The following is a 43600-nucleotide window of genomic DNA, read 5'->3' as shown; positions in this document are numbered from 1 at the left end:
CCCTCGTGCAGCCGCGACACTGGCACTCGCTGGGCGCAGCATAGCACAAGTTCGGCGGTCGGGTGCGAGGCTTGTCGCCCTCACCCGTGCGCGGCGATGAATTCCTCGACCACGGGGGCGATCTTCTCGCGCCATTTGCTGCCGTTGAAGATACCGTAATGACCGGCACCTTCGGCAATGTAATAGCGCTTTTTCGACGGCTTGAGGTTCGGCGTCAGCTCCAGCGCGGCGCGCGTCTGGCCAAGGCCTGAGATATCGTCGCGCTCGCCTTCGATGGCCAGCAAAGCGGTCCCGGAAATATCGCCAAGGTCCACGCGCTTGCCGCGATGCATGAAGGTGCCATTGGGGATCGAATGGTCCTGGAAAACCTCCTGCACCGTCTGCAGGTAGAATTCGGCGGTCATGTCGCAGACGCTGCGATATTCGTCGTAGAAATCCTTGGTCGCCTGCGCGCTGGCTTCGTCGCCCACGGTGAGGTGTTTGAACATCTCGTAATGGCTCATCATGTGATTGCCGAGGTTCATGCTCATGAAGCCAGCAAGCTGCATGAAGCCGGGATAGACCTGCCGCCCCGCTCCGCGATACTGCATCGGCACGGTGGCGATCACGTTCTGGCGGAACCACTCGATCGGACGTTCCATCGCGAGGTCGTTGACGCTGGTGGGCGAGCAACGCGTGTCGATGGGGCCGCCCATCATGGTCAGCGTCTTCGGTGCGCAGGGGTGCTGGTCGCGGTTCATGATCGCGGTTGCAGCGAAGACTGGGACCGACGGCTGGCAGACGGCCATCACATGCGCGCCTTCCCCGATGTGTTCGAGGAACTCGATCACGTAGTCCATATAGTCGTCGAGATCGAAATGGCCTTCATGCAGCGGCACGTTGCGCGCATCGGCCCAGTCGGTGACATAGACGGTGTAGTTTTCGAGCATCCGCTCGACCGTGCCGCGCAGCAGCGTGGCATAGTGCCCGCTCATCGGCGCCACGACCAGCAGGCGCGGAGCATCCTCGGGCAGGTCGGCGCGGCGGAAGCGCTTGAGGTCTCCGAAGGGCTTGTTGACCACAGTCGCCTCGACAACCGTATGACGCTTGCCTTCAGCTTCGACCGTCTCGATGCCCCAGGCAGGCTTGCCATAGGTCGCGGTGGCGTGGGCAAAGACGTCGAGCGCGCTCGAGGCGATTGGCCCCATGCCCATATAGCCGAAGGGCAAAGCCGGGTTGGACAGCATTTCGGCCCCGATCGAGGCCCAGGTGCTGGCGCTCGAAAGCCAGCTGCGCTGCAGTTCATAGGCGTGGTAAAGCATTCTCGTCCCCTGTGGCCCGCTGTTGTGTTGTTTTTTGAGGCGGGATCAATGTGGACGGGGACTGTGCCCCGAGGATTGTCATTGTGCAATGCACAAACTGGGTAAAAGTGCCGGTAAGGCGCCTCACCTGTGGATTTTGCGCCGCACCGACACTAGGTGAGCGCTCATGGACGAGACGGGCGCCCAGACCGACAAGAAGCGCAAGCTGTTCGCGCGCCGCCGCAAGGGCGAGCCGCGTTCGCTCAAGCCGCTGCGCATGGTATTCGATGAATTGCGCAATTATCCCGGCCATGTGGCGCTGGCCTTTACCGCACTGGTCATCACCGCCACCGCGACGCTCGCCATTCCGGCTGGCCTGCGCTTCGTGGTCGACCAGGGCATGGGCGGCGACGGTTCGCAGCTGACCTTCTGGTTCCGCGTCCTGCTCGGCATTGTCGCCGTGCTCGCGCTGGGCACTGCCATGCGCTTCTATTTCGTCAGCTGGCTGGGCGAACGCGTGGTCGCGAATATCAGGCTCAAGGTGCAGCGGAACCTGCTGCGGCAGTCGCCCAGCTTCTTCGAGGAGAACAGCCCGAAGGAAATCTCCAGCCGGATGACATCGGACACCGCAATCATCGAAACGGTCGTGGGCTCCACGGTCTCGATTGCGCTTCGCAACAGCCTGACCGGGATCGGCGGCATCCTGCTGCTGCTGGTGCTTGCGCCGACGCTGACTATGGGCCTGTTGCTGGGGATCGTGCTGATCGTCCTCCCGATCGTCTATTTCGGGCGCAAGATCCGTGCGATTTCGCGCACCAACCAGGATCGGGTGGCCGATGTCGGCTCGACCGTGACCGAGGTGCTCGGCGCGATGCAGATCGTCCAGAGCTTCGGGCAGGAGCGGCGCGAGGGTGAGCGGTTCGCCGGCGTAGTCGAGCGGACGTTCGAGAGTGCCAAGCGGCGCATCCTGCTGCGCGCCATCATGACCTCGGTCGTGATCGTGTTGATCTTCGGCGGGATCACGCTGGTGATGTGGCGCGGCGCCTTGGCCGTATCCGACGGTCTGATCTCTGGCGGGACGATTGCCGCCTTCGTGCTGACGGGCGGGCTCGTTGCGGGTGCTTTCGGTGCGCTGACCGAGGTCTATGGCGACCTGCTGCGCGGCGCGGGTGCGGCCGACCGGCTGGCCGAGCTGCTGCATGCCGAGCCCGACATCGCTCCCCCGCCAAAACCCCAGCCGCTGCCGGTACCGGCACGCGGAAGCCTCTCGTTTCGCAATGTCTCGTTCGCCTACCCCTCCCGCCCCGGCGAGAGCGTGGTCGAGGATATTTCGCTGGAGATCGAACCGGGTGAAACGGTCGCCCTGGTTGGCCCTTCGGGTGCAGGCAAGTCGACGCTGTTCGCGCTCGCCCAGCGCTTTTACGACCCGCAGGAAGGGACCATCCGCCTCGACGGAATCGCGCTGCCTAGCGCCGATCCGGCGGAAATCCGCGAACGTATGGCCTTCGTGCCGCAGGCAGGCACGCTGTTCTCCGGCAATGCACGCGACAATCTGCGCTATGGCCGGTGGGAAGCGAGCGACGAGGAGATCTGGGAGGCTGCGCGGCTCGCCAATGCGGCAGGTTTCCTCGAAGCGCTGCCGCAAGGCCTCGACACGAATCTTGGCGAGGATGGCACGCGCCTGTCCGGCGGGCAGCAGCAGCGCACCGCCATCGCCCGGGCGATCTTGCGCGATGCCCCGATCCTGCTGCTCGACGAGGCGACCAGCGCGCTCGACGCCGAGAGCGAGCGGCTGGGGCAGGATGCGCTCGCCACCGTCATGCGCGGTCGCACTACGCTGGTGATCGCGCACCGGCTGGCCACGGTGCGCGAGGCAGACCGGATCGTGGTGATGGACGAGGGGCGCATCGTTCAGCAGGGGACCCACGCACAGCTGCTCGCCAGTGGTGGCCTCTACGCCCGTCTCGCGCAGCTCCAGTTCGAGGCTCCACGCACCGGAACGGCATAGCCAGCTCGCGCGATCAATCGACCAGCGTCATATCCGGAACGACGAGCGTCGACGCTGTGCACGCACTTGGGTCTATGGCAATTTCTCGCGCAATGCGCCGTTCATTACGGATGGCGAGATTCGCATCGAATTTTTGAGAGGGCACCATGATCCGCACAATCCTTACCACCACCGCCAGCAGCGCCGCGCTAGCGATCGCCGTACCGGCCGCCGCACACGAAAGCCACGATCACGGCGAGATCGAATATCTGCTGCAGGATGGCGCTGCGGCCGAGGGCGAAGCCGATATGCCCACCATGAGCTTCGGCGAGTGGGGCGTCGAACCGTCGCTGCTTTCCGACACGATCGATCCGGGCGACGACTTCTTTGCCTACGTCAACCAGGAATGGCTCGATGCCAATCCGCTTCCGGCCGAATTCAGCCGGTTCGGTGCGTTCAACCTGCTGCGCGAGAAATCGACCAGCGACGTAAAGGCCCTGGTCGATGAGCTGGTGTCGAAGCCGGCGAGCGCGCTGACCGCGGATGAAAAGCGCATCGTCGATGCCTACCGGTCCTACCTCGACACCGAAGCGATCGACGCGGCGGACCTTGCTCCAGTGCAGCCATATCTGGACACGATCCAGGGCTCCGAAACCCTTGCCGAACTCGTCACGCTGTGGGGCACCCCGGGATACCCCGCGCCGATGGGTGGCGGGGTCAGCGTCGATGCCAAGGAGCCGACCCGCTATTCGGTCTATGTCGGTTCGGGCGGGCTCGGCCTGCCGGATCGCGACTACTACCTCGATGAAAGCGAGCGCGGGCAGGAGATCCAGACCAAGTATCGCGAGTATCTCGCCTTCCTGCTCGGCGAAGCCGGGTATGACGATGCGGCAGGAATGGCGCAGAGCATCTACGATTTCGAGGATTCGATTGCGCGCAAGGTCTCATGGGATCGGGCAACCCGCCGCAACCGCGACCTGACCTACAACGCCCTCTCGCCCGATGAGCTCGGCGGCCTGGTCGAAGGCTTCCCGACCACCGCACTCCTGACCGCCAGCGGCTCTGGCGATACGGATCGCTTCATCGTGGGCGACCTGCCTCCGAGTGCCGAGCGGGCGGCGGAACTCGGCCTGACGGACGAGGTTCTGGCCAAGATCGGCGGCGGCACTCCCGCAATGATGACCTTGCTGCTCGAAACCCCGATGGACGTGCTGCAGGCATGGACGGTCAAGGAGTTCCTCGAGAACAACGCGTCTGTCCTGCCCACGCGTTTCGATGAGGCCGACTTCGCATTCTACGGGCAGACCCTGCAAGGTACTCCCGAGCAGCGCGCGCGGTGGAAGCGTGCGATTGGCGAGACCGAAGGGCTGCTCGGCGAACTGGTCGGCGCATCATATGTCCAGCGGTACTTCCCGGCAGAGAACAAAGCCGCGATGGTCGATCTGGTGGCCAACCTGCGGATTGCCGTGGCCCAGAGCATCGATGAAATCGAGTGGATGAGCGATGCGACGAAGGAAGAAGCGCTCGCCAAGCTGGACAGTTTCGACCCCAAGATCGGCTATCGCGACAACCTGGAAACCTACGAGGGGCTGGCCATCTCTGCGAGCGATCCGCTCGCCAATCGCATGGCAGCGGCCAAGTGGGGCTGGGAAGACAGCCTTTCGAAGCTCGGCGGGCCGATCGACCGCACCGAATGGGGCATGCTGCCGCAGACCGTGAATGCCTATTACAACCCGACGAAGAACGAGATCGTCTTCCCGGCGGGTATCCTGCAGCAGCCGTTCTTCGGCATCGATGCAGACCCGGCCGTGAACTACGGCGCGATCGGCGGCGTGATCGGTCACGAAATCGGCCACGGCTTCGACGATCAGGGTTCCAAGTCCGACGGAACCGGCATGCTGCGCAACTGGTGGACCGATGCGGACCGTGCAGCATTCGAAGAGCGTACGGATAAGCTTGTGGCCCAGTACGACGGGTTCTGCCCGCTCGATGACGGAGCGACGTGCGTCAATGGCCGCTTCACCCTTGGCGAAAACATCGGCGATCTTGGCGGGCTCAGCCTGGCATACCGTGCCTACAAGATTCACCTCGATGGCAAGGAAGACAAGGTGATCGACGGGCTGACCGGCGACCAGCGCTTCTTCCTCGCCTGGGCGCAGGTGTGGCGTTCGGCCCAGCGCGAGGCGAATTATCGCCAGCGCCTGCGGACCGATCCGCACAGCCCCGAGGAATACCGCGTCAACGGTGTCGTGCGGAACATCGACGCTTGGTACGAGGCGTTCAACGTGACGCCCGAAGACGAGCTTTACCTGCCGCCGGAAGAGCGGATCCGCATCTGGTAACGCACAAATCGCGCCCCATCGGGCCACAAGGGGCCGTGCAAGCTTGACTTGCGCGGCCCCTTCGCTTTGAGCCTGACGCCCATGGACACCATTGTAACAGCCATTCTGCTCGGCATTCTCGAAGGGCTGACCGAGTTCCTGCCGGTTTCATCCACCGGCCATCTGATCTTGGCTCAGGCCTGGTTTGGCTACGACCCTGCGCAATGGCGCCAGTTCAACATCATCATCCAGCTGGGAGCGATCCTTGCGGTGGTGGTGACCTACTTCAAGACCTTCTGGAATATGGGGATGGGGCTCCTGCGGGGCGAGCGTGCCTCGATAATGTTCGTGCGAAACATCCTTCTGGCCTTCCTGCCGGCAGCGGTGATCGGCCTGCTGATCCTGGACGTGATCGACGCCATGCTGGAAAGCCCTGCCGTTGTCGCAACCGCGCTCATCGTGGGCGGCATTGCGATCCTGGTGCTCGAACGGACCATCCCCACGCGGGAGGAGCAGGGGGTCGAAGCGCTGTCATGGAGGGCCGCGATTGGGATCGGGTGCGTCCAGTGCCTCGCCATGATCCCGGGTACCAGCCGTTCTGGCGCGACCATCATGGGCGCACTGGCGATGGGCGTGGGCCGCAAGACGGCGGCGGAATTCTCTTTCTTCCTCGCTGTACCGACCATGCTCGGTGCATCGGTGGTCAAGATCTTCCAGGAACCCGATCTTCTCGCCGGGACCGCTGCGATCGGGTGGACGGAAATCGCACTCGGCTTCATCGCCAGCTTCCTCGTCGCGCTGGCTGTGGTGCGCGCTTTCGTTGCCTATGTCAGCAAGCGCGGGTTTGCCCCGTTTGCCTGGTATCGGATCCTGGTCGGTGCGGTGACCCTGATCTGGCTCTTCGGCTTCTGATCTCGCTTGCGAAGGGGGCAGATCGGGAACCAAATGTTCTACGGCCTGTTCACCAAACTAACGAATAGCAAGTTTCTCCAGGTTTGTCGCAGGACTCATGGGTTTACTGATCCTTCTTTGTAGCGGTGCCGTGCTTGGCTGGCTGGTCGCCCTGGTGACCGGCGCGGAGAGCAGTCGTGCTGCTTGGTTGAGGGTGATTCTCGGGGCTGCCGCGACCGTATTTTCCGGGCTGCTGGTGAGCGACGCGTCACTGATCGAATCGCTTGGTGCACGCGCACTCGTGGTATCCCTAGCGAGCGCTTGTACGGTTCTGGCGCTGATTTCCTTTATGGAACCACTGATGCGGCGCTGATTGATCCCATTGGGAGAGCCTCGGGCGATTGAGGCAAATTCGGGGTATCCGTGTGGCAAAAACATGGCTATGCGGGACTCCCAACCAACCTAGGGGAAGAATCATGAAGACCACTTTCAAAGCCGCTCTGATCGCTTCGACCGTCGCTCTGGGCCTCGGCGTTGCCGCTTGCGCCGAAGCCGACACCACCGAAGAAACCACGGCTGAAGACACCATGGCCGAAGACACCATGACTGAAGAAGCCATGGGCGACGACACCATGACCGAAGAAGCAACCGACGAAGCTGCGACCGACGAAGCAGCGACCGAAGAAGTTGCTGAAGAAACCGCCGAAGAAACCGAAGAGATGTAATCTCTCTTCATCTTCGGATGAGTTCGAACCGGCCCCGAAGCGATTCGGGGCCGGTTTTCTTTTGCGTCAAAGCTTGCCGGACCCATCCCGGCCCGGGGTGATCGCCGTCAGACAGGCCGAGCGCTGCTGCCCCGGCCACCGCGCAAGGCGTATTCCTGCGTACCCAGCTGGATCACGTCGTCCGTGTCGATCACGGCGGTCGTCGCGTAGGTGAAGTGCATGGGCAGCCGCTCGTAAAGCTTCGCGAAATCGCGCCCCTCGGTCTTGTGGAACAGGTCTTCGAAGCTCTCGATCACGAAATATGTGTTCTGCAAATCCGAGATCACATAATCGGTGCGCATGACCCGATCGACATCGAGCATGATGCGATTGGGGCTTTTCGCCTCGACCGAAAACCTAACCTCGGTGGGACCGGAAAGGATTCCGGCGCCATAGGCCCGCAGGTCCCCTTCTTCGAGTATCAGCCCGAATTCGACCGTGTACCAGTAGAGGGCGCCCAGCGCCTTGAGCCGATTATACTGCATCGCCCGCCACCCGGCCTTGCCGTAAGCTTCCATATAATCGGCGAAGACCGGATCGGTCAGCATCGGCACGTGTCCGAACACGTCGTGGAAGACGTCAGGCTCCTGGATGTAGTCGAAAGTCTCGCGTGTCCGGATGAAATTACCGGCGGGGAACCGGCGATTGGCAAGGTGATAGAAAAATACATGATCGGGGACGAGCGCGGGCACTGCCACGACGCTCCAGCCGGTCTGCTGCTTCAGTTCCTCGGAAATCTCGCCAAAGTCGGGCACGCCCCCGCGATCGAGGTTCAGCTTGTCCAGCCCGCGCATGAATGCCGTACAGGCCCGCCCCGGCAGCAGCTCCATCTGCCGGGCGTAGAGATCGTTCCAGATCGCATCGTCTTCTGAATCATAGGTGCTCTGCTTTTCCAGCCAGTCTTCACCCACATGGGCAGGCCGCTGCAGCGGAGCGGTATATACGTCTTCCGACATGGTCGGGATGGACGCATAGTCGACGTCCATCGTCGGATTTTGCATGATTGTTGCCATGGGGCCAATGTATCAACCCGGGCTGGGCTATGCAATTTCGCTTCGTTTACCTTTGCGCCTTTGCCCGCGCGTTGGCCTGGGTGAGAGGAGTGCCTGCTGCGTTGAGGGCGGCACATTCGAACCCGTCATCCGTCGCGCGAACGGCAAGATGCATCACATCGCCCGCAATCGCCGGAGAGCGGGCCGAGAAAGCGAAATGCGACAGGGTGTTGGGGCCCGCGATGTTGGCCAGCTCCTGCAAGAGCAGGGTCGCGATCAGCGGGCCGTGGACCACGAGGCCGCGATAGCGCTCCATTTCCCGCGCGTAGGGAGCGTCGTAATGGATGCGGTGGGTGTTGAAGGTCAGCGCCGAAAAGCGGAACAGCAGGGCCTCGCCCGGCGTGATCGTGCGCACCCTATCCCATTCGCGTGGATCGAAGGCCGGCGTCCGTGCGGCAGGCGGGGAGAGGGGAGCATTGCTCGCAGCAGCCTCACGGTAGACCAGCGTTTGCGCTTCCCGGATCGCGGGCTCGCCATCGACTGCGAATTCATGGTCGAGCCTTAGGAAGGCAAGGCGACCATTGCGCCCCTCCTTTCCCTCGAAGGATGCCACGCGGGTGAGCTTTTCCACCCGGTCTGCAATGGCTAGCGGTTTCAGGAAGGCGATCTCGCTCCCTACCCACATCCGGCGAGGCAAGTCGATCGGCGGGTAGATTCCCGCCGGATCGTCGCTGCGGGCAGGGTGCCCGTCTTCGCCAAGCATTGCGGTCGGTGCCTCGGGCGTGCACAGTGCAAAGTGGATGCCCTGCGGCATCTCGGCGCCGTCGGGGGCGGGCAGATCGAGTGTGGCGAGCCAGCGCGCGGCCAGCGCTTCGTCGAGACGGTCGGCTGCGCGCGCCTCCCGCCCGATCCAAGCATCCCAGTATTTTGGCCAATCGTTCAAGTTGCGCGCTCGAACAATGCGGCGAGCCCCTGCCCGCCGCCGATGCACATCGTCTCCAGCGCATAGCGCCCCTCGCGGCGATGGAGTTCGAGCGCCATGTCGGCAAGGATACGCACGCCGGTCGCCCCGATGGGATGACCGAGCGAGATGCCCGAGCCATTGACGTTGAGCATGTCGCGGCGCGAATCATCGTCACTCCAGCCCCAGCCCTTCAGGACGGCGAGGACCTGCGGAGCAAAGGCTTCGTTGAGTTCGACCAGATCGATATCGTCCCAACCCTTGTCGGTGCGAGCGAACAGCTTTTCGACTGCCGGGACGGGGCCGATGCCCATCCGCGACGGGTCGCACCCGGCGGCGGCCCAGCTGTCGAACCACAGCATCGGTTCGAGCCCCAGCTCTTCGAGCTTATCCTCCGCCACCACAAGGCAGGCGGCAGCAGCGTCGTTCTGTTGGCTGGCATTGCCTGCGGTAACGATCCCGTCCTTCTCTATCGAGCGCAGCGCGCCCAGGCTCTCCATCGAGGCATCGGGGCGAAAACCTTCGTCACGCGCGAAACGGATCGGGTCCTTGCGGCGCTGCGGCACCTCAACCGATACGAGCTGTGCGTCAAACTTGCCCGCCTCCCACGCGGCGGCCGCCTTCTGGTGTGAGGAGACCGCATAGGCGTCAGCCGCCTCGCGGCTGATGGCGTAATCCTTTGCGAGCTTCTCCGCCGTCTCGATCATGCCCGAGATCACGCCGAAGCGCTCTATCGGCTGGCTCATCAACCGTCCGCGCGAGAGGCGATCCCACAGCGCCATGTCGCCCATCTTCGCGCCGTGCCGGGCCTTGGTGGTGTAGTGCTCGACCTTGGACATCGATTCGACGCCGCCCGCCAGCACGCAGTCCGCCGCGCCGGTCTGGACCATCATAGCCGCCTCGATCACCGCCTGCAGGCCGGAGCCGCAGCGCCGGTCCAGCTGGAAGCCGGGGACCTCGATGGGCATGCCCGCAGCGAGCCACGCCCAGCGACCGATGGCGGGCGCTTCGCCGCTGCCGTAGCCTTGCGCGAAGACCACATCGTCCACTCGCGCGGGGTCGATCTTCGTGCGCTCCACCATCGCCTCGATGATCTTCGCGGCCAGCGGGCCCGCTTCCAGCGGGGTCAGCGTGCCGAGGAACCGCCCAACCGGGGTCCGCAACGGGGAGACGATGGCGGCTCGGCGCAGCTGGGCCATCAGGCTTGCGCCCCGGCGGCGAAGTTGCGCAGCATCGCCTTGGCGATCACCAGCTGCATGATCTGGCTGGTGCCTTCGTAGATCGTGTAAATCCGGCTGTCGCGATAGAAGCGCTCCGCCTCGTATTCGGCGAGGTAGCCCGCGCCGCCGTGGATCTGCACGCAGCGGTCGGCCACCCGGTTGCACATCTCGGACGCAAACAGCTTGGTGCTGGCGGCGGGCAGCAGCGAGGGCTCGCCCGCATCCACCTTGGCAGTCGCGTCCTTGAGCATGCACTCGGCAGCGTAGATTTCCGCCTCGCTATCGGCGAGCATCGCCTGGATCAGCTGGAACTGCGTGATCGCCTCGCCGAAGGCCTTGCGCTCTGTCGCGTATTTCATCGCAGTATCGAGGATGCGGCGCGCATAGCCTGCGCTCGCCGCGGCGACCGAAAGCCGCCCATTGTCGAGGCTCATCATCGCGGTGCGGAAGCCCTGGCCTTCCTCTCCGCCCAGCAGCGCATCGCCATCGACACGCACATCGTCGAGATAGATGTCCGCGATCTGGCTGCCTTCCTGCCCCATCTTCTTGTCGGGCTTGCCGACGGAAACGCCGGCTTTTTCCATGTCGACGAGGAAGGCGGAAACGTGCGCGTTCTTGGGCAATGCCTCTTTGCTGGTGCGCGCCATGATCAGGCCCAGCTTCGCGAAGGGCGCATTGGTGATGTAGCGCTTGGACCCGTTGAGGACGTAGCCATTGCCGTCCTTCACCGCGGTCGTCTGCATCGCGGCGCTATCGCTGCCGCTGCCCGGCTCGGTTAGGCCGAAGCAGGCAATCTCGCCCGCCGCGAGGCGAGGCAGCCATTCGGCCTTCTGTTCCTCGGTGCCGCTGTTCTTCAGCGCAGTGCACACCATCCCGAGATTGATCGAGGTGATCGATCGATAGGCGGGCAGCGCGTAGGAGAGCACGCGGATCGTTTCGACATATTGGGATGTGTTCATGCCCGCGCCGCCGTATTCTTCCGGCATGGTCAGGCCGAACAGGCCCATTTCGCGCATCTCGTCGAGGATTTCGGCCGGAATCTCGTTGGCCGCGATCACGTCCTTTTCTGCCGGAATCAGCCGCTCGTGAACATAGCGCCATAGCTGTTCGATAAACTGGTCGAAGGTGTCCGCGTCCATTCCTGGCATGCTCATATTATTGGCTTGTCCCTTTGGCCCGTCCCGGGGCTATTTCTGGCAGGCAAAGCGTGTCGGTCGAAGCGCATGGCTTCGTCCGACACACCTAATGATTGCTAGCCTCAGTTTTCGGCGTTCATCGCATCGATTTCGGCCTGGATGTCAGCAGCGGCTTCGGTAGCGTTGGCTGCATCGTCTTGGACCGATCGGCGGACCTCTTCCTGCCGTTCTTCCGGGGTTCGGGTATCTACCGGTTCGGGTGCGGGTGCCGGCGCCTCGACAGCGTCATCTTCGATCGGTTCTTCGGTGATGTCGGTCAGGGCATCGTCGGCCGCGATCTCGACATCTTCGGCGACCACTTCGTCGCTTGCATTGTTGGAATCACCACAGGCGGCAAGCGCAAGCGCACCTGCACCAATCAGGCTCATGCGGAGCGTAAGTTTCATCTGGCTGTGCCTTTCATGTTCGAAATGTCAGCGCGATGCGCACCGGATCGTTTCCTGCCCGCTCGCGAGGCTTCACGCTAGGCCGAAGGCACACCATCGGTAAAGGGCATTGGGCTGCAAATTCCTGCGGGGAACGCACCTGGGCGGCAGAGCAAATGCTTATCCGCTTGTTAACCATTCCGAACTAATCCTGCGCCGCATGACCCAAGCTCGCGACCGCTTCATCCCGACCCCGCCCATCCGCCCCACGCTTGGGCGGCCTTCGACGATCCTGTGCGGGCTCATCGCAGTCGGCGCGGTGGCGCTGATCCCGATTGCCGCGCTGATGGCGCAGGGCACATCGGCACCCTTCACGGTCATGGAAACAAATCGCGGCTATCCCACCCTGCAGGCGGCGGTCGATGCGATCGGCTCGGGCGAGGGGCGGATCGCGATCGCTCCGGGTGTCTATCGCCAGTGCGCGGTGCAGCGGGCGGGCCGGATCGCCTATCTCGCGACCGAACCGGGCCAGACCGAATTCACGGGCACTGCGTGCGAGGGCAAGGCCGCGCTCGTCTTGCGTGGAACCGAAGCGAGCGTTTCGGGCATCATCTTCAGCGACATCGGTGTGGCAGATGGCAATGGCGCCGGCATTCGCCAGGAAGCGGGCAACGTCACCATCGCGAACACCTGGTTCCGCGACAGCCAGCAGGGCATCCTGACCGCACATGATTCGATGATGCGGCTGGTGATCGACCGGTCGACCTTCACGCGGCTTGGCACTTGCGAAAACTCGGGCGGCTGTGCCCATTCGATCTATACCGGCGATATCGGGCACCTGCGCGTGACCCGCAGCCGGTTCGAGGAAGGCACCGGCGGCCATTACCTGAAGGCACGCGCCGCGATGGTTGAGATCGCCGCATCGAGCTTCGACGATTCGCACGGGCGCGAGACGAATTACATGATCGACCTGCCGCAGGGCGCGCGTGGGCAGATCACCAATAACTGGTTCGTGCAGGGCGAAAGCAAGGAAAACTATTCCGCGTTCATCGCCGTGGGCGCGGAGGAGCAGACCCATAGTTCCGACGGGCTGACCATCGCGGGCAACGACGCACGCTTCGTGCCGTCGGTCTCGCGCCAGTCGGCGTTCGTGGCGGACTGGACAGGGGCAAGCCTGCAGATAACCGACAACCGGCTTGGCAACGGACTCAAGACCTTCGAACGGCGTTAGCTCTACGCCGCGAATGTTCAGCTCCCTGCTGGCGTTTCCTCGTATGCCAGAACGATATCGAGGCCCAGCGTTTCGGCTATTTCGGAGGCGCGCTCCGTGATCGCTCTTTCGTCGGCGGTATCGCCCAAAGCATCAAACGCCATTTCGAGCGAGGTCTGGGCATGCTCACTGCCCATCGCTGTCGAGAGAAGGAACCATGCGGTCGCCTCCGTGCGGTCCTGTTCGACCCCCTCACCGTTCCATATCATTACACCGACCCCGCGCGCGGCGTGATCGCTACCCAAAGCTGCGGCGGCCATATAGTTCTGTAATGCGGCAGCGTAGTCCTGCGGAACCCCACGACCCGTCGCTTGCATCACTCCCAGGCTGACCACTGCATCGAGAAAGTCCTCGTCTGCCGCCTGTTGGAACAGGGCGACGGCTTCTTCCAGCTCGCCCGGTGTCTCGCCCTGATCGATCATCACGCCGAGCCGCCAGCGAGCGTGGTTTTCGCCCTGAGCGGCAGCTGCCCGGTAATAGCGCGCGGCCAGTACCGGATCGCGTTCAACGCCGTTGCCGAATTCGTGAAACCAGCCCAGCCAGTCGAGCGCTTTGGCATCGCCATCCTCAGCAGCATCGCGCGCAATAGACACGGCAGCCCGATAGTCGCCGCTGCCTACAAGGGTTTCGATCTCGTCACTGGTATTTGCAAGGCATGCAAGCGCCGCAAGTGCGAGCAGTATTTTCCGCATGTCATTCCCCTCGACAGGCACAGGTTCGAGGAAGGCAGCCTAACGCAAAACGTACTGTTGGCTAGTCTTTCGGCCGGACACTGAAGCCAGGCGCGTATTCTACCGTGCCCTTGGGGAGGGGATCGGTGGTCAGCGCGCGCATCTGGAAATACTTGGGCGGTACGCCGGGCAGGATCAGATCCGGATACGACTGAAAGCCGAAGCGGGCGTAATATCCCGGGTCCCCGAGCAGCACGATGCCCTTGGCCCCCATTGCGGTCATCCGTTCGATGCCTTCGGTTGCGATCTGCGAGCCGATCCCGGTGCGCTGCCGCGTCGGCATGACCGAAACGGGCCCGGCGGCGTACCAGCCCTTGGTCCCGTCGGAGATGGAGACCGGCGAGAACGCGATATGGCCGATGATCGCCTCGTCCATATTGGTCGCCACCAGCGATAGCGTCAGGTCGCCATCGGCACGCAGCGCGTCCACGATATCCTGCTCGTTGCCGTCGGAAACGGTGGCCTTGGCAAAAGCCGCTCGGGTCAATGCGTGAATAGCAGGAATGTCGCCCGGCTGTTCGTCGCGAATGGTCAGCTTCCTCATCGCAGGAGGTGGCCCGACCGATCGCGTTTTGTGGCGAGATAGCGCACGTTGTGGGGGTTTGTGCCCGTGTCCAAGGGGACCCTTTCGATAATCTCGATGTTCTGTTCTTCGAGCGCGGTAAGCTTCGCCGGGTTGTTCGTCAGCAGGCGGATACGGGGAATCCCCAGTAGTGACAGCATGTGTCCCGCAATGGGAAAATCGCGTGCCTCGTCGGGCAGGCCAAGGCGCTGGTTGGCATCGACCGTGTCGAAGCCCTGTTCCTGCAACTGGTAGGCGCGCAGCTTGTTCACCAGGCCGATCCCGCGCCCTTCCTGCCTCAGGTAGAGGACCACGCCATAGCCGCCCTGCTCCGCTTCATGCGCAAAGGTGTGAAGCGCGGCATCGAGCTGCGGCCCGCAATCGCATTTGAGGCTGCCGAAGACATCGCCGGTCAGGCACTCCGAATGCACGCGGACGAGCGGGGCAGTGTCCGCGCTCTGGCGCCCGATGATCAGCGCCGCATGCTCGCGCAGATCGGCGGGTGAGCGGAAGATGGCGATTTCGGCATCCTCGGCCGCGCAGGTGGGCAACCGGGTACGCGCGGCGATGTGCAGGCTTTCTGGTGCCGAGAATTCGGCAAGATCCCCGGCTGCGACGCCGACCGGGGCCTCCTGCGTGGAAGCATCGATCAGGAAGGCCGGCAATATCCCTGCATGCCGCGCAATCTCCAGCGCGGTGGTGTGCCATTCGGCATCGGGCAATGGCAGGGCGCGGAACGGCCCTTTCATCGGGCTCGCAAGGTCGAGTGCAGGGTCCGCAATCGCCCGCGCCAGATCGAGATCGAACGGCTCGCCGCCTTCGATCATCACCGGTGCATGGGGCACGGCTGCTTCGCGCTGGTTGGCAAGCTTCAGGGTCGTCGCGCGCGCTGCCGAGATGAGCATGGCATCGGCGTGCAAGGCCGGTTCGCAAGCGGTTTCGACAGGCAGCAGGGCGGGGCCGTTATCGACCCGAATCGGCCAGCCGTGGCGCAGCGCGTCGATCGCCTGAGCGACCGCACGTGCCCCACCAGCACCTGTGCCGCCGGAACCCTCCCCGGTCAGAGCGTGAACTCCGTCGTCAGCGGCACATGGTCGGATGGGCGATCCCAATTGCGCGCTTCTTCCAGGATGGAGTGTCTGGTGGCCTGCTTCGCCAGTTCGGGGCTCGCCCACATATGGTCCAGCCGCCGACCCTTGTCGTTGGTCTGCCAGTTGGGATTGCGATAGCTCCACCAGCTGTAATAGCGCTCTGGCGCAGGCACGTGCTCGCGCCCGATATCGGTCCACCCGTGCGCGTCCATGAAGCGTTGCAGCGCCTCCACCTCGATCGGGGTGTGGCTGACGACCTTCAGCAGCTGCTTGTGGCTCCACACGTCACTTTCGAGCGGGGCGATATTGAAATCGCCCACGATCAGCGTCGGCTGGTCGACATTATCCGCCCAGCGGGCCATTCGTTCGAGGAAATCGAGCTTCTGCCCGAACTTGGCGTTCACCTCGCGATCGGGCACGTCGCCCCCGGCGGGCACGTAGACGTTTTCGATCACCATGCCCTGGTGAGCCGGATCGGTCAGCTGCACGCCGACATGGCGCGCCTCGCCGTTATCCTGCCAGTCGTAGCGCGAAATTTCCCTGAAAGGCAGCCGACTGACCGTCGCGACGCCGTGGTAGCCCTTCTGCCCGTGGATCGCGATATGCTCGTACCCGAGCTCGCGGAACGCCTTGGCGGGGAATTGCTCTTCCACGCACTTGATCTCTTGCAGGCACAGCACGTCGGGCGCCTGCTGGTTGAGGAATTTCTCCACCAGCGGCATGCGCAAACGGACCGAATTGATGTTCCAGGTAGTGACAGAGACCATACCGGCGGACTTAGGCTGCGCCCGCTCGCGCTGCAAGACGGCGGCATTGGGAGCAAAGGAAAACCCCCGCACCGGGGGCAGTGGTACGGGGGTTCCTTACGAGCGTTCGTCACGCTTGCGACAAGGCCTGTGGTTTGAAGGGGAACCGCGGGGCAACAGGGGGGAAACCCGCGGGTTCTTCAAGCCTTGCCCGATTCAAACTAGGGACGCCTGCCTTGCCTCCAAATGAACGCCGGGGGGCAGCCGACCGCTAATCCGGGTCATCCCTCGACGAACGGTTTACCGGGGTCGACGGGATGCGCGACGCGGGTCCTTGTAGGTGAACGTCGAATCGCTGACCGACACGCCGTAGCGATGGTTGGCCAGCCGCACCGTGGTGCGGTTGTTCTGCGCGTCCAGCGCCACCCAGTTGGTCAGCTGCCAGCCGCCTGGGGCACTGCCATCGCGCACGAAGATCAATGTGATGACCCCGAATTCCGGCTTGTTCGGATCGCGCACTTCCACCGACAGCACGTTCGGATTGCCGGTGCTGCGCAGCTTGCCGTACTTTTTCACATCCCGATTCGGATCGAGCAGCGCGCCCAGCGGCGAATTGCTGATCGGCCAGCGCTGCACCTGGTTCACCTCGTAATCGATCATGGTGAGCGACTTGCCGTTGGAAACGATCAGCAGCGGCACGCCCTTGGCATATTCGAAGCGAATCTTGCCCGGCCGCTTCAGCGTCATCGTGCCGTTGACCGATTGACCATTACGGTCGGTCTGGTTGAAGCTGGCGCGCATCGTGCTGATGCCGCGCAGCGCAGCTACCGCATCGTCCAGCGTGCCGGCCGTGGCCGCCATGGCAGGGGCAGGCAGCGCGATGGTCGCAGCAATCGGCGCACCGGCAAGCAGTGCGAGACTGGCAAGCCCGGCGAGCGGGCGGCGAAGCATTGTTCGAGTAGTCGTCATGACGGCCTCCGTACTATTCCCGGAGTGAACCGCGCGTGAGCGGCGCTGGTTCCGTGCCGCAAGGTAAAAGCCGATCTTACTTGATCTTGGCTTCCTTGAACTCGACGTGCTTGCGCACGACCGGGTCGTATTTGCGGAAGGTCATCTTCTCGGTGATGTTCCGAGGGTTCTTCTTCGTCACGTAATAGAAGCCGGTGTCCGCGGTCGACACGAGCTTGATCTTGACGGTTGCGGGCTTCGCCATAACTCAATCCTGCCAGTTCAAGGGCCCGGCCATCGGTGGTTCTCGATGTGCAGCGGGTGAAAAAACAACAGGCGGCGCACACGGCACCGCCCGATCGCACGCGCTAATGTGCGCGAGGCATGGAAAAGTCAAGCAACGAGTCGCCCTACCAATCGCTGCGGCTGGGCTTGCCGCGATTGGCTTTCACCGCGCCGCGCGCCTTCTTCGCCTTTAGTCGCTGCGTCTTGCCCACCCGGTTGAGCCGCGTCTTGGCGCGCGCTTTAGGCCTGCGATGCGCCTCGCGCAGCAAATCCTCCAGCTTTTCGCGTGCCAGCGCGCGATTCGCTTCCTGCGTGCGGTGTTCGCGCGCCACGATCAGGATATCGCCTGCATCGGTCAGGCGGTTGCCCGCAACCTCCCCAAGGCGCCTGAACGCGAAGGGCGAGAGGCGCAGCTTGTAAGCGTTGACGCGCAACTGCACTTCGGTGGCAACCTTGTTGGCGTTCTGCCCGCCGGGGCCCGAGCCCGCGACGAAGCGTTCCTCCGCAAGGCCGTGGGCCCGCTCGATCAGGTCGTCAGGTATCATCGCCATGACCGGGGGCGGGAATTTCCGCCAGTTCGAAGCCGAGCGCAGTAAAATCGGCGGGCAGCGGGCTGGTAGCGGCAATATCCGTCTTGCCCTCGCGCGCGACCGTGATCGCGCTGGCGTGCAGCATGGTGCGCGGAGCGCCAGAGCGCGAACCGTAAACCGGATCGCCGAGCAGCGCGATACCGATCCCGCTGGCCGCATGCACGCGGATCTGGTGCGTGCGGCCCGTCGCCGGGCGAAACTCGACCAGTGCGCGACCGTCGTGCTCGGCCACGACGCGCCAGTCGGTCATCGACGGCTTGCCTTTCTTCGCCGGGATCATCCGCCAGCCCTTCTCGGCGCTGCTGATCTTGGCGAGGGCGAGTTCGATTCGGCCTTCGGTTTCCTCCGGGATGCCCGCAAGGATCCCATGATAGACCTTGGCCACCGCCTTCGCCTCGAACGCGGCGGTGAAGCGCTTGTGCGCCTTGGGATTGCGCGCCAGCAGCAGGCAGCCACTCGTGTCGGTATCGAGCCGATGGACGGGGAGGGGACGACGCTGGAAGCCCAGCTTCAGGTCGTCGAGATGACCCTCGAGGCACGGGCCGCCCTTGCGTGGACGATCGATCGGCAGGCCCGCAGGCTTGTCGATCACCAGCGCTTCGCCGTCTTCGTAGAGGATGGGAATGGTCATAGGGGAGCTTCAGATGAGTCGCGCGCGCATCACGCCGCGCAGGGCATTGCCGATCAGGAAACCGTCGGCGAGATCGTCCAGCGTCAGTTCGGCCTCGACCGCGCGGCCTTCCTCGATCAGCGATTGGCGGAACACGCCGGGCAGCAGGCCCAGGCCGAGGCGCGGTGTGAGAAGCTTGCCATCGCGTTCCACGAACACGGTGGTCCAGCTGCCCTCGGTAACCAGTCCATCGTCGCGCACCAGAACGGCCTCGTGCGCGTCGATCTGGTGCGCCGCAGCCAGGGCATCGGCATAGAAGCCGCGATCGGTGGTCTTGTGGCCCAGCCGCCAGTCGCCCGCATCGACCGGCAGGGGCAGGGCAATGCAGTCGAGCGGCTCGCTCGGCGTGACCGGCAGCGGCGCGACTTCTATCGCGGTGGTGCCCGACCGCGCGCATGTCAGCCGCACGCGCGCGGGCGCATCGAGATCGAAACACAGGGTCTGGATCTGGTTGCGCGCTGCGTGCCGATCAAATGCGAAGCCAAGCTCGTGTGCGCTGGAGGACAGGCGCGCGAGGTGCCCTTCGAGCAGGGGAATGCCCTCTTCCGGGTCGAAGCGCATGGTCTCGATCAGGTCGAAAGCAGGGGCAGTGCAATCCGCGCTGCTTGATCGCGCGAATCCGGCTTTGATCTGCGCCTCGCGCCATTCGGCCAGCGGTTCGCTGTCGGCCACGATCCCCGCGCCCACGCCCAGCACTGCGGTCCCATGCCCGTTCTCGATCGGGGTGAGCCGCAAGGTGCGGATCGCCACGTTGAAACTGGCCGTGCCGTCGGGCCCGAACGCACCGATGGCACCGCAGTAAGGGCCGCGTGCATCGCGTTCCAGCCGGTCGATGATCTCCATCGCGCGGATTTTCGGCGCCCCGGTGATCGATCCGCACGGAAACAGCGCCTTCACGATCTGCGCCAGCCCTGTCTCCGTGGCGAGGTCCGCGTGTACCGTGCTGACCATCTGGTGCACGGTTGGGAAGCTCTCGACCTTGAACGGCTCGTCGACCGTCACCGACCCGGCCTGCGCAATGCGCGACAGGTCGTTGCGCATCAGGTCGACAATCATCAGGTTCTCGGCGCGATCCTTTTCGGATTCGCCCAGCTCCGCCGCCGCCGCCGCGTCAGCATCCGCATCGCCATGCCGTGGGCGTGTGCCCTTCATCGGGCGAGCCGTAAGCTTCCCGTCCTGCGCTTGGAAAAACAACTCGGGCGACAGGCTGACGAGAGCGTGGCTGCCATCCCACACCACACCGCCGTGGCCTGCGTGCGAGGCCTTGCGCAGCGCGGCGTACAAAGCCAGCGGCTCCCCGCGATACGACCCGGTAAGCGGCATGGTGAGGTTGGCCTGGTAGATATCGCCCGCCGCAATCTGGCGCTGCAGTTCGCCGAAACGCTCTTCCCACTGGCCCAGCGAAATCGCCGGATCGAGCGGGCCGAGCGAGGCGGGGCCGGGCGCGCGCTGCGCCAGCCATGCCTCCACCTCGTCCGCCGCGATGGCCTGCTCGGATTCGAACAGGCCCAGCCACACGAGCGGCCCTGCGCCGCCCGAGCGGGCGTCCGCCAGCGGCCTGAGCCTGGGTTCGAGCGCAAGCCCCGCCTCGTACCCGATATATCCTGCCAGCACCCCGCCAATCTCGGCCTGGGCAGCCTCGGCAGCGGCAAGTGTCGCCTCTACCGCGTCGGGCCACAAAGCGCGGAAGATCGCCACCGGCGCTTCGAACAGGCGCGCGCCGCCCGGCACGTGCCCCTCGCCAGAGGGACGCGCATCGTCGAGGAGGATGAAAGGTTCGCCCGTTGCCATCGCACCCGCTCTATCGAAACACCTGCGAATTGGAACCACCTTGACGGGTCGCGGGCGCCCCGCAAAGACCGGTATCAGATCTGGCCGAGAGGGAGACAGGCGCGGTGAGCACGATTTTTCTGGGGCGCAACCACGCAGGAGATGCGCAGGACCTGCTGCTGAGCCGCGCCAATCGCCATGGGCTGATCGCGGGCGCGACCGGTACGGGTAAGACGGTGACCCTGCAGGGGATGGCGGAAAGCTTCTCCGCCGCGGGCGTGCCGGTGTTCGTGGCCGACGTGAAGGGCGACCTTGCCGGGCTCGCAGTGCCCGGGTCCTCGAAGTTCAAGCATGCGGACAAGCTGGAAAGTCGTGCGGCCGAGCTGGGCATGGACGATTATGCCTATGCCGATTTCCCGGTGGTCTTCTGGGACCTGTTCGGCGAACAGGGGCATCCGGTCCGCACCACGGTTTCCGAAATGGGGCCGCTGCTGCTCGCGCGCCTGCTGGACCTGAACGAGACACAGGAAGGCGTGTTGCAGATCGTCTTCCGCTATGCCGACGACAACGGCCTGCTGCTGCTGGATTTCGACGACCTGCGCAGTCTCCTGTCCTTCGCCGCGGAAAACACGGACACGGTATCCGGCGATTACGGGCGCATCACCAAGGCTTCGATCGGTGCGATCCAGCGCAGCCTGCTGACCTTCGAGAGCGAGGGGGCGGACCAATTCTTCGGGGAGCCTGCGCTGGAGGTGGACGACCTGTTCCGGGTGGATGCGAGCGGGCGCGGCATGGTCAACATCCTCGCCGCCGACAAGCTGATGCGCAGCCCGAAGCTCTATGCGACATATCTGTTCTGGCTGCTTGCCGAGCTGTTCGAAACGCTTCCCGAGGTGGGCGACCAGGACAAGCCGAAGCTGGTCTTCTTCTTCGACGAGGCGCATCTGCTGTTCGACGATACGCCCAAGGCATTCCAGGAGACGATCGAAACGGTCGTGCGGCTGATCCGGTCGAAGGGCGTGGGCGTGTTCTTCGTCACGCAGAACCCGATCGATATCCCGGACGAGGTCGCGGGCCAGATCGGCAACCGCGTTCAACATGCCCTGCGTGCCTTCACTCCGCGCGACCAGAAGGCGATCAAGGCGGCGGCGGAAACCTTCCGTATCAACCCCGAACTCGATGTGGCGCAGGCGATCACCGAACTGAAGGTGGGGGAGGCGCTGGTCTCCACGCTCGATGACGATGGCGCGCCCTCGGTCGTCCAGCGCACGCTGATCAAGCCGCCGCGCAGCCGCCTCGGCCCACTGTCGGCTGGCGAGCGGGCGGTGATCCTGGGGGCGAGCCCCTTGGCGGGCAAGTACGACACAGCGGTCGACCGCGAAAGCGCGGCGGAAGTGATCGCGCAGAAGATGGCCGATGCCGCCGAGACCGCAGAAGAGGTGGAGGAAAAAGGCGAGGCAGAGGTCCGCAAGCGGCCACGCAGGAGCAAGAGCATCTGGGAAAAGGCGATGTCGCGCGGGGCCAAGGTCGCCGCAGGCTCCGCTGCGGGGATGGCGGCACGGACCGTGCTGGGCAAGAAATCGCGCGCCAATCCGATGGCGTCGGGCGTCACCTCGGCAGCCGGTTCTATCGCGACCGACCTTGCCGGGCCTCTGGCCGGGCGGTTCGTGCGCAATCTCGTCGGCGGTTTGATGCGTTAAATGGTGCGGGCCGGTACCGTCAAATTAACGCGCCAGCGGCAGCCTGATTTCCGCGCGCAGGCCCCCTTCCGGTCGGTTGCCGAGGGTCAGCTCGCCGCCATGCTCACGCACGATCGCGCGCGTGATCGTAAGTCCGAGCCCGGCGCCGCCCGTGCCGCGATTGCGGCTGGCCTCGCCCCGGCGAAATGGTTCGAGCATCGCCGCAACCTGATCTGGAGGGATGCCTGGCCCTTCGTCCTCCACCGCAAGCACCGCCCATTCGCCACTGCGTTCGAGCGTGATCGTAGCCGACAGGCCATAGCGCAGCGCATTCTCGATGAGATTGCGCAGTGCGCGCCGCAGCCAGGTGACCTGCACCGGTGCAACGATCCTGTCGGCGCCCGCAAAGCTTACGGGCTTTTCCATATCCTCGAACTCGTCGACCACGCTTTCCACCAGCGCGGCGAGCTGGGTCGATTCGGGCGGGCTTTTCGCGCGACCGATCCGCGCCAGCGAGAGGATATCGTCGAGCGACCGGCGCAAGTCCTCGATGATATCGGCCATCCGCGCACGCTGGGTCTCGTCATCGACCGATTCGATGCGCACGCGCAGCGCCGCCAGCGGCGTCTTCAGGTCGTGCCCGATCGCGCCGAGCATCACGTCCTTCTCGTCCAGCAGGCTGGCAATGCGGCTTTCGAGCAGGTTGTGCGCTGCGATCAGCCGGGTCACGTCCGCCGGCCCCTGCGGCCGCAGCGGTTCCCGAGCCTGCTGCGTCCGGGCAAAGCTTTCGACCCTTTGTGTCAGCTGCGCCAGCGGCCGTGTAATCCGGCGCAGCACCAGGTAGGTGGCGCCCAGCAGGACCAGGAAGAGCAGGATGGTCTGCGCCCCGATCAGCCACAGGGCGCGCGCCTCTACCGGTGGCCGGATTGACCGTGCGACGATCCACCGCTCCTCACCTTGCAGGCGCATCCCGGCGACGACCAGTTCGCCCTGGCGCTCTTGCAAGATGGCGCGCAAACGCGGGCGATCCTCGGCAAGCTGCTCCAATACGCGATCCTCTGAAAGCGGGCGCCGGGTGGCGACCAGTTCCTCCACGACCATGCCCTGCCGCGTCAGGATTTCCTGCAATCTGGTCTCGGTCGCGATGTCGCGCATCTCACCTTGCGACAGGGGCGAGTGCTCGTCGATGCGGCCAGCGATCGGCGGAGGCAGCGCGCGGCGTGCGCGAGGGCCATCCCCGCCCAACCTCAAGCGCCTGTCACCGTCCCGGCGTCGAAAACCCGGGCTTCGGTTTTCGGTTGCGAACTCATCACGATTCGAAGTCCGCACAAGGTGGAATGCGATCGCGTTGGCGGTGGCCACATCGCGCCGTTCCTCTACCGCGCGATACAGCAGGAACGCCGATACGGCCTGCCCGATCAACAGCGTGACGGCGATCGCCAGCAGGCTCTGACCCAGCAGGCTGCGAGGGAAAATGCGCGGCATCGGCGATCAGTCGCCCTGGATGCGGCTGACATCGGCGGCGAAGCGATAGCCCCCGCCGCGCACGGTCTGGATGAATTGCGGGTTGCGATTGTCCTGCTCGATCTTGCGCCGGAGGCGGCTGACCTGGTTGTCGACCGCACGGTCGAAAAGGTGCGCCTCTCGCCCCTGCACCATATCGAGCAGGCGATCGCGATCGAGCACGGCGCGCGGATGATCGAGGAATGCGCGCAGCATGCGGAATTCCGCAGTGGAAATGGGGATAACCGTGCCTGCCGGGTCGGTCAGCCGCTGCTTGAGCGGGTCGAGCCGCCAGCCCTCGAACAGGTATTGCGCATCCTCTTCGCTGCCATCCTCGTGGTTGCGGCCCGAACGGCGCATGACGGACCGGATCCGCGCGACCAGTTCGCGCGGTTCGAATGGCTTGGTGACATAATCGTCGGCACCGATCTCCAGCCCGACGATCCGGTCGGTCGCCTCGCCCATTGCGGTGAGCAGGATGGTCGGCAGTTTCTGCGCCTCGATCAGGTGGCGGGTGAGCGATAATCCGTCTTCACCCGGCATCATGATATCGACCAGCGCAATATCCGCGCTCTGTTCGCGCAGGATGCTGCGCGCGGCGGCGGCATTTTCCGCTTCGAGCACCACAAACCCCTGGCCGACCAGGTAGTCGACCAGGGGTTCGCGAAGGGTGCGCTCGTCATCGACGAGCAGCACGGTAATGGCCTTGGTATCCACGCTTGTGGCCATTGCTGTTCGTTACTGGGCGGCGCGGGCAGCGCGCCGTTCCTGCATGCGCTCGCGCATGGCGGTGCGACGGGCCTCGTGCGCGGCCTTGCGCTCTTCCGCGGTGACAGTGCCGTTCTTGTCGGCATCGGCGCGGTCGAAGCGTTCAAGCGCGTGAGCCTGGAATTCCTGCAGCGTCAGGCGACCATCGCCATTGCTGTCGGCCCGGGCGAGCATCGCGCCACCCATGTGGCCACCACGCTTGCCGCGCATACCACGCATGCCGCGTTTGCCAGGGCCGCGTCGCTCGGTTTCGGCACCGCGCGCTTCGCGTCGTTCGGCGCGCTTCGCCTGCCGCGCTTCGCGCGCTGCCTCGCGTTCGGCGGCGCTGATCGCCCCATTGCCGTCGGTATCGACCTTGGCGATCATCTGCTTGCGGCGCAGTTCGCGGTCGGCCAGATCGAGCACGCCATCGCCGTTCATATCCATCTTCTGGAAATGCTCGGCGCTTTTCTGCGTAACCTGGGCGCGGGTCATCGGGCCGGTCGTGCGTTCGGCAGGCTGGGCGAGAGCGGCAGTGGCCGCCAGCAGCGAAATGCCGGTGAGGGCAAAAACTGTCTTCTTCATGGGGGTTCGTCCTTTCAGGTGACCTCTGGTAGAGCTGCGGGGCGGGGAGGGGTTGGGGAGATCGAAAACCCGCCTCGCAGCTCTTGGAACGCTTTATAGCGCTGCTTTGTCGCTCCTGTTTGCCACGAAACACCGGAATTGTAACACTTTGTCGCAGGATCGGGCGCGTGTTCATGCGTCTGCAAGCCTGGAGGCGCGCCCACCCGCCAGTCTAGCGAGGCCGGTGCTCGGTTCCCTCGCCCGCCGTGATGAACAGTGCGGTTGCCTCGCCCATAACGTCTGCCGTGTGCCACACGCCGGGTTCGTTGATCGCGTAATCGCCGGGGGCCAGCGTCACCTGTTCGACGCGTCCGTCGGGATATTCCTGCGTCAGGGTCAGCTCCCCCGCAGTGCAGACCACGACCTCGTGCCCCTTGGGGTGCATTTCCCAGCTGTCCCAGCTCTGTGCAAAAGAGTGCATCGAAACCAGCCGGCCCTCGATGCCGTCGGCGGCATTGCGCTCACCATATTCCTCGTACCACTCCATCCCGGTGAAGGGCGGCTGCGCTGTCGCAGTCGCGCCCAGCCCGAGATGGACCGGATATTCGGCCAGCGCGCGCGCTTCAGCCATCCGACTTCATCATGCAGAAGGCGTTGAGCTTGTTGCCGTCGCGGTCGCGGAAATAGGCGGCGTAGAAGACCATGCCGTTCTCGTCCGCGTCTCCGCGCGGCCCGGGTTCGCCTTCGCACGTTCCGCCATTGGCCAGCGCGATCTCGTGCAGCTTGTGGACCTGCTCTTTGTCCTTCGCCTCCAGCGCCACCATCGTGCCGTTGCCGACGCTCGCGTCCTTGCCATCGAACGGCTTGGTCAGCGCCACACCGGGCACATCCCAGTTGCCCCATGCGATAAATGTGTCGAAATCCATCATCCGGCCAAAGCCCATTTCCTTGGCGATGGCATCGTAGAAGGGCGCATTGCCCATAAGGTCATTGGTGCCGAGCGTAACGTAACCGATCATGACGTTGTCCTCCGAGTCGCGACCTCAGGTTAAGAACATTACGCGAACATAATGGGCCTCGCAAGAGCTCCCGGAGCGGCCTCAGAGCGGCTGTGTATGCCGCTCCAGCCAGTCGGCTGCCTGCCCGTCCACACGGGGGCTAAGGATCTGGCGGCAGCAGGCATGGTAATGGTCGACCCAGTCGCGCTCCTCGGGCGACAGCAGGTCGGTATCGATCAGCGCGCGGTCCAGCGGGACCCAGGTCAGGTTCTCGAACCCGAACCATGTGCCTTCATCGGCGCCTTCGATTTCGCGCTCCTCGATCAGGACGAGGTTTTCGATCCGGATGCCGTATTCCCCCGCCTTGTAATATCCCGGCTCGTTCGAACAGATCATCCCTGCCACGAGCGGCTCCATCGTCCCGCCCTGCGATCCGGTGGTCTTGGCAATGCGTTGCGGGCCTTCGTGAACGCCCAGCGCACTGCCGACGCCATGCCCGGTTCCGTGCGCATAGTCGCAGCCCGCCTGCCACAGAGCATGGCGCGCGAGCGTGTCCAGCTGGCCGCCGGTAGTGCCTTCGGGGAAGATCGCCTGCGCGATGGCGATATGGCCCTTGAGCACGCTGGTGAAGCGGTCCTTCATCTCGGTCGAGGGTTCACCGGGGCCGACCCACACGGTGCGGGTAATGTCTGTCGTCCCGGCCCCTTCTGCGTTGAAATACTGGCCGCCCGAATCGCACAGGAAAATGCTGGAGGGCGGGATCGGGATATTGCTGTCCTCGTCCACCTTGTAGTGCGGCAGGGCGGCATGGCCTGCTGCGGCGGAGATGGTATCGAACGAGGTGTCGGCAAGCCCGGCGTCCTTCTGCCGGAACTCCAGCAGCTTGGCCGCTGCGGTCAGCTCGTCGATCTTGCCCGACGGGGCTTCGGCCTCGATCCATGCAAGGAAGCGGGAGACCGCCGCACCGTCGCGCGCCTGCGCATCGCGGTGGCCGTCGATTTCGGCCTCGTTCTTGATGGCGCGGGGCAGGATCGTGGGGTCGCGGGTTTCGACCACCTTCGCGCCGCCCGCTTCCAGCGCCTGCGCAATCGCGGCAACGCCATATTCGGGATCGAGTGCGATCCGCTTGCCATTGAACGCGCCCAGCGCGCTTTCGAACTCGCTACGCGGACGCAGCGTAACCGCATTGCCGAGGTGCTGCTTCAATTCGGGCGAGACCTTGGCCTCGTCGATGAAGAGCTGTGCCGTGCCATCCTGGTCGACCAGCGCGAAGGCCATGGCAACGGGCGTATGCGCAATGTCTCCGCCGCGAATGTTGAACGCCCAGCCCACCGAATCGAGCGCACTGATGACGACCGCGTCGAGCTTCTCCTGCGTCAGCCAGTCGGCAATGGCCGCGCGCTTTTCCTGCGCGTTGCGACCGGCATAGGCGTCCGCATGAACGCGGGCAGGGGCCTCGCTTTGCGCGGGCTGGTCCTGCCACACCGCGTCGATGGGATTGCCGTCGACCGGGACCAGCTTCGCGCCAACCTTCTCGAGCGCGGCAGCGGTCGTGCGCACCCAGCCGGGCGTCGCCAACCATGCGTCGTAGCCAATCTGCGCGCCTTCATGCGCATTCTCGGCGAGCCAGTCTGCGGGGTTGTCCTTTGGCACGCCGCGATATTCGAACAGGCGTTCTTCCACCTGGTCGCGCACTTGCACGGTGTAGCGCCCGTCGACGAAGATCGCCGCCTTGTCCTGCAGCACCACCGCACTGCCTGCCGAGCCGCCGAATCCGGTCAGCCAGTGGAGGCGTTGCGCATCCTCGCCGACATATTCGCTCATGTGCGGATCGGCGATCGGGACGCAGAATCCGTCCAGCCCGCGCTTCTTCAGCTCCTCGCGCAAGGCGGAAAGGCGGGCTTCATGGGTCTGCATCAACATTTGGTCGATCCTGTCTGTCTGGGGTCTGGCGTTGTACCTGATCTGGGGTCATAGCTTGCCCACGCAAGCCTTTCAAAGGCGAGTGCCATCGCCCACAGGGGGGAACCGACGTATGAGCAAGCTTTTTACCGCCGCCATCGCACTCACAGCACTGACCGTGCCGGGGATCGCTGCGGCGCAATCGAATGGAGCCGATACCAGCGTGACCGAACAGGCACCGACCGCACCCCCCGTCGCCGAGCGGCGCGACCACACCTTCACCACGCACGGGATCACGTTGAGCGATCCCTATCACTGGCTGAAAGACCAGTCCTACCCCGTCGTCGATGACGAGGATGTGCTCGATTACGTGAAGGCGGAAAACGCCTGGTTCGAAGCGCAGATGGCCCCGCACGAGGCGCTGGTCGAAGAGCTGTTCGAAGAGATGAAGGGCCGCATCAAGGAAGACGATTCCACGGTGCCGCAAAAGGATGGCGACTGGCTTTACTGGTCCGAGTTCGAGCAAGGCAGCGAATATCGCAAGCATTATCGCAAGCCGGTGGCAGGCGGCGATCCGCAGCTGCTGCTGGACGAGAACCAGCTGGCCGAGGGGAAGGACTATTTCCGCCTCGGCGCGTTCTCGGTCAGCAAGGATGGGCGCTATCTCGCCTATTCGGCGGACGACAATGGGTCCGAGCGGTTCACGGCGCGAGTGAAGGACCTCGAAACCGGCGAGCTGCTGGATGATGTGATCCCGGAAACCCTGTCCGGCCTCACCTGGCTCGCGGGCGACACGATGATCGCCTACGGCAAGGCGAACGAGAACTGGCGGGTCGACAATGTCCGCCTGCACAAGCTCGGCACCGATGTGTCCGAAGATGTCGAGATCTTCCGCGAGGCGGACGAGGGCTTTCGCGTCGGAGCGGGCCTGACTGCGCAGGAAGACTGGCTGGTGATCGCGACCGGCGACAACGAGACGAGTGAAGTGCGGCTGGTCCGCGCCGACGACCCGACCGGGGAGCAGGTGCTGGTCAAGGCGCGGCAGAAGGGCGTCGAATACGATGTCGACGTGCGCGGCGATACGCTGTTCGTCCACACCAACGACAATCACATCAATTTCCGCCTCGCGACCGCGCCGCTTGCCACCCCGGGCGAGTGGACCACGCTGATCGAAGGGTCGGACGAATTCTACCTGACCGGGTTCGAGCTGTTTAAGGATTTCTACGTTACCGAAGGGAGGCTCGCGGGCCTCGATCAGGTGCAGCTGCGCGCCTATGACGACGCATCCGACATCACACCGATCGCCTTTCCCGAGGCAAGCTTTGTCGCCGGGCTATCCAACAACCCGGAATACGACGTTTCCAAGCTGCGCCTCTCGTACCAGAGCATGGTCACGCCCGGATCGGTTTACGATTACGATGTGAAAACCGGCGCGCTCGAACTGCTCAAGCAGCAGGAAATCCCGAGCGGTTACGACGCGACGAAATACAAGACGGAGCGGCTGACGATCACTGCACGCGATGGCACGCAGGTGCCGGTCAGCGTGGTGATGCGCAAGGACAGGCCGATGGGCGGCCCGCTGCACCTCTACGCCTACGGCGCCTATGGCTATGCCGTGCCGCCGGGTTTCTCGACCAGTCGCCTCAGCCTCGTCGATCGGGGCATGGCCTTTGCCATCGCGCATATCCGCGGTGGGGACGATCTTGGCCGCCGGTGGTACCTGCAGGGCAAGCTGAACGAGCGGACCAACACGTTCGAGGATTTCGTGGACGTGGCGAAGGGCCTGATCGACAAAGGCTATACCGCCAAGGGCCAGATCAGTGCCAGCGGCGGCAGCGCCGGGGGCGAGCTGATGGGCGTAGTCGTCAACACCGATCCCGATATCTGGGGCGCGGTGGTGGCGCATGTGCCCTTCGTCGACGTGCTCAACACCATGCTCGATGCGGAACTGCCGCTGACGCCGGGCGAATGGCCCGAATGGGGCAACCCGATCACCAGCAAGCAGGCCTTTGCCTACATGCTCAGCTATTCGCCTTACGATCAGGTGGTCGCACAGGATTACCCGCCGCTGTTGGTGACCGCAGGCCTCAACGATCCGCGTGTCACCTATTGGGAGCCCGCCAAGTGGGTCGCCAAGCTGCGCGCGACCAAGACCGACAACAACACGCTGCTGCTCAAGACCAACATGGGCGCGGGCCACGGCGGCAAGTCCGGGCGCTTCGCCTCGCTGTATGAAACCGCAGAGGAATACGCCTTCGTGCTGACGCAGATGGGCGTAGTCGAAGGAAGCGACGCCGAATGACCATCCGCAACGTCGTTTTCGACGTCGGCAATGTGATCGTCCGATGGGAGCCGGAGGCCATCGTGGAGCTGGCCTTTGGCAAGGACCTGCCCGACGGGATCACCAGCCGCGACCTCTTCGGCGGGGACATCTTCCGCGCATTGAACCGCGGGGCGATGAGCCTTACAGAAACGCAGCGCATGTATGCCGAGCGGCACGGGTTCGACCGGCGCACGGCGGATCGGCTGATCGAGGCTTTGTTCGAAAGCCTCCACCTGATCGAGGAAACGCCGCCGCTGATGCGCAGGCTAAAGGCGGCGGGTTACGGCATCTATGCGATCACCGACAATGTGCACGAGATCGTCGCCTACCTGCGCGGGCGCTACGATTTCTGGCCCCTGTTCGACGGTGCCTGCGTCTCTGCCGATCACGCGACGCTCAAACCCGATCCGCGCATGTACCGCTGGCTGTGCGAAACCTACGGCCTGGTGCCGGAGGAATGCGTCTTCCTCGATGATCTGGAGAAGAACATCGCGGGCGCAAAAGCGGTGGGCATGGAAGGCTTCGTTTTCACCACGACGGCGCAGGCCGAGGCGGACTTGCGGAGCATCGGTGTCGATCCCGACCGCAAGCTGGCAGCCGCATGAGCGATGCGGACTGGGCCTTCACCCGCGATTTCACGGCCGGGCCGGGCGATATCGACGAACTGGGCCATGTGAACAACGCGGTGTGGGTGCGCTGGATTCAGGATATCGCGGTGGGCCACTGGCATGAAATCGCGCCGGACGCGCACCGGGGCCGGTATATCTGGGTCGTTACCCGGCACGAGATCGATTATCGCGGAAACATCAAGACGGGCGAGGTCGCGCATGGCCGCACGCGCGTGCATGGCGAACCCAAGGGCGCGCAGTTCGGGCGCGAAGTGCAGTTCGTTGACGATGCGGACCGGGTGCTGGTCTCCGCGCTGACCCGCTGGGCGATGCTCGACAGGAACACCATGCGCCCGGCGCGGATCACACCGGAGATCGCGGCGCCGTTTCGGACCGCCGAATAGCTAGGGCGGTCCGGCCACGCCCTACTCCCTGAAGGGAATAGGGCGCGCGTCCACTCGCTCGGCCGGGATCGGCTCCCCCTGCATGAAAGCGGACAGGACCTCGCGAAGCTTCGGACTGCCGAACAGGTCGAACTGATGTGCGCCGTGGCCCACGACAATCAGTTTGCCATTGGGAAGGTGCCGTAGCAGCGCTTCGGCATTTTCCACCGGGGTCCGCGCGTCGAGATCGCCTACCAGGATCAGCACGGGAACATCGCTTGCCACTGGCGCTGGCCCCGCCGCGTCGGTGGGTTCGACACCCCACGCACTTGCCAGATACCGCCCCGGGAAATTCATCGCGTCACCGAGAACGGCAGACTGCGCCTCTTCCTCGATCTGGCGTGTCCGCCCCGCCGACGCGCCGCTCGACAGGTCCATGAAATGCTTCATCGCGTTCTGCGGGCCCAACCTCATGCGATAGACCAGTGCCAGCTGCGCGATGCTGCTGAAATCGCCTGCGTCCATTTGCCGGTATGCCGAAGGCAGGGTCGCAATCGTTCGCGGGTCGCTCAAGGCCTGCGCTGTAATCCAGCGAAGGTCGAAGCCGCCGATTGTGACGACGATGGGCTCGCCGGTTTCCGGATGCCGGGACTGGACAGTTACTGGCTGGGCATCGAGGCTCGCCAGCACGCGACGCATCCTCGGCAGCAGTTCCGGGTCTTCCGCGCGCTGCGCGATCCGTTCAAGCACGGTATCGACCAGTGCGGGGCGCTTCCACGTATCGTCCGGGCCTTCCGGGCCGACCAGCACCACGCGTCCCACCTTCTCGGGATGGCGTCGCAAGACCTCCAGCGCCAGGTGGCTGCCATAGCTCCTGCCCCACAGGTTCAGCTTGTCGTAGCCGAGCGCGCGACGAACCGCGTCGACATCGTCGGCGCTCTCGCGGGTCGTGTAGGCCTGCGGATAGATGCCCTTGGCCCGCAAATCCCCTGCGATGGAACCGCTTACCTCGCCGATGATCGGCAACCACGCATGCATGCTGCCTTCTGCCGCAAGCGGGATGCCGTAGGGGCGTTCGATTCCGAGATTGGGGCTCGAATGGCCGGTTCCGCGCTGGTCGATCCCGATCAGGTCACCCCCGAACAGGCCGAGGATTTGCGATCCGCCCTTGCGCACGAGCTGTTCCACCAGTGCGGTTCCCGATTCGCCCGGTCCCCCGGCAAGCAGCACGCTGGCGGTTTCCGATGGTTCGGGAGCCATGCTCACGCGAATGAAGGCGAGCGTGATGGGGGCGTGATCGCGCTGCGTGTCGGCCCGTACCGCCGGGACGCGCATCTTGCCGCGCGTTACGTACAGGGTGGCCCCATCGGGCGTCGTGATGGCCATCGGCTCGGCAAGCTGTGGTGCGGGCACATCCGGCGCGTTCGCCAGCGAAGGCGCACACGATGCGAGGGCGAGGCAGATCAGCAGGCAGCGGACAATCATGCTGCACCCCCGACGATCTGGCGGGCAAGCTCGTGTCGCTGCGCTTCCAGGTCTCTCACCCGGTGCCGTGCTTTCACCAGCAACCAGATTGCGGCCAGCGTCATCAGCAGTCCCAGCCCGCCAGCGAGTACCGCCGCGCCGCCGCCGCCGACCACCGCCACGACGGATGCTCCGGCAGTGAAAAGCCCGCTGAAGCTGACCGCCATGCGCCCTGCCACGACGCGGTCGCGACTATAGAGCGGGCGCCTGCGGGTCAGCACCCATGTCGCAAGGGCAACCCAGCCTGCGGCCATCAGCGCCATGCCCGAAAATGCAGCAAATGTATGAGCCGGCCGATCCGGCTCGGTCGCCAGCAACGCGATCAGGACTATGCCGACTGCGATAGAGCCCAGGAGCAGCGCGAGATATCGGGCCCGCTGCTGCCAGGACAGGGCGTTGGTATTCGTTCGGATCATTGCGGCCTCCAGGTTTTTCGGAAATTCATCGGTCATCGACCATCTCCAGCTCGACTTCGGTTTTCAGCTGACTGCGGGCGCGGAACAGGCGTGATTTCACCGTTCCCGGGGGGACCGCCATGATGCCTGCAATCTCTGCAATGGTGAGCTGTTCGAGATAGAACAGCTGGAGGACCTGGCGCTCTGTCGCCTTCAACCGGGTCAGGCCCTTCGACAGCGCATTCAGCGTCGCTTCGCGCTCCATCGGCGATTCCGGGTCATCGGCGTCCGCAATGTCGGGCAGGGGCCCGTCGTCGTGCAGCGCGTGCTTGCGATACCGGCCTCTCAACCGGTTCATGGCGGTGCGATGGGCGATCCCGAACAGCCAGGATCGGAACCGCATCGGGTCGCGCAACCGGGCGAGTCCGCGGACGGCACCCAGCCAGATTTCCTGCACCAGGTCGTCGGCCGCATCGCCGCTGTCGGTAAAGGTCAGCGCATATCGACGAAGGGGCAGGCCCCACCGGCGCACGAGCGCGTCGAACGCATCCGCCTCGCCCAGCTGGGCGCGGATCGCCAGCAACGCATCTTCGCGGCGTTCGTCATGCGTATGGCCGTGTGTCACCTGCCATCACCCCTTTCACTCGTACCGGTAGTCGCGGTTTCGTGAAAAGGTTCAGATTTTGCGGAGATTATTGCCGCGTCGGCGTTTGCGGGGGCGCCAGCGTGCTATGCACCTTCCCTCAACCCGGCACGAAACCGTCATGCGTGCTCGGGGTGACGGGGGTGTCATGTCACTGATGCAACGGATAGATGAAGACCGATGTGGACAAGGACTTTCACTGCGCACGTAGAGGGAGATGGATCGCCGACCACCATCACGTTCTACAGGGAGATACCGGGCGGCTGGAAGCTCGATTTCAGGGACGCGCAGGGCGAGCATGTCGCCAATGGCGACCGCTGGGTCGAGACAATAGACGATTTGGTCCTTCAGCTGGGCAACTACACGAATAGCGATCCGAAGTGGCGCACCGAGGATGGCGATCGAGTGTCGTTTTATGCCGCCGTTCGAGAATGCGTTCTCGAGGCACGAACCTCGTAGGTCGGTCGACCTAGCTCGCCACCATCTCCTCGCTCATCGCCCACAGGCGTTCGGCACTGTCGGGATCGACCGCGTAGGGCTGAACAGTGTTGTAGCGGCTGGGGTTCTCCGGGTCGGCCAGCGCCGCGATATCGCAATCCTCGCAATATTCGCCGCCGCGATCCCTCAGCGCTGGCGCGGTCGCGGCCCATAGCGTGGTGGAGGCCCCTTGGGTGACGCTCTTGAACATCTTGGCGGCCTGTTCGGACAATTCGCCATCCTCGTTCATCCAGCCGAGCGCGACCATCTCCTCGTTATCGAGATGGCGTTGCAGCGGGGTGGCAATGCCGCCGGGGTGGACCGAGAAGGCGCGCCCGCCGTGCTGCGCCAGCCGGGTGTTCATGCCCACGGCGAACAGCGCGTCGGCGGTCTTCGCCTGACCGTAGGCCTGCCACTTGTCATACTCGCCCGACTCCCAGTTGGGATCGTCCCACCGGATGTCCGAAAGCTTGTGCCCGGTGGAGGACAGCGCGACCACGCGCACGTCGCTGCCCGGCTCTTTCGCGGTTTTCTCCAGCAATGGCATCAACGCCTGGGCGAGCGCGAAATGGCCGAGGTGGTTGACCCCGAACTGCTGTTCCCAGCCTGCGCCGACGCGGGAGAGCGGGCAGGCCATGATCCCGGCAGTGTTGATCAGCAGGTCGAGCCGGTCATGCTCGCTCGCGAACTGGTCCGCGAAGGCCCGCACCGAGGAAAGGTCCGCAAGGTCCATGTCCATGATGGCCACGTCGCCCACCACGTCGGAAAGGTTTGCAGTCGCCTTCTCGCGGTTGCGCGCAGGCACGATCACCTTCGCGCCCGCCCCGGCAAGCCCACGCACGGTTTCCACCCCGATGCCCGAATAGCCGCCGGTGACGATCGCGACCTTGCCGGTCAGGTCGATGCCTTCGAGCACGTCCTGCGGTTCGCTCCCATGGCCAAAGCCCGAATTGGTGGATTGTTGCGTACTCATCTTCGTCTCCCCGGGTGGCGCTGCACCGGAGAAGCGATGCGTCTCAGGTGGCTTGCCGTGGACTGTAAACGGTGATGCGGGGCGGCGCCACCATGCGCGGCCAGCCCATTAATCAGGCAGCGTAAGCCCGATACTCGTCCGCTGGCGGCTCGGTAAAGACCAGCGCTTCGCTCAGATAGCGGTTACGCCCTTCGTTCTTTGCCCGATAGAGTAACTTGTCGGCCCGGAGATAAAGCACTTCGAAGGGCAGGCCCGCAGCATCTTCGCCCGCGGCCTCGACTACGCCCATGCTGGCCGTGACGAGCCTGTCCATCTCGGGGATAGTGTCGGCGACTCGCGCGGTGATCGCACGGCGGCGTCGCTCTGCCCGCAAGGTCGCATCGGTTCCGCGCAACACCAGCATGAACTCCTCGCCCCCCATTCGCACGGCGATCGTGTCTTCGTCGGGCGCAAGCGCACTGGCGGTGGCGACCAGTGCTTCGTCACCGGCATGGTGGCCGAACTGATCGTTGATCGACTTGAAATGATCGAGGTCGATCAGGGCAAAGGTGGTGAACCCCTGCTGCATCAGATCGGCGTACTGGCTGGCAATGCCGCGCCGGTTCAGCAGGCCGGTGAGCGGATCGCGTTCGGCAAGGTTTTCCATTTCGGCGGCCAGCTGGCGAGCCCGGTCGCGGTCGGACCGCAGCATCAGTCCCCGGTCGGTCACCCCGATCGCGACGACGATGATCTCCCAGACCATCGCGTAATAGACGATCCGGAAATCGGTTTCCAAAAATCCGCCGAGCCCGACGCCTTTCAGCGCCATATCCGTCACCAGGACCATCGCGAATGACCAGCCGAGCAGCTGGTAGCGGACCCAGCGGCTCCCGCGCCGCAGCGCCTGGACAAAAGCGGCGATCAAGGCTGTCAGGACGACGAGTTGGGCGAAGCCGAACAGCGCCGGGCTCTGGATCACACCCGCGTTCAATCCGCCCGCGAAGAGAATGAAAATGCCGCTCCAGCGCAGCACCCTGCGCATGGTGGACGACAGCGCATCGCGTTCGATGAATTCGCGGGCAAACTGGCACGATGCGAACATGATCAGGACGTAGCCCAGCCGTTCGAACACCAGGAACACTGCCAGATCCCACGAAAACCAGCTGGCGGCGAGGCCGCTGGTCATCGCGATGATCATCGCCATGCCGGCGCACATCGCCGCGTACCACGCCACGAAGGCTTGTCGCAGCGCAAAGGCCAGCATTGCCGCGAGGATGCAGGGGGCGAGGATAAGACCTATCAGCAGGGCTGCGAAGACGAGGTCGTCCACCAATCCTGCCGGCTTGTCGGCACTCTCCAGAAGGCGGATATTCGGCGCGTCACGGAACCTTGCGTAATTGTCTATCCGGACGATCACCGTGGCTCGCGGGTCGCCGACATCCGGCAGCGGCAGCATGATATCGTTGACGTTTTCGAGGTGCACCTCATCCGGGACGAGGCTGTTGCTGGCAATCCGGCCATCGCGGGCAATCCGGTAGACGGTAACGCTGTCGAACCAGCGCGCCTCCATCGCGAAATAGCGAAAACCGGTGCTGGCAGCATTGTCGAAGCGTAGCCAGTTGAAGCGCGCAGATCCCAATGCGTTTACCGGGTCGCAGACCCATCGCGGATCGGCGCGAACGCTTTCGATGGGGAGGTCTTGCGAGGTCGTGAAGAGGCAATCAGGATCGAGCTGGGCGGCGGATGCGGGCGCTGTCAGGCACGCGCATGCCAACGCGAACAAAACCCCGATCCGACTCAGCAGCGACCCCATGGCGCCCCTCTAGCGCAATGGGGTTAAAGAAGAGGGAAGGCGACGCCGTAGGGTTCGCCTTCCCGCGTAGCTCCATCACGCCAAGGCCTGTTCCACCGGCACATACTCGTGACCGAGGTCTTCGGCGACCGCCTTGTACGTCACCTTGCCATCCCACACGTTCAGCCCTTCGGCGAGGTGCGGGTTGGCGCGCATGGCGGCCTTCCACCCGTGGTCGGCGATCTGCAAGGCATGCGGCAGGGTCACGTTGTTGAGCGCATAGGTGCTGGTGCGCGCGACCGCGCCGGGCATGTTGGCGACGCAATAATGCACGATCCCGTCGACCACATAGGTCGGGTCGTCATGCGTGGTCGGCTTGGCAGTTTCGAAGCAGCCGCCTTGGTCGATTGCGACATCGACCAGCACCGCGCCGGTCTGCATGTCGGACAGCATCTCGCGCGTGACCAACTTGGGCGCCGCCGCGCCGGGGATCAGCACCGCGCCGATCACAAGGTCCGCCTCGCACACGGCATCGTGCAGGTTGGCGGCGTTGGAGAAGCGCGTCTTGGCGCGCGTTTCGAAATGGGTGCCGACCCGCTCGAGCACTTCGGGATCGCGGTCTAGGATGGTCACGTCCGCACCCACGCCCGCAGCCATCTGCGCGGCGTTGAAGCCGACCACGCCGCCGCCGATCACCACGACCTTGCCCGGCATCACACCCGGCACACCGCCCAGCAGCACGCCGCGCCCGCCACGCGCCTTTTCCAGCGCGGTGGCACCGGCCTGCACGCTCATCCGCCCCGCCACCTGGCTCATCGGCTTGAGCAGCGGGAGCGTCCGGCCCGGCCCGGTCACCGTCTCGTAAGCGATTGCGGTGACGCCCGAATTGACGAGATCGACCGTCTGTTCGGGATCGGGGGCGAGGTGGAGGTAGGTGTACAGGATCTGGCCGTCGCGCAGCTTCTTGCGTTCGCCCGCCTGCGGCTCCTTCACCTTCACCACCATCTCGCACTCTGCAAAGATCGGGTCGGGTCCCTGCACGATCTTCGCGCCTGCCGCCTGGTATTCGGCGTCGGTCGCGTCGATGCCGAGCCCGGCACCGCTCTCGATCCACACCTCATGCCCGTGGCGGGCCAGTTCGCGGGCGCTTTCGGGCGTCAGGCCGACGCGATATTCGTGGTTCTTGATTTCCTTGGGGCAGCCGATGCGCATCGTCTTGAAATACCTTTTGCAGTGTCGCCGCGCTCGTTAGGTTGGACTCAGGCAGCGGGCAAGGCCGTGGCGTGCATTCCGTAACGCAAACGGCCCCACCACAAGCTCGTCACAAGATCGTCACAAGACTGTCACAAGGCGATGGTTAGGGCCGGGCATACCGGCAGACCTTTATTCGAAAGAGAGACGACAGATGAAATTCACGCATGTCCTGGCGCTGGCGGCATCCGCCGGCCTGATGTTGACCGCATGCGACAGCAGCGGCGGTTCGCGCGAATCGATCCGCGCGGTCGGTTCCTCCACCGTCTATCCCTTTGCCAAGCAGGTCGCCGAAAGCTTCTCCCGCTCCAATCCGGGCATGCGCTCGCCGCTGATCGAATCGACCGGTACGGGCGGCGGCATCGCGCTGTTCTGCCAGGGCGTGGGTGCGGATACGCCCGACATGGCCAATGCCTCGCGCCGGATGAAGGTGAGCGAGTTCGAAACGTGCCAGAGCAACGGCGTGACCGACATCACCGAAATCCAGGTGGGGCTGGACGGCATCGCCTTTGCCAGCACCACCGGCGGCATCATGATGAGCCTGACGCCGGAAATCGTCTACAAGGCGCTGGCCGCCAATCCGTATGGCGAGGAACAGACCAGCGAGACATGGGCCGATGTCGACCCCTCGCTGCCCGACGTGCCGATCCTCGTCTACGGGCCGCCATCGACCAGCGGCACGCGCGACGCGCTGAAGGAACTGGTGCTGACCGTTGGTTGCGAAAGCGACCCGCGCATGGAAGCGCTGAAGGAAAGCGACGAGGATGCGTTCGATCGCACCTGCACCGAAGTGCGTTCGGACGGGAAATATGTCGACCAGGGTGAGCAGGACAACCTGATCGTCCAGAAGATCCAAGGCAACAAGAACGCGGTCGGCATCTTCGGCTATTCCTATCTCGAAGAGAACGAGGGCCGCGTGCAGGGCCTGCCGATGAACGGCGTGGACCCGACCTACGACAATATCGCCAGCTTCAAGTATCCCGGCGCGCGTCCGCTCTACATCTACGTCAAGCAGGCGCACCTGCAGGCGATCCCGGGCCTGCAGCAATATCTCGATCAGTGGATGTCGATGTGGGACAAGGGCGGGCCGCTGGCCAAGATCGGCCTGGTCGCATTGCCCGCGGGCGCGATGGAAGAGATGACCGGCCGCATCAAGTCGCATGGCAAGCTGACCGCCGCCGACCTTGAAAGCGATGGGGTGCTCGAAGCCGAGCGTGCGGAGGCGAGTGCGGCTGCGGGCGGCGATTCCGCCAGCGAATAAAAAACCGCGAAAACAGGTAGGCTCAGCCGGTTCCGGGCGCACCGGACCGGCGGCCCTGCCTGTCCTGAAATACTCGTCACAGGACCGTCACGCCGCGGGTGTAGCCCCGCGCGCATGTTCCATCCAGAGGACCGTATTTCATGAAAATTCGTCTCGGGCTCACGCTGGCGGGGGCCGCCCTTGCCCTGCTCACCGGATGCGACAGCGCCCCGGAAGAGCGGCAGAACCTGCTGATCGTCGGCTCGTCCACCATCTATCCCTTCGCGGTCGCCGTTGCCGACCAGATGAAGCCGACCAGCGACGCGGAAGGCGCCAGCGCGGCGACCATCGAATCGATCGGCACGGGTGAGGGGATCGAACGGTTCTGTGCCGGTGTGGGGCTCGACACGCCGGACATCGTCAATGCCTCGCGCCGGATGACCCGCGAAGAATACGCGACATGCGCTGCCAATGGCGTGTCCGACATTGCCGAGATCCAGCTCGGGCTCGACGGGATCGTGTTCATCTCCTCGGTCGACGAAGGCCTCGAATTCCCGCTGACCACGCGCGCGGTGTACCAGGCGCTGGCCGCCAGCCCCTTCGGATCGAGCCAGGGCAGCGAGAACTGGTCCGATATCGACCCCGCGTTCCCCGAAGCGCCCATCGTCGTCTACGGGCCACCCGAAACCTCCGGCACGCGCACCAGCCTGATCGACCTCGTGATGGAACCTGTTTGCACGTCGGATGCGGGCATGAAGGGCTTCGGCAAAGGTTCGGATCGCTACGAGACGATGTGCCGCACCATCCGCAGCGACGGCAAGTATCTCGACCAGGGCGAGCAGGACGACGTGACCTTGCGCAAGGTTGCGCAGAACCCGCGCAGCATCGGCGTGCTGGGCTACAGCTATTACGAGGAAAACACGGACAAGGTGCGCGCGCACACGCTTGGCGGGGTCGCACCGACCGAGGAAAGCATCATGGACGGCAGCTATCCCGCTTCGCGTCCGCTCTACATGTATGTGAAGAAAGCGCATCTCGAACAGATGCCGACGATCCGCGATTACGTCGGCCGCTGGACGCAGATGTGGGGCGTTGGCGGCACGCTGGAAGGCATGGGGCTGGTCCCTTCGGGCGGCGAGGCGATGGAAGCCGCGATGGCCGCCGCGACCGACCTACCGACACTCGATCCGGGAGAGCTGCCTTCGGATGGCAGCGAGGCCGGGGCCGATCAGGTTGCGACCGTGAACGAGGACGAAGAGGCGCCCGCGCCCGCCGAATAGGTCCCTCTCTTGGGATCGCCAAAAAAGCCGCCCGCTTCGAGCCGAGCGTGGCGGCCTTTTTCTCGCAGAGCCGTGCTGCGCTTCCCCGATCAGTAGGAAAAGTCGAGATCGGCCTTGCGGGGCGCATTGGCCCTGGCCGCCGCGAGCAGTTTTCTCGCGTATTCTTCCGTATCCGTGCCCGTTGCGTAGCAGGTGACGTTCCTCATTTTCGGATACTTCGCCTTCACCCGCTTCAACATTGCTGCCTTCAGCGTCTCTTCGTCAGTCTTGGAGTAGAAGACCGAAGAAAAAACCGACATGAAATCATTTTGATTGAGATAACCAGAGCAATTTACATATTTGTACGGTGCCCTTGGGTTCATGGCGCTGGCGCTGAATTGCGATCCAACCACCATCGCCGTTGCGCCAATCAGTATCGCCACTCGTGACATTCAAATCTCCTGTGCCAAAGCCCGCTCCAGACCGTAATGTTGCGACATGAACTGTCAACAACGAGCATTATTATTGCAATAAGTGCTTGTTCGACTTGGCTATCCAACACGCTGGGCTGAGCACACGCATTTTCGCATTCCATGAGCGCGAAGCCTGTCGGCAGTCCGGGGGTGGCTCTTCTCGCCCCCGGCACGATCTGCCATGGCCTTGTGAATGACCGGCGAGCGTAGCATCTTTGCAATGGATAGCGAGGGAGCGAGCGGCTCCGGCCTGCCCGCCGAATGGCCGGCTCCCCCTGTCGAGGTGCTGGACAAGCTGCACGAGGTTTTCGGCTTCCGGTCCTTCCGCGGAGTACAGCAAGCGGTGGTCGAGCGCGTCATGCACAGGCGCTCGACGCTGGCCGTCATGCCGACGGGCGCGGGCAAGTCGCTCACCTACCAGCTGCCCGCCACGATGCTGGAGGGTACCTGCGTCGTCATCAGCCCGCTCATTGCGCTGATGCACGACCAGCTGCGCTCCGCCAGCGCGAACGGCATTCGCGCCGCCACGCTCACCAGCGTGGACGAGAACCGTGCCGAAACGGTTGCACGTTTGCGCGCAGGCGAGCTCGACCTGCTGTATGTCGCGCCCGAACGCGCCAGTCAGGGCCATTTCCGCGACCTGCTGGCACAGTGCCGCATTTCGCTGTTCGCCATCGACGAGGCGCATTGCGTGTCCGAATGGGGGCACGATTTCCGGCCCGATTACCGCCTGCTGCGCCCGCTGATGGACCACTTCGCCGATGTGCCACGGCTGGCACTGACCGCGACGGCAGACGCGCATACGCGTGCCGACATCCTGACCCAGCTGGGGATCGCGCCGGATGGCCTGATCGTTGCCGGGTTCGACCGGCCCAACATCCGCTACGCCATCCAACCGCGCAATTCGCTGACGCAGCAGCTGCGCGCGCTGCTCGCCGAGAATCCCGGCCCCGGAATCGTCTATGCGCAGACCCGCGCAGCGACCGAGCGGCTGGCCGCCTCGCTGTCCGACGGGACGCGCGAGGTACGCTGCTACCATGCAGGCCTGCCGCCCGAGGAACGCGCCGCGAACCAGGCGGCCTTCGTCGCGAGCGAGAACATGGTGATGTGCGCCACGGTCGCCTTCGGGATGGGCATCGACAAGCCCGACGTCCGCTTCGTCGCCCATGCCGGCCTGCCCAAGTCGATCGAGTCCTACTACCAGGAAACCGGTCGCGCCGGGCGCGACGGCGACCCTGCCATGGCAAGCCTTTTCTGGGGCGCGGAAGATTTCGCGCGAGCGCGCCAGCGCATCGGCGAGGTGGGGGAGACGCGGCAACGCGGTGAGCATACGCGGCTGGCCGCGCTAGGCGCGCTGGTCGAGACCGCCGGCTGCCGCCGCGCAATCCTGCTGCGCCATTTCGGGGAGGATCCGCCCGAACGCTGCGGCAATTGCGACAATTGCCTGGAGCCGCCCAAGGCAGTCGACGCGACGGTCGTGGCGCAGAAATACCTCTCTGCCGTGGCGCGGACGCGGCAGATGTATGGCGCGGGCTATATCGAAAGCGTGCTGACCGGGCAGTCGAGCGAACGCGCCCGTGCGCAGGGGCACGAGGCATTGTCGGTCTTCGGGATCGTCGAGGGTGACGAGGCCGCACTGCTCAAGCCGGTCCACCGCGCGCTGCTGGTGCGCGGTGCCCTGCTGCCGACCGAACATGGCGGGCTGATGCTGGGGCCGCAGGCGCGGACTTTCCTGAAAGGCGAAGAACCGCTCGACCTGGTGATCCCGCCCAAGCGGAGCGGGGGCAAGGGGCGTGGCCGCGCGGGCGGATCGGGAAGCGCGCTCAACCCGGTGGGCGATCCGTTGTTCGATGCCCTGCGCGAATTGCGGCGCGACCTGGCGAAGGAAAATCAGGTTCCGCCCTATGTCATCTTCCACGATTCGGTTCTGCGCGACATGGCCGGGTTGCGCCCCCAGACGCGCGCCCTGCTGGGCGAATTGCCGGGAATCGGCGCGAAGAAGCTGGACGCCTACGGCGATGCGTTTCTGGAAGTGATCCGGCAGTATGAGCGGTAGCAACGCGTCGGCCTGCTGCTTCCGGGCGATGGTTGCTCTGTCCTACACGCAGGTGCGGCGCTAGCGTCCGCGCCGCTCTTTCACACCGTCGATTCCCCGCCTGAAATCGCGCCTGCAAGGGGGCGGAGGTTTTCGCCCTATAACCCTGTGTCAGGTGTGTCAGGGGAGGGCGAGGATACCCTCACTCCAAG

Annotated in this window: 42 protein-coding genes; 14 read left to right on the top strand and 28 right to left on the bottom strand. The window is 64.4% G+C overall.

The window, feature by feature from the left end:
- Nucleotides 1–80: 80 nt before the first annotated feature.
- Nucleotides 81–1301, bottom strand: a complete 1221-nt coding sequence (locus ACEQXE_RS05580; RefSeq protein WP_370177960.1) for a polyhydroxyalkanoate depolymerase — start codon at nt 1299–1301, stop codon at nt 81–83.
- 166 nt (nt 1302–1467) lie between these two features.
- Between ACEQXE_RS05580 and ACEQXE_RS05575 the strand changes: the two genes are divergently transcribed.
- From ACEQXE_RS05575 to ACEQXE_RS05555, 5 genes are all read left to right on the top strand, one after another.
- The gene (locus ACEQXE_RS05575) at nt 1468–3288 is read left to right on the top strand and encodes an ABC transporter transmembrane domain-containing protein (RefSeq protein WP_370177959.1); all 1821 of its coding nucleotides are present in this window, start codon (nt 1468–1470) and stop codon (nt 3286–3288) included.
- A gap of 146 nt (nt 3289–3434) precedes the next feature.
- Entirely contained in the window at nt 3435–5609 is a 2175-nt protein-coding gene (locus ACEQXE_RS05570; RefSeq protein WP_370177958.1) for a M13 family metallopeptidase, read from the top strand.
- 81 nt (nt 5610–5690) lie between these two features.
- Nucleotides 5691–6500 carry an undecaprenyl-diphosphate phosphatase gene (locus tag ACEQXE_RS05565; RefSeq protein WP_370177957.1) on the top strand — a complete coding sequence of 270 codons (810 nt, stop codon included), beginning with the start codon at nt 5691–5693 and terminating at the stop codon, nt 6498–6500.
- Between the two features lie 97 nt (nt 6501–6597).
- Nucleotides 6598–6852 (top strand): hypothetical protein, encoded by a 255-nt coding sequence (locus ACEQXE_RS05560; RefSeq protein ID WP_370177956.1) that lies wholly within the window; start codon nt 6598–6600, stop codon nt 6850–6852.
- A 103-nt stretch (nt 6853–6955) separates the two neighbouring features.
- Nucleotides 6956–7204, top strand: a complete 249-nt coding sequence (locus tag ACEQXE_RS05555) for a hypothetical protein (RefSeq protein ID WP_370177955.1) — start codon at nt 6956–6958, stop codon at nt 7202–7204.
- 107 nt (nt 7205–7311) lie between these two features.
- Here the strand turns inward: ACEQXE_RS05555 and phhA are convergent, their stop codons facing one another.
- The 5 genes from phhA to ACEQXE_RS05530 all read right to left on the bottom strand — a co-directional run bounded on the left by phhA (nt 7312) and on the right by ACEQXE_RS05530 (nt 11998).
- The gene (phhA, locus tag ACEQXE_RS05550; protein WP_370177963.1) at nt 7312–8199 is read right to left on the bottom strand and encodes a phenylalanine 4-monooxygenase; all 888 of its coding nucleotides are present in this window, start codon (nt 8197–8199) and stop codon (nt 7312–7314) included.
- 103 nt (nt 8200–8302) lie between these two features.
- Nucleotides 8303–9178, bottom strand: a complete 876-nt coding sequence (locus ACEQXE_RS05545; RefSeq protein WP_370177954.1) for a hypothetical protein — start codon at nt 9176–9178, stop codon at nt 8303–8305.
- A complete protein-coding gene (locus tag ACEQXE_RS05540; protein WP_370177953.1) occupies nt 9175–10395 on the bottom strand; it encodes an acetyl-CoA C-acetyltransferase in 1221 nt (406 codons plus the stop codon). Before ACEQXE_RS05540 ends, ACEQXE_RS05545 begins: the two co-directional genes overlap by 4 nt.
- On the bottom strand, nt 10395–11570 hold the full coding sequence (locus ACEQXE_RS05535) for an acyl-CoA dehydrogenase family protein (RefSeq protein WP_370177952.1): 1176 nt from the start codon (nt 11568–11570) through the stop codon (nt 10395–10397). Before ACEQXE_RS05535 ends, ACEQXE_RS05540 begins: the two co-directional genes overlap by 1 nt.
- A gap of 104 nt (nt 11571–11674) precedes the next feature.
- Entirely contained in the window at nt 11675–11998 is a 324-nt protein-coding gene (locus tag ACEQXE_RS05530) for a hypothetical protein (RefSeq protein WP_370177951.1), read from the bottom strand.
- Nucleotides 11999–12197: 199 nt separating this feature from the next.
- Here ACEQXE_RS05530 and ACEQXE_RS05525 point away from each other — a divergent pair, with 199 nt between their 5' ends.
- Nucleotides 12198–13208, top strand: coding sequence for a right-handed parallel beta-helix repeat-containing protein (locus ACEQXE_RS05525; protein ID WP_370177950.1), 1011 nt, complete (start codon nt 12198–12200; stop codon nt 13206–13208).
- Nucleotides 13209–13225: 17 nt separating this feature from the next.
- Here ACEQXE_RS05525 and ACEQXE_RS05520 read toward each other — a convergent pair whose 3' ends face one another.
- From ACEQXE_RS05520 to pabB, 9 genes are all read right to left on the bottom strand, one after another.
- Complete coding sequence (locus tag ACEQXE_RS05520) at nt 13226–13939, bottom strand: tetratricopeptide repeat protein (protein WP_370177949.1); 714 nt, start codon at nt 13937–13939, stop codon at nt 13226–13228.
- A gap of 61 nt (nt 13940–14000) precedes the next feature.
- On the bottom strand, nt 14001–14522 hold the full coding sequence (locus ACEQXE_RS05515) for a GNAT family N-acetyltransferase (RefSeq protein ID WP_370177948.1): 522 nt from the start codon (nt 14520–14522) through the stop codon (nt 14001–14003).
- Complete coding sequence (ribA, locus tag ACEQXE_RS05510; RefSeq protein ID WP_372520169.1) at nt 14519–15460, bottom strand: GTP cyclohydrolase II; 942 nt, start codon at nt 15458–15460, stop codon at nt 14519–14521. The genes ACEQXE_RS05515 and ribA overlap by 4 nt, the downstream gene beginning before the upstream one ends.
- A 140-nt stretch (nt 15461–15600) precedes the next feature.
- Nucleotides 15601–16398: an exodeoxyribonuclease III gene (gene xth / locus ACEQXE_RS05505; protein WP_370177947.1), complete on the bottom strand. Its 798-nt coding sequence runs from the start codon at nt 16396–16398 to the stop codon at nt 15601–15603.
- A gap of 279 nt (nt 16399–16677) precedes the next feature.
- Entirely contained in the window at nt 16678–17346 is a 669-nt protein-coding gene (locus ACEQXE_RS05500) for an outer membrane lipoprotein carrier protein LolA (RefSeq protein WP_370177946.1), read from the bottom strand.
- Between the two features lie 76 nt (nt 17347–17422).
- On the bottom strand, nt 17423–17590 hold the full coding sequence (gene rpmG, locus ACEQXE_RS05495) for a 50S ribosomal protein L33 (RefSeq protein ID WP_010233410.1): 168 nt from the start codon (nt 17588–17590) through the stop codon (nt 17423–17425).
- Nucleotides 17591–17735: 145 nt separating this feature from the next.
- Nucleotides 17736–18155: an alternative ribosome rescue aminoacyl-tRNA hydrolase ArfB gene (gene arfB / locus ACEQXE_RS05490; RefSeq protein ID WP_370177961.1), complete on the bottom strand. Its 420-nt coding sequence runs from the start codon at nt 18153–18155 to the stop codon at nt 17736–17738.
- On the bottom strand, nt 18145–18831 hold the full coding sequence (locus ACEQXE_RS05485) for an RluA family pseudouridine synthase (protein ID WP_370177945.1): 687 nt from the start codon (nt 18829–18831) through the stop codon (nt 18145–18147). Before ACEQXE_RS05485 ends, arfB begins: the two co-directional genes overlap by 11 nt.
- Nucleotides 18832–18840: 9 nt before the next feature.
- On the bottom strand, nt 18841–20661 hold the full coding sequence (gene pabB / locus ACEQXE_RS05480) for an aminodeoxychorismate synthase component I (RefSeq protein WP_370177944.1): 1821 nt from the start codon (nt 20659–20661) through the stop codon (nt 18841–18843).
- A 104-nt stretch (nt 20662–20765) separates the two neighbouring features.
- Here pabB and ACEQXE_RS05475 point away from each other — a divergent pair, with 104 nt between their 5' ends.
- Complete coding sequence (locus tag ACEQXE_RS05475; RefSeq protein WP_370177943.1) at nt 20766–22340, top strand: helicase HerA-like domain-containing protein; 1575 nt, start codon at nt 20766–20768, stop codon at nt 22338–22340.
- Nucleotides 22341–22364: 24 nt separating this feature from the next.
- Here the strand turns inward: ACEQXE_RS05475 and ACEQXE_RS05470 are convergent, their stop codons facing one another.
- The 6 genes from ACEQXE_RS05470 to ACEQXE_RS05445 form a co-directional block, all read right to left on the bottom strand.
- Entirely contained in the window at nt 22365–23804 is a 1440-nt protein-coding gene (locus tag ACEQXE_RS05470) for a sensor histidine kinase (RefSeq protein ID WP_370177942.1), read from the bottom strand.
- Nucleotides 23805–23810: 6 nt separating this feature from the next.
- Entirely contained in the window at nt 23811–24551 is a 741-nt protein-coding gene (locus ACEQXE_RS05465) for a response regulator (protein ID WP_370177941.1), read from the bottom strand.
- Nucleotides 24552–24560: 9 nt separating this feature from the next.
- On the bottom strand, nt 24561–25154 hold the full coding sequence (locus ACEQXE_RS05460) for an EF-hand domain-containing protein (protein WP_370177940.1): 594 nt from the start codon (nt 25152–25154) through the stop codon (nt 24561–24563).
- 211 nt (nt 25155–25365) lie between these two features.
- A complete protein-coding gene (locus ACEQXE_RS05455) occupies nt 25366–25764 on the bottom strand; it encodes a cupin domain-containing protein (protein WP_370177939.1) in 399 nt (132 codons plus the stop codon).
- Nucleotides 25757–26152 carry a VOC family protein gene (locus ACEQXE_RS05450; RefSeq protein WP_370177938.1) on the bottom strand — a complete coding sequence of 132 codons (396 nt, stop codon included), beginning with the start codon at nt 26150–26152 and terminating at the stop codon, nt 25757–25759. Before ACEQXE_RS05450 ends, ACEQXE_RS05455 begins: the two co-directional genes overlap by 8 nt.
- A gap of 81 nt (nt 26153–26233) precedes the next feature.
- On the bottom strand, nt 26234–28054 hold the full coding sequence (locus ACEQXE_RS05445) for an aminopeptidase P family protein (protein WP_370177937.1): 1821 nt from the start codon (nt 28052–28054) through the stop codon (nt 26234–26236).
- Nucleotides 28055–28166: 112 nt separating this feature from the next.
- On the opposite strand from ACEQXE_RS05445, the gene ACEQXE_RS05440 reads away from it, so the two are divergent.
- Genes ACEQXE_RS05440 through ACEQXE_RS05430 form a run of 3 tightly spaced genes read left to right on the top strand, consistent with a single transcriptional unit; the run spans nt 28167 to nt 31368 of the window.
- On the top strand, nt 28167–30335 hold the full coding sequence (locus tag ACEQXE_RS05440; RefSeq protein ID WP_370177936.1) for a S9 family peptidase: 2169 nt from the start codon (nt 28167–28169) through the stop codon (nt 30333–30335).
- On the top strand, nt 30332–30961 hold the full coding sequence (locus ACEQXE_RS05435; RefSeq protein WP_370177935.1) for an HAD family hydrolase: 630 nt from the start codon (nt 30332–30334) through the stop codon (nt 30959–30961). Before ACEQXE_RS05440 ends, ACEQXE_RS05435 begins: the two co-directional genes overlap by 4 nt.
- Nucleotides 30958–31368 (top strand): acyl-CoA thioesterase, encoded by a 411-nt coding sequence (locus ACEQXE_RS05430; RefSeq protein ID WP_370177934.1) that lies wholly within the window; start codon nt 30958–30960, stop codon nt 31366–31368. Before ACEQXE_RS05435 ends, ACEQXE_RS05430 begins: the two co-directional genes overlap by 4 nt.
- Nucleotides 31369–31389: 21 nt before the next feature.
- On the opposite strand, the gene ACEQXE_RS05425 is transcribed toward ACEQXE_RS05430, so the two are convergent.
- The 3 genes from ACEQXE_RS05425 to ACEQXE_RS05415 are packed head-to-tail and all read right to left on the bottom strand — an operon-like array spanning nt 31390 to nt 33891.
- Complete coding sequence (locus tag ACEQXE_RS05425) at nt 31390–32832, bottom strand: alpha/beta fold hydrolase (protein WP_370177933.1); 1443 nt, start codon at nt 32830–32832, stop codon at nt 31390–31392.
- A complete protein-coding gene (locus ACEQXE_RS05420; protein ID WP_370177932.1) occupies nt 32829–33287 on the bottom strand; it encodes a hypothetical protein in 459 nt (152 codons plus the stop codon). Before ACEQXE_RS05420 ends, ACEQXE_RS05425 begins: the two co-directional genes overlap by 4 nt.
- Before the next feature lie 25 nt (nt 33288–33312).
- Nucleotides 33313–33891: an RNA polymerase sigma factor gene (locus ACEQXE_RS05415; RefSeq protein ID WP_370177931.1), complete on the bottom strand. Its 579-nt coding sequence runs from the start codon at nt 33889–33891 to the stop codon at nt 33313–33315.
- 198 nt (nt 33892–34089) lie between these two features.
- On the opposite strand from ACEQXE_RS05415, the gene ACEQXE_RS05410 reads away from it, so the two are divergent.
- On the top strand, nt 34090–34368 hold the full coding sequence (locus ACEQXE_RS05410) for a hypothetical protein (protein ID WP_370177930.1): 279 nt from the start codon (nt 34090–34092) through the stop codon (nt 34366–34368).
- 10 nt (nt 34369–34378) lie between these two features.
- Here ACEQXE_RS05410 and ACEQXE_RS05405 read toward each other — a convergent pair whose 3' ends face one another.
- The 3 genes from ACEQXE_RS05405 to ald all read right to left on the bottom strand — a co-directional run bounded on the left by ACEQXE_RS05405 (nt 34379) and on the right by ald (nt 38342).
- Complete coding sequence (locus ACEQXE_RS05405; RefSeq protein ID WP_370177929.1) at nt 34379–35359, bottom strand: oxidoreductase; 981 nt, start codon at nt 35357–35359, stop codon at nt 34379–34381.
- A 112-nt stretch (nt 35360–35471) separates the two neighbouring features.
- Nucleotides 35472–37151, bottom strand: a complete 1680-nt coding sequence (locus tag ACEQXE_RS05400; protein WP_370177928.1) for a diguanylate cyclase — start codon at nt 37149–37151, stop codon at nt 35472–35474.
- A gap of 75 nt (nt 37152–37226) precedes the next feature.
- Complete coding sequence (ald, locus tag ACEQXE_RS05395) at nt 37227–38342, bottom strand: alanine dehydrogenase (protein ID WP_370177927.1); 1116 nt, start codon at nt 38340–38342, stop codon at nt 37227–37229.
- 193 nt (nt 38343–38535) lie between these two features.
- Between ald and ACEQXE_RS05390 the strand changes: the two genes are divergently transcribed.
- Nucleotides 38536–39642, top strand: coding sequence for a substrate-binding domain-containing protein (locus tag ACEQXE_RS05390; RefSeq protein WP_370177926.1), 1107 nt, complete (start codon nt 38536–38538; stop codon nt 39640–39642).
- A 140-nt stretch (nt 39643–39782) separates the two neighbouring features.
- On the top strand, nt 39783–40901 hold the full coding sequence (locus tag ACEQXE_RS05385; RefSeq protein WP_370177925.1) for a substrate-binding domain-containing protein: 1119 nt from the start codon (nt 39783–39785) through the stop codon (nt 40899–40901).
- Between the two features lie 89 nt (nt 40902–40990).
- On the opposite strand, the gene ACEQXE_RS05380 is transcribed toward ACEQXE_RS05385, so the two are convergent.
- Nucleotides 40991–41323 (bottom strand): hypothetical protein, encoded by a 333-nt coding sequence (locus ACEQXE_RS05380; RefSeq protein ID WP_370177924.1) that lies wholly within the window; start codon nt 41321–41323, stop codon nt 40991–40993.
- 223 nt (nt 41324–41546) lie between these two features.
- Between ACEQXE_RS05380 and recQ the strand changes: the two genes are divergently transcribed.
- Nucleotides 41547–43409, top strand: a complete 1863-nt coding sequence (recQ, locus tag ACEQXE_RS05375; protein WP_370177923.1) for a DNA helicase RecQ — start codon at nt 41547–41549, stop codon at nt 43407–43409.
- The last annotated feature ends 191 nt before the right edge of the window (nt 43410–43600 follow it).

Source organism: Alteriqipengyuania sp. (genome assembly GCF_964222115.1).
Taxonomy (GTDB): Bacteria; Pseudomonadota; Alphaproteobacteria; order Sphingomonadales; family Sphingomonadaceae; genus Alteriqipengyuania.
This window is presented reverse-complemented; position numbering and strand designations above follow the sequence as displayed.

What these genes read in the sequence shown, in the direction of transcription:
- ACEQXE_RS05555 (WP_370177955.1), top strand. Translation starts at nt 6,956, where the DNA reads ATGAAGACCACTTTCAAAGCCGCTCTGATCGCTTCGACCGTCGCTCTG.
- ACEQXE_RS05530 (WP_370177951.1), bottom strand. Translation starts at nt 11,998, where the DNA reads ATGAAACTTACGCTCCGCATGAGCCTGATTGGTGCAGGTGCGCTTGCG.
- ald (WP_370177927.1), bottom strand. Translation starts at nt 38,342, where the DNA reads ATGCGCATCGGCTGCCCCAAGGAAATCAAGAACCACGAATATCGCGTC.
- ACEQXE_RS05525 (WP_370177950.1), top strand. Translation starts at nt 12,198, where the DNA reads ATGACCCAAGCTCGCGACCGCTTCATCCCGACCCCGCCCATCCGCCCC.
- arfB (WP_370177961.1), bottom strand. Translation starts at nt 18,155, where the DNA reads ATGATACCTGACGACCTGATCGAGCGGGCCCACGGCCTTGCGGAGGAA.
- ACEQXE_RS05450 (WP_370177938.1), bottom strand. Translation starts at nt 26,152, where the DNA reads ATGATCGGTTACGTTACGCTCGGCACCAATGACCTTATGGGCAATGCG.
- ACEQXE_RS05575 (WP_370177959.1), top strand. Translation starts at nt 1,468, where the DNA reads ATGGACGAGACGGGCGCCCAGACCGACAAGAAGCGCAAGCTGTTCGCG.
- ACEQXE_RS05465 (WP_370177941.1), bottom strand. Translation starts at nt 24,551, where the DNA reads ATGGCCACAAGCGTGGATACCAAGGCCATTACCGTGCTGCTCGTCGAT.
- ACEQXE_RS05400 (WP_370177928.1), bottom strand. Translation starts at nt 37,151, where the DNA reads ATGGGGTCGCTGCTGAGTCGGATCGGGGTTTTGTTCGCGTTGGCATGC.
- ACEQXE_RS05470 (WP_370177942.1), bottom strand. Translation starts at nt 23,804, where the DNA reads ATGCCGCGCATTTTCCCTCGCAGCCTGCTGGGTCAGAGCCTGCTGGCG.
- ACEQXE_RS05420 (WP_370177932.1), bottom strand. Translation starts at nt 33,287, where the DNA reads ATGATCCGAACGAATACCAACGCCCTGTCCTGGCAGCAGCGGGCCCGA.
- recQ (WP_370177923.1), top strand. Translation starts at nt 41,547, where the DNA reads ATGACCGGCGAGCGTAGCATCTTTGCAATGGATAGCGAGGGAGCGAGC.
- ACEQXE_RS05460 (WP_370177940.1), bottom strand. Translation starts at nt 25,154, where the DNA reads ATGAAGAAGACAGTTTTTGCCCTCACCGGCATTTCGCTGCTGGCGGCC.
- pabB (WP_370177944.1), bottom strand. Translation starts at nt 20,661, where the DNA reads ATGGCAACGGGCGAACCTTTCATCCTCCTCGACGATGCGCGTCCCTCT.
- ACEQXE_RS05430 (WP_370177934.1), top strand. Translation starts at nt 30,958, where the DNA reads ATGAGCGATGCGGACTGGGCCTTCACCCGCGATTTCACGGCCGGGCCG.
- ACEQXE_RS05485 (WP_370177945.1), bottom strand. Translation starts at nt 18,831, where the DNA reads ATGACCATTCCCATCCTCTACGAAGACGGCGAAGCGCTGGTGATCGAC.
- ACEQXE_RS05445 (WP_370177937.1), bottom strand. Translation starts at nt 28,054, where the DNA reads ATGTTGATGCAGACCCATGAAGCCCGCCTTTCCGCCTTGCGCGAGGAG.
- ACEQXE_RS05435 (WP_370177935.1), top strand. Translation starts at nt 30,332, where the DNA reads ATGACCATCCGCAACGTCGTTTTCGACGTCGGCAATGTGATCGTCCGA.
- ACEQXE_RS05540 (WP_370177953.1), bottom strand. Translation starts at nt 10,395, where the DNA reads ATGGCCCAGCTGCGCCGAGCCGCCATCGTCTCCCCGTTGCGGACCCCG.
- xth (WP_370177947.1), bottom strand. Translation starts at nt 16,398, where the DNA reads ATGGTCTCTGTCACTACCTGGAACATCAATTCGGTCCGTTTGCGCATG.
- ACEQXE_RS05390 (WP_370177926.1), top strand. Translation starts at nt 38,536, where the DNA reads ATGAAATTCACGCATGTCCTGGCGCTGGCGGCATCCGCCGGCCTGATG.
- ACEQXE_RS05520 (WP_370177949.1), bottom strand. Translation starts at nt 13,939, where the DNA reads ATGCGGAAAATACTGCTCGCACTTGCGGCGCTTGCATGCCTTGCAAAT.
- ACEQXE_RS05425 (WP_370177933.1), bottom strand. Translation starts at nt 32,832, where the DNA reads ATGATTGTCCGCTGCCTGCTGATCTGCCTCGCCCTCGCATCGTGTGCG.
- ACEQXE_RS05405 (WP_370177929.1), bottom strand. Translation starts at nt 35,359, where the DNA reads ATGAGTACGCAACAATCCACCAATTCGGGCTTTGGCCATGGGAGCGAA.
- ACEQXE_RS05515 (WP_370177948.1), bottom strand. Translation starts at nt 14,522, where the DNA reads ATGAGGAAGCTGACCATTCGCGACGAACAGCCGGGCGACATTCCTGCT.
- ACEQXE_RS05500 (WP_370177946.1), bottom strand. Translation starts at nt 17,346, where the DNA reads ATGACGACTACTCGAACAATGCTTCGCCGCCCGCTCGCCGGGCTTGCC.
- ACEQXE_RS05440 (WP_370177936.1), top strand. Translation starts at nt 28,167, where the DNA reads ATGAGCAAGCTTTTTACCGCCGCCATCGCACTCACAGCACTGACCGTG.
- ACEQXE_RS05535 (WP_370177952.1), bottom strand. Translation starts at nt 11,570, where the DNA reads ATGAGCATGCCAGGAATGGACGCGGACACCTTCGACCAGTTTATCGAA.
- ACEQXE_RS05570 (WP_370177958.1), top strand. Translation starts at nt 3,435, where the DNA reads ATGATCCGCACAATCCTTACCACCACCGCCAGCAGCGCCGCGCTAGCG.
- ACEQXE_RS05410 (WP_370177930.1), top strand. Translation starts at nt 34,090, where the DNA reads ATGTGGACAAGGACTTTCACTGCGCACGTAGAGGGAGATGGATCGCCG.
- ACEQXE_RS05565 (WP_370177957.1), top strand. Translation starts at nt 5,691, where the DNA reads ATGGACACCATTGTAACAGCCATTCTGCTCGGCATTCTCGAAGGGCTG.
- phhA (WP_370177963.1), bottom strand. Translation starts at nt 8,199, where the DNA reads ATGTCGGAAGACGTATATACCGCTCCGCTGCAGCGGCCTGCCCATGTG.
- ACEQXE_RS05580 (WP_370177960.1), bottom strand. Translation starts at nt 1,301, where the DNA reads ATGCTTTACCACGCCTATGAACTGCAGCGCAGCTGGCTTTCGAGCGCC.
- rpmG (WP_010233410.1), bottom strand. Translation starts at nt 17,590, where the DNA reads ATGGCGAAGCCCGCAACCGTCAAGATCAAGCTCGTGTCGACCGCGGAC.
- ACEQXE_RS05455 (WP_370177939.1), bottom strand. Translation starts at nt 25,764, where the DNA reads ATGGCTGAAGCGCGCGCGCTGGCCGAATATCCGGTCCATCTCGGGCTG.
- ACEQXE_RS05385 (WP_370177925.1), top strand. Translation starts at nt 39,783, where the DNA reads ATGAAAATTCGTCTCGGGCTCACGCTGGCGGGGGCCGCCCTTGCCCTG.
- ACEQXE_RS05560 (WP_370177956.1), top strand. Translation starts at nt 6,598, where the DNA reads ATGGGTTTACTGATCCTTCTTTGTAGCGGTGCCGTGCTTGGCTGGCTG.